This window comes from Flagellimonas sp. L-11 (assembly GCF_056857735.1).
This window is the reverse complement of sequence record NZ_JBSXNR010000058.1, coordinates 1-44267: the sequence shown is the minus strand read 5'-3', so window position 1 is coordinate 44267 and position 44267 is coordinate 1. Positions and strand designations below refer to the sequence as shown.

At 41.2% G+C, this 44267-nt stretch carries 42 protein-coding genes; 21 read left to right on the top strand and 21 right to left on the bottom strand.

What is annotated here, in order from left to right; all coding sequences use genetic code 11:
- Nucleotides 1-223: 223 nt before the first annotated feature.
- The gene (locus AC13CC_RS09445) at nucleotides 224-607 is read right to left on the bottom strand and encodes a helix-turn-helix domain-containing protein (RefSeq protein WP_482875737.1); all 384 of its coding nucleotides are present in this window, start codon (nucleotides 605-607) and stop codon (nucleotides 224-226) included.
- Between the two features lie 124 nt (nucleotides 608-731).
- On the opposite strand from AC13CC_RS09445, the gene AC13CC_RS09440 reads away from it, so the two are divergent.
- The 3 genes from AC13CC_RS09440 to AC13CC_RS09430 are packed head-to-tail and all read left to right on the top strand — an operon-like array spanning nucleotide 732 to nucleotide 2660.
- On the top strand, nucleotides 732-1955 hold the full coding sequence (locus AC13CC_RS09440) for a HEPN domain-containing protein (RefSeq protein ID WP_482875736.1): 1224 nt from the start codon (nucleotides 732-734) through the stop codon (nucleotides 1953-1955).
- Complete coding sequence (locus AC13CC_RS09435; RefSeq protein WP_482875735.1) at nucleotides 1952-2305, top strand: hypothetical protein; 354 nt, start codon at nucleotides 1952-1954, stop codon at nucleotides 2303-2305. Before AC13CC_RS09440 ends, AC13CC_RS09435 begins: the two co-directional genes overlap by 4 nt.
- A 22-nt stretch (nucleotides 2306-2327) precedes the next feature.
- A complete protein-coding gene (locus tag AC13CC_RS09430; RefSeq protein ID WP_482875734.1) occupies nucleotides 2328-2660 on the top strand; it encodes a hypothetical protein in 333 nt (110 codons plus the stop codon).
- 59 nt (nucleotides 2661-2719) lie between these two features.
- Here the strand turns inward: AC13CC_RS09430 and AC13CC_RS09425 are convergent, their stop codons facing one another.
- Genes AC13CC_RS09425 through AC13CC_RS09415 form a run of 3 tightly spaced genes read right to left on the bottom strand, consistent with a single transcriptional unit; the run spans nucleotide 2720 to nucleotide 4562 of the window.
- Nucleotides 2720-3271: a hypothetical protein gene (locus AC13CC_RS09425; RefSeq protein WP_482875733.1), complete on the bottom strand. Its 552-nt coding sequence runs from the start codon at nucleotides 3269-3271 to the stop codon at nucleotides 2720-2722.
- The gene (locus AC13CC_RS09420) at nucleotides 3272-3775 is read right to left on the bottom strand and encodes a hypothetical protein (RefSeq protein ID WP_482875732.1); all 504 of its coding nucleotides are present in this window, start codon (nucleotides 3773-3775) and stop codon (nucleotides 3272-3274) included.
- Nucleotide 3776: 1 nt separating this feature from the next.
- Nucleotides 3777-4562: a TIGR04255 family protein gene (locus tag AC13CC_RS09415; RefSeq protein WP_482875731.1), complete on the bottom strand. Its 786-nt coding sequence runs from the start codon at nucleotides 4560-4562 to the stop codon at nucleotides 3777-3779.
- 444 nt (nucleotides 4563-5006) lie between these two features.
- On the opposite strand from AC13CC_RS09415, the gene AC13CC_RS09410 reads away from it, so the two are divergent.
- The gene (locus AC13CC_RS09410) at nucleotides 5007-5900 is read left to right on the top strand and encodes a type IV toxin-antitoxin system AbiEi family antitoxin domain-containing protein (protein WP_482875730.1); all 894 of its coding nucleotides are present in this window, start codon (nucleotides 5007-5009) and stop codon (nucleotides 5898-5900) included.
- Here the strand turns inward: AC13CC_RS09410 and AC13CC_RS09405 are convergent.
- From AC13CC_RS09405 to AC13CC_RS09390, 4 genes are all read right to left on the bottom strand, one after another.
- Nucleotides 5878-6726 (bottom strand): nucleotidyl transferase AbiEii/AbiGii toxin family protein, encoded by an 849-nt coding sequence (locus tag AC13CC_RS09405; protein WP_482875729.1) that lies wholly within the window; start codon nucleotides 6724-6726, stop codon nucleotides 5878-5880. The two genes, AC13CC_RS09410 and AC13CC_RS09405, sit on opposite strands and share 23 nt — an antisense overlap.
- A 76-nt stretch (nucleotides 6727-6802) precedes the next feature.
- Nucleotides 6803-8014 (bottom strand): phage integrase SAM-like domain-containing protein, encoded by a 1212-nt coding sequence (locus AC13CC_RS09400; RefSeq protein WP_482875728.1) that lies wholly within the window; start codon nucleotides 8012-8014, stop codon nucleotides 6803-6805.
- A 361-nt stretch (nucleotides 8015-8375) separates the two neighbouring features.
- Complete coding sequence (locus tag AC13CC_RS09395; protein WP_482875727.1) at nucleotides 8376-9329, bottom strand: hypothetical protein; 954 nt, start codon at nucleotides 9327-9329, stop codon at nucleotides 8376-8378.
- Nucleotides 9313-9726: a hypothetical protein gene (locus tag AC13CC_RS09390; RefSeq protein WP_482875726.1), complete on the bottom strand. Its 414-nt coding sequence runs from the start codon at nucleotides 9724-9726 to the stop codon at nucleotides 9313-9315. Before AC13CC_RS09390 ends, AC13CC_RS09395 begins: the two co-directional genes overlap by 17 nt.
- A gap of 532 nt (nucleotides 9727-10258) precedes the next feature.
- On the opposite strand from AC13CC_RS09390, the gene AC13CC_RS09385 reads away from it, so the two are divergent.
- Together AC13CC_RS09385 and AC13CC_RS09380 are read left to right on the top strand one after the other, a co-directional pair.
- Nucleotides 10259-10762 (top strand): antitoxin Xre/MbcA/ParS toxin-binding domain-containing protein, encoded by a 504-nt coding sequence (locus AC13CC_RS09385; protein WP_482875725.1) that lies wholly within the window; start codon nucleotides 10259-10261, stop codon nucleotides 10760-10762.
- Entirely contained in the window at nucleotides 10762-11232 is a 471-nt protein-coding gene (locus AC13CC_RS09380) for an RES family NAD+ phosphorylase (RefSeq protein ID WP_482875724.1), read from the top strand. Before AC13CC_RS09385 ends, AC13CC_RS09380 begins: the two co-directional genes overlap by 1 nt.
- Before the next feature lie 12 nt (nucleotides 11233-11244).
- On the opposite strand, the gene AC13CC_RS09375 is transcribed toward AC13CC_RS09380, so the two are convergent.
- Nucleotides 11245-12123: a tyrosine-type recombinase/integrase gene (locus AC13CC_RS09375; RefSeq protein WP_482875723.1), complete on the bottom strand. Its 879-nt coding sequence runs from the start codon at nucleotides 12121-12123 to the stop codon at nucleotides 11245-11247.
- 225 nt (nucleotides 12124-12348) lie between these two features.
- On the opposite strand from AC13CC_RS09375, the gene AC13CC_RS09370 reads away from it, so the two are divergent.
- The gene (locus tag AC13CC_RS09370) at nucleotides 12349-13560 is read left to right on the top strand and encodes an esterase (RefSeq protein WP_326276573.1); all 1212 of its coding nucleotides are present in this window, start codon (nucleotides 12349-12351) and stop codon (nucleotides 13558-13560) included.
- A 281-nt stretch (nucleotides 13561-13841) separates the two neighbouring features.
- Here AC13CC_RS09370 and AC13CC_RS09365 read toward each other — a convergent pair whose 3' ends face one another.
- Complete coding sequence (locus tag AC13CC_RS09365; RefSeq protein ID WP_482875722.1) at nucleotides 13842-14837, bottom strand: IS110 family RNA-guided transposase; 996 nt, start codon at nucleotides 14835-14837, stop codon at nucleotides 13842-13844.
- A gap of 274 nt (nucleotides 14838-15111) precedes the next feature.
- Between AC13CC_RS09365 and AC13CC_RS09360 the strand changes: the two genes are divergently transcribed.
- The 5 genes from AC13CC_RS09360 to AC13CC_RS09340 all read left to right on the top strand — a co-directional run bounded on the left by AC13CC_RS09360 (nucleotide 15112) and on the right by AC13CC_RS09340 (nucleotide 19318).
- Entirely contained in the window at nucleotides 15112-16203 is a 1092-nt protein-coding gene (locus AC13CC_RS09360) for a sensor histidine kinase (protein ID WP_326276572.1), read from the top strand.
- Nucleotides 16204-16208: 5 nt separating this feature from the next.
- Nucleotides 16209-17531 carry a sigma-54-dependent transcriptional regulator gene (locus AC13CC_RS09355; protein WP_482875721.1) on the top strand — a complete coding sequence of 441 codons (1323 nt, stop codon included), beginning with the start codon at nucleotides 16209-16211 and terminating at the stop codon, nucleotides 17529-17531.
- A 203-nt stretch (nucleotides 17532-17734) separates the two neighbouring features.
- Nucleotides 17735-18151, top strand: a complete 417-nt coding sequence (locus tag AC13CC_RS09350; RefSeq protein ID WP_326276569.1) for a GreA/GreB family elongation factor — start codon at nucleotides 17735-17737, stop codon at nucleotides 18149-18151.
- Nucleotides 18152-18194: 43 nt separating this feature from the next.
- On the top strand, nucleotides 18195-18554 hold the full coding sequence (locus AC13CC_RS09345) for a hypothetical protein (protein WP_326276568.1): 360 nt from the start codon (nucleotides 18195-18197) through the stop codon (nucleotides 18552-18554).
- Nucleotides 18555-18682: 128 nt separating this feature from the next.
- Complete coding sequence (locus AC13CC_RS09340; RefSeq protein ID WP_482875720.1) at nucleotides 18683-19318, top strand: MCP four helix bundle domain-containing protein; 636 nt, start codon at nucleotides 18683-18685, stop codon at nucleotides 19316-19318.
- Between the two features lie 13 nt (nucleotides 19319-19331).
- On the opposite strand, the gene AC13CC_RS09335 is transcribed toward AC13CC_RS09340, so the two are convergent.
- Genes AC13CC_RS09335 through AC13CC_RS09325 form a run of 3 tightly spaced genes read right to left on the bottom strand, consistent with a single transcriptional unit; the run spans nucleotide 19332 to nucleotide 22571 of the window.
- Nucleotides 19332-19775 carry a 3-oxoacyl-ACP synthase gene (locus AC13CC_RS09335; protein ID WP_482875719.1) on the bottom strand — a complete coding sequence of 148 codons (444 nt, stop codon included), beginning with the start codon at nucleotides 19773-19775 and terminating at the stop codon, nucleotides 19332-19334.
- A 7-nt stretch (nucleotides 19776-19782) separates the two neighbouring features.
- The gene (locus tag AC13CC_RS09330) at nucleotides 19783-21135 is read right to left on the bottom strand and encodes a sensor histidine kinase (RefSeq protein ID WP_482875718.1); all 1353 of its coding nucleotides are present in this window, start codon (nucleotides 21133-21135) and stop codon (nucleotides 19783-19785) included.
- Nucleotides 21135-22571, bottom strand: coding sequence for a sigma-54-dependent transcriptional regulator (locus AC13CC_RS09325; protein WP_482875717.1), 1437 nt, complete (start codon nucleotides 22569-22571; stop codon nucleotides 21135-21137). Before AC13CC_RS09325 ends, AC13CC_RS09330 begins: the two co-directional genes overlap by 1 nt.
- 132 nt (nucleotides 22572-22703) lie before the next feature.
- Between AC13CC_RS09325 and AC13CC_RS09320 the strand changes: the two genes are divergently transcribed.
- From AC13CC_RS09320 to AC13CC_RS09290, 7 genes are all read left to right on the top strand, one after another.
- The gene (locus tag AC13CC_RS09320; RefSeq protein WP_326276563.1) at nucleotides 22704-24038 is read left to right on the top strand and encodes a TolC family protein; all 1335 of its coding nucleotides are present in this window, start codon (nucleotides 22704-22706) and stop codon (nucleotides 24036-24038) included.
- Nucleotides 24039-24046: 8 nt separating this feature from the next.
- The gene (locus tag AC13CC_RS09315; RefSeq protein ID WP_482875716.1) at nucleotides 24047-25297 is read left to right on the top strand and encodes an efflux RND transporter periplasmic adaptor subunit; all 1251 of its coding nucleotides are present in this window, start codon (nucleotides 24047-24049) and stop codon (nucleotides 25295-25297) included.
- 68 nt (nucleotides 25298-25365) lie between these two features.
- A complete protein-coding gene (locus AC13CC_RS09310) occupies nucleotides 25366-26061 on the top strand; it encodes an ABC transporter ATP-binding protein (RefSeq protein WP_482875715.1) in 696 nt (231 codons plus the stop codon).
- A 76-nt stretch (nucleotides 26062-26137) separates the two neighbouring features.
- Complete coding sequence (locus AC13CC_RS09305; protein ID WP_482875714.1) at nucleotides 26138-28555, top strand: ABC transporter permease; 2418 nt, start codon at nucleotides 26138-26140, stop codon at nucleotides 28553-28555.
- Between the two features lie 22 nt (nucleotides 28556-28577).
- Nucleotides 28578-30977 (top strand): ABC transporter permease, encoded by a 2400-nt coding sequence (locus tag AC13CC_RS09300; protein ID WP_482875713.1) that lies wholly within the window; start codon nucleotides 28578-28580, stop codon nucleotides 30975-30977.
- 20 nt (nucleotides 30978-30997) lie between these two features.
- On the top strand, nucleotides 30998-33430 hold the full coding sequence (locus AC13CC_RS09295; RefSeq protein ID WP_482875712.1) for an ABC transporter permease: 2433 nt from the start codon (nucleotides 30998-31000) through the stop codon (nucleotides 33428-33430).
- A gap of 9 nt (nucleotides 33431-33439) precedes the next feature.
- A complete protein-coding gene (locus AC13CC_RS09290; protein WP_482875711.1) occupies nucleotides 33440-34102 on the top strand; it encodes an ABC transporter ATP-binding protein in 663 nt (220 codons plus the stop codon).
- Nucleotides 34103-34478: 376 nt separating this feature from the next.
- Here the strand turns inward: AC13CC_RS09290 and AC13CC_RS09285 are convergent, their stop codons facing one another.
- The 7 genes from AC13CC_RS09285 to pdxA form a co-directional block, all read right to left on the bottom strand.
- Nucleotides 34479-35597 carry an NAD(P)/FAD-dependent oxidoreductase gene (locus AC13CC_RS09285; protein WP_482875710.1) on the bottom strand — a complete coding sequence of 373 codons (1119 nt, stop codon included), beginning with the start codon at nucleotides 35595-35597 and terminating at the stop codon, nucleotides 34479-34481.
- Nucleotides 35598-35630: 33 nt separating this feature from the next.
- Nucleotides 35631-36989, bottom strand: coding sequence for an acetyl-CoA carboxylase biotin carboxylase subunit (gene accC / locus AC13CC_RS09280; protein ID WP_482875709.1), 1359 nt, complete (start codon nucleotides 36987-36989; stop codon nucleotides 35631-35633).
- 84 nt (nucleotides 36990-37073) lie between these two features.
- Nucleotides 37074-37577, bottom strand: a complete 504-nt coding sequence (gene accB, locus AC13CC_RS09275) for an acetyl-CoA carboxylase biotin carboxyl carrier protein (protein WP_326276555.1) — start codon at nucleotides 37575-37577, stop codon at nucleotides 37074-37076.
- A 26-nt stretch (nucleotides 37578-37603) separates the two neighbouring features.
- Complete coding sequence (locus AC13CC_RS09270; RefSeq protein ID WP_482875708.1) at nucleotides 37604-38599, bottom strand: beta-ketoacyl-ACP synthase III; 996 nt, start codon at nucleotides 38597-38599, stop codon at nucleotides 37604-37606.
- Nucleotides 38600-38773: 174 nt separating this feature from the next.
- The gene (gene rpmF, locus AC13CC_RS09265; RefSeq protein ID WP_014032589.1) at nucleotides 38774-38974 is read right to left on the bottom strand and encodes a 50S ribosomal protein L32; all 201 of its coding nucleotides are present in this window, start codon (nucleotides 38972-38974) and stop codon (nucleotides 38774-38776) included.
- Nucleotides 38975-38981: 7 nt separating this feature from the next.
- Nucleotides 38982-39515: a YceD family protein gene (locus AC13CC_RS09260; protein WP_326276553.1), complete on the bottom strand. Its 534-nt coding sequence runs from the start codon at nucleotides 39513-39515 to the stop codon at nucleotides 38982-38984.
- A gap of 110 nt (nucleotides 39516-39625) precedes the next feature.
- Nucleotides 39626-40678 (bottom strand): 4-hydroxythreonine-4-phosphate dehydrogenase PdxA, encoded by a 1053-nt coding sequence (gene pdxA, locus AC13CC_RS09255; protein ID WP_482875707.1) that lies wholly within the window; start codon nucleotides 40676-40678, stop codon nucleotides 39626-39628.
- Nucleotides 40679-40736: 58 nt separating this feature from the next.
- On the opposite strand from pdxA, the gene AC13CC_RS09250 reads away from it, so the two are divergent.
- Complete coding sequence (locus AC13CC_RS09250) at nucleotides 40737-41327, top strand: riboflavin synthase (protein ID WP_482875706.1); 591 nt, start codon at nucleotides 40737-40739, stop codon at nucleotides 41325-41327.
- Between the two features lie 6 nt (nucleotides 41328-41333).
- Here AC13CC_RS09250 and AC13CC_RS09245 read toward each other — a convergent pair whose 3' ends face one another.
- A complete protein-coding gene (locus tag AC13CC_RS09245; protein ID WP_326276551.1) occupies nucleotides 41334-43136 on the bottom strand; it encodes a sodium:solute symporter family protein in 1803 nt (600 codons plus the stop codon).
- Nucleotides 43137-43204: 68 nt separating this feature from the next.
- Here AC13CC_RS09245 and AC13CC_RS09240 point away from each other — a divergent pair, with 68 nt between their 5' ends.
- The gene (locus AC13CC_RS09240; RefSeq protein WP_326276550.1) at nucleotides 43205-43960 is read left to right on the top strand and encodes a sulfite exporter TauE/SafE family protein; all 756 of its coding nucleotides are present in this window, start codon (nucleotides 43205-43207) and stop codon (nucleotides 43958-43960) included.
- Nucleotides 43961-44267 lie beyond the last annotated feature (307 nt).

Genomic DNA, 44267 nt, shown 5'->3' with positions numbered 1-44267 from the left:
AACGAATTTGTTCCTGTATAAAGAATGACAAACTGTATCAAAAGAGTTTAGTGGTATAAAATTGACAACTTGGTAGTTTTTATCATAGTAATCACTACAAAAACCCGACAGGATCCATGCGCAAAAGTTGGGGTAAGATTTTGGGACGCTTGCAGCTCTTCACTGCGTTTCGTTCGCTTTTATGAAAGGACTTTTATATGAAGATTTGATTCAAATTATTGGGCTATTTCTTGTCCAATAGCTTTTCCAGGTAAGTCACCTTGTCTTTTTCAGCCTGAACAAGACGTTCATAGAGTTCAATCACCTTGTCCAAGGGATTGAATGTGCAATGATTATTGAATGTCCCCTCACTGCTGTCATTAAAATTGTTGAAGTAATTAATGGCCAACTCTTCAGAAAAGTTATGTATTGCTTCGGGTGTGACTCCCAAGGCTTTGGCGACAGCTTCAAGACGTTCATTATCAAGGGTCTCGGACTGTTCAATTTTGGAAACACTTTGTTGGCTGACACCCAACATCTCTGCCAATGTTTCCTGTTTCATGCCCCTTAGCTCACGGATGCGGCCAATCTTTCTTCCAATGTGGTTGTTCTTTTTTACTGTCTCCATATTCCAAAAATAAACATTCCAGATTTAAATATACGGGTAAATTACCAATGGTCGTGGTTGGTTACAACTTTGTATGGTTGGTTACACGGGAACAATGCCGTTGCTTTAGGTAAAACAAAAAATTATGGAGCAACGGACATTCAACTTGGAAGGGACGGACAACCCGGACGAAATTAGGGGAATCGTGTCCAAGGTGGTCGAAAAGGTCGATACCAACCATATCTATCTGACCATTGGAGGCGAGGAACACCCATATAAATATTGGTTCATTATCGTGACGGGAGACTATGCCAATAGGTTCCGGGAAGAGAAAGAACAGTTCCTGAAAGTATTTTTTGGTATGTACCCTGATTGTGTTGTGAGTTACTTTACGCCTACCCAGATAGGGGAGCAAGAGTCAGCAGGCACTACCTTTTTTGTCAATAATTGTAACAGGGAAAATATGATATATACCTGTTTTGATGATAGGAGTCTTGCCCCGTTCGACGAAGATGTTCTACCAAGAGTCCTAAATAGTTCGAGGACATATTACGAGAAAGAAATTGAAAAGGTGAGGGCATTTAGGAAAGGGGCTATGCCTTTCATGGATGAGGGATACTTTGAACTCGCTGGCTTTATGCTCCACCAAGCCTTGGAAATGGGATATCGGTTGGCCGAGCACTTCCTTTTGGGCCACACCCACAAAGGGCATTCAATAAGAGAACATCAAAACTTTATTGGGGATAGAAGCAGCACGTTCGGGGAAATTTTCCCTCAGGATATTGAAGAAGATATACGGTTGCTGAACAAACTAGATAAATCCTATGTAAAGAGCAGGTATTCCAAAGACTTCATCATCGAGGAGGAACAAGCCGATTTGATAAAGGGTTCCGTGGATATGTTCATCCTAAAATTGGAGGAATACATACCCGCCGAACTGGAAAAATGCCAAAGGAAAATCGAGGACAAGATGAATTCCACAATTCACGAACCCCTATCACCGAACATTAATGATAAAAGCCAAAAACAAGACCCTTTGTTGAATAGGCTCAGGGAACTGGAATGGAAATATTGTGGAACCTTGGAACCTTCTCAACAAAGAGAGGGACATTACAGCCTTAAGTTGATCAATGGCGGATACCAAGAAGCCATGTTGATAATCACCAATCTGATCAAGGTGTGCATGATGGCCATTGAATATCCCCATGGTTCCTCAAAATGGCTTCAAGAACCTGATATTGCCATAGCTGACACAATAGGCCATATCCTTGACCTTATGCCCTATGATGAGATGGAATTTTTGGATGAGGTAAGGCAATTGCTTTCGGAAACGCCATCCAATGATGAACCCCAAAATAATTCAATATGAAATCAAAAAAGAAACGCTTAAAGACCTTGGAAGAAATTCAACAGTTGAGGAACAATCTTTCGGGACTCTTGGGAAACAAAAAGTCAATAAATCCAAAAGGCTACTACGTGTCCTTTGAGGTAAGGGACAATAACCACATTTTAATGCAGATTATAAGTCTTTTGGAGGTCTGCGTTTTTGCCCTTGATGGAGAGGGAATGATGTTATCCCCTGATAATAAAAATGCGTCCAAAGATGACAGCGTTACCCAAGTGTTGGAACTGGTATTGAGTATCCTTCCCGATAGCCAGATGTACTTTTTGGACCAATTGGATGAAAAGCTATCAGAATTAGAAAATGGGAAAAAGTAAAACAACGAGTAAAAAGAGAGTTATGAAAAAAAGCAAAAAAGAATTGAAAAGATTAAAGAAATCCGCAAGGAACAAATTGGTCGTACTTGGGCCTTCCAATATCCGAAAGGATAAATTTAGACCAACATTTGTGATGTTGGATGGTTATCTAGATCTCTTTGTCACCATAGAAGCATTGATTAATGTATGTATCCTGGCGACCCAAGGAGACCCATATACTCCACCGCATGTAAAACAGCCGGGGGAAGATATACGAAAGACCTTGGAACTGGCCACACAACTTTTACCATTTGATGAAGGGCAGTTCTTGGATGAAATTAATAGTTTGTTGAAAAAAGAACATGAAGTTGATTAAAAATGTCTTAAGCTTTAGAAAAGAAATTATCGATAATCAAATTATATATTAATTCATAATTAAACTGCTTCCATAAACTTCTGACCAAGGTAATTGTGGTCTTCAGGATTTTCATCAATCAATAGCTTACATACTTTTGATAATTTTCTTGAAAAAGATCTAATTGCCGTATTAGGACTTTCATTTTCTTGAATGGCAGGATTCAGGTATATTAAATCAGCATGGGCAGGGTTGCCTGGGGAATAAATTGTTACTTCGATTGTTTCTGGCAAATATTCAAAGTCTTCGTTAAGAGGAGTTGATTTTATGATAGCCTCAAATTCCGGCCTGTTTTCCAAATATTGTTGTTTTACTTTTTCAAAATCTTCCTTCTTAAAACAATAAAACCCTACAAATTTTCTATCATTTATAGCCTTTAAAGCTAAGTGTTTGCATTTGTTTTCATTGCAATAATTACCTCGCTGAAGGGAAACGCCTCCCTTATTTGGAAGGAAAACATCTTTACTAATTAGTTTTTCTTTTTCGGGAACCTTCTTTTTAAAGTTCCTATCGAATAAATAATGTGCTAAGGTTTCGCAATTCCCGATTTCATTTGGTATTATATCGGACATTTAATCTAAAAAAGCTCCTAAATTTTTAAACAACTCACTTTTGTGTTTGGTAAAATCTTCTTCATCGATTTGAATTACATCTTTACCATCCTTTTCTATAAAATATCCGATTTTGTTGGCTCCTATTTCTAAGGAAAATACATTATCTAAATCTTTTTCCCAATCTAAAACTAATGTTCCAAAGGGGGTTCTAGAAAGGTTTTCAATGTCAAATTTTTCAATAATACTTGGATAGAAACTTTCGATAACCTCAACACTTTGTTTTAAGACATCCGAACTGATTTTTTGATTGACATCTTGACTCTCAAACAATGAGGTTATTTCAGATTTTAATTCATTCAATTTATCATGTTCAGTCTGGAAAGTATAATGATAAGTGTTTTTTAAATCAACGAGTTGTTCATCAAAAGTGAGATAATCATTTTCATTAGTACTTTCGTTTAAGATGCTATGCTTCTGAATCTCGGGATCCAATAATAAAAAAGTAGAGGTCAAAACATCCATATTATAAACCAATTAATTTTTGTGTTTCAGTTGAAAGTATATCTTTCAGTATCTTTTTATTTTCTGAATGAGCATCTTCATATAGGGAACTAAATTTCTCTTCTTTCTCTTTTAATTTACTAAATAATTCATAATCATTAAACCGTATAGCATAATGATGATCAATGATTATTCTTCTTATATCATTGTTAAAAGAAATTTCTGTTTTCTCCTCAAAAAAATTAGGGTTTAAATCTCCTTGAGAGATTAAAATTAACGTACCGTTTTTGGAATTTAAGAATTTCTTGTTTAACAACTCGGAATCTATGTTGAAAATCGAGCTTACAGGAATGAGATTACTTTTGTCTTCCCAAATAAACTCATCGCGATAATTTAAACCAATAGCTTCAATATAAAAATCGCTATCATCGCTAAAAGTTTCTAAATCTTTATCTATCCTTGATTTAAAGCTTTCCCATTTATCATATTTTCTAGTCTCTATGGAAACCTTAGATTGGTTTTGCTTTATATTTTCCGCTCTTAGAATGTTGTTAATGCTTCCATAATTATCAAAACTTTCAAATAAAAAGCCACTTACCTTATCATTTGAGACCCCAAAATCAGTTTGATTAATATTAATGGTTCTAGCTTTAATCAAATTCTTTTTTTGATAATCACTAAAGCCCTTCTTGTTTTTCATTTTTTCAAAAACATCATTTGGCTTTAAAAAAGATTGAGGAATAAAGACGGTAGCAGCCACCTTGCTAATCGAGTGTTGATTAGAAATAGGTTTTAAAGGTTCCAACATTAATTGCTAAGGATTTATATACAAAAGTAAGTATTAAAATCAAATTTGAGAATGTTGCTGTAATAATTATATCTTAAAACGTTGGAGATATACTCGAAGACATTTTATCGTTATGGCCTCAGGTTGACTGAAGAGTTTGTTGCAAATAACGATGAGGATATTAAGAAAGTGACTCCCTAAATTGAAATGGTTTTCAAACTATTAGAAGCGAGGTATAAATAGTATAGGAATGTCAATCTAGCGATAAAAATTTTTAACCTACAAAAGTTGCTTTTTTGGTACAATAAGCATAAATTCGCATCGTTATCTCATATATGAGATAACGAATTAAACTTCGCAAATTTTTATTCCGCCCTCTACAAAATAATCAACACTTGACTTTTTCAAAAAAAATGTATACCTTTGTAGTATAGTATCATATATGATACTATACTTTTAAATAATATGCCGAAAGAATCATTTGACAGAGCAGCTTCCGATATTGCTACTTTCTTTGAAAAACACCCTTTCAAGGCTTATACAACTCATGACATCCAACAGATATTTGATTCAGAAAAAGATAAATGGAGAATAGCTAATTATCGCAACTACAAACACTTCATCACTTTCTTGAACGATCGTAAAATACTATTGTTGGACGTTCAAAATCATGAGGGCCATACCTCCGAAAAACGAATTTTAAGGAAAAAAGAGGCAACACCTTTTCATGTCGGCTTGACCGTTAAAAAGGATGGATACTTAAGCTACTATTCAGCCATGCAAATCCACCAACTTACCCTTCAGTTACCAAAAACCGTTTATGTCAGTGAAGAAAAATATGAGGATGCCTATGCATTGAAACCAAAAGATGTCGAGTTGGAGCAGGATGCAGTGGACAGGGCATTTTCCAAACCACAACGTGTGGCGAGGGAATCCTATAAATCAACTTTTGATGGCTTTCGCTATGTCTATCTTCAGCGAAAGCATACTTCTATCAATATCGGTATAACAAAAAGACAGAGTTTGACCGTGACAGACCTTGAGCGTACTTTAATTGATATTGCCGTCCGTCCCGTATATTCCGGTGGAGCCTTTGAGGTGCTGGAAGCTTTCAAAAATGCAAAGCCAAATATTGATGTGACAAAACTTAACGAATATCTTATTCAACTAGACTATATCTATCCTTACCACCAACTCATTGGATTTTACCTGGACCTAATAGGTTTTTCAAAAAAAGACCTACAGATGTTTTTGGATAAAAAGACAAATATCAACTTCTATCAGGCCTATAATCTATCCAATAAAAAGCTGAATGAAAAATGGGGTATATATCACCCTATTGGGATTGAAGCTCTTTGATTCGTTCCTGTACGAAATCAAAGTAAAAATCATACTCTTCACTTTTAGCGGTGATGGTATCCTTTACATTTAGCCAGTCTTGGGCGTGGGTATCTCTATATTTTTCTATTAAATCCAAAAACTTTAATGGCACCTTCTTCGCATCGAAGATATGTTGAAGCATTTCTTTATTTTCAGAAGAGGAACAATCAATCTGAAAATTTTGAAACAAGTTCCAAATGTCATAAAAATCCCGAGCCCTAAGCTTCATTTTGGCAGTGGGTACAATATCCCTGTACTCGGGCATTGACTGGCATAGCGCCCTCAATTTCTCAAATACAATCATTTCTGGGGTGTACACATAAAAAATGGCACCTTCTACATCGACCAACCTTTTAGGCTCTGTATATTCATATGAACTAATATCGACCGTAAAAATCGTCGAATTATTTTCTTGGATTACATGAGCCTCTCTTCTGTTTTTGTCCTCGTCTTCAGGGGTGTAATTTTTGTAATCGATTACTTTGAATGCTAGCTGATATCCCTTCCATTCCTTCACCTTATTCTGCCTTGGCTTTTCGTAAAATTTTACGTCAAAAACCACCAAATCGTGTTTTTCAAATTCCTGGGTCAAAAGTCCCTGCATTTTGCCATTGATTCTTTTGTATTCCTCATTGGTGAAATCTCCGGAAATTGAGAAGTCAACGTCTTTGGAAGCCCTGTCTGTTATCTTATAAGCCAACTCCAAAGCGTTTCCACCTTTAAGGACAAGACCGTACATTAGTTCTTCATCACCTACTAAAGCACGAAGGGTTAACATTTTTATAGTTTCGAGAATGGAACTCATAATTTGAAAAGTAGTCGTTTTGCCGTGAAAAAAATTAAAATAAACATATTTATCGAGAAACGAAATGTGATTCACATTATAAAAGAACTTCTATGGCTTTATCAACAACAGATGTATCCAATTCCTTCAAATAGGCTTGGGTTATGGCCATATTTTGATGCCCCAATGATTCGCTGATTACATCTGTTGCAACCCCTTTTTGCTTTAGGCAATTGGCAAAACTGTGCCGAGCCACATAACTGGTCACAGATTTTTCAATTTCGGCCAATTTGGCGATTGCCTTTAAATCCTTATTGTAGTTTTTGAGCACTTTTGTTTTGCGGTTCTCTATCTGGTTGGGTGTAAGCACGTCACGGAGTAAAATGGGGAACACATATTTTGTGCCCAATGAATTTTTACGATAATAATCCAAGATCTCCTGAACCGGAGGTAAGATTTTAATGGTAAAGTTTCCCTTGGTTTTAGAACGGGTATAGTAGATATTGCCCCCTTTGATGTCCTTCCATTTCAATTTCATCATATCGGCAAAGTTCATCCCCCTGGTATAGAAACTAAATACAAAATAGTTTTTGCTGTTCACAAGCTCTGGGTTTTCAGAAAGGTCAACATTGATTATTTGTTTTACCTCTTCAAAGGTAAGTGCCCTTTTGGCACCCTTTCCTTTCAATCTCGATACTTTGTATACACGAAAGGGATAAAGGGATTCCTTTACGATATTTCTTCTGATGGCATGGTTGTACAACGCCCTTATGGAGCGCATCCTCACGCCAATACCGCCATCTGTGCCACCTCGTGAACGCAGATAGGCCTCATACTTTTCAAGAAAGGCCGGAGTAATGTCCGTAAAGGAGAGGTCTTTGTCAAACTTTAAATATCTAAGGACGGATTTACTGGTATCGTTGTGGAAACGGGCATTGCCCATTCTGCCAGCTAGTTTCAACTCCTCCACTATTTCATCCCAAAAGTCAAAAACGTTTCTTCTTACCGGGTTGAATGCCAGCCTAAAATTATGTTCAAATTCCCTCAAAGAGAAATCGTCTTTCTCCATTTCCAACTCTGCAATCACTTTTAAAGCCCTGTCCCTAAACTTTAATAACAACCGGTTGTCCTGAATAAAATTGCTATGATTCTTATTGAAGGAGCCAGTACGTTCATCCCATTCTTTTGGAAATGCATTGTAAATGGTCTTGAAGTATTTAGATCGCCTATCTTTGGTCACACGAAGGCATACCGGATAACTTCCATCGGAAAGCTGTTTTTTTCTTAAAACCGTTCGTACATTAATCATTTTCAGCGGTGTTTTGGGTACAACATAGGTACAACAAATGGTCATTTAAAGGTAGTATTGATGCTTCTAAATGAAAAGAAAAAATTCATAAAACATTGAATATCAATACATAAGAAACCAAATGAAAATTTATGATAGCTAAAAAAAGCTGCTCATAATCAGGGGGTCCCTGGTTCGAGCCCAGGTGGGACCACTTTTATTAATATTGAAGCCTTGTAAATCAATGATTTATGAGGCTTTTTTCTTTTAAGGGGATGAATTGAAAAACCCTGTAAAAAGAATTAGTTGATGATTTTAAAAGTGTTTTACTCACAGGTAGAGTTCTAATTTAATTCGATGATAAATTCAGCCCCTTTAAAGGCTATATGTAAGTGATGTGCCTGGAGTCCCTCATGATTATTTTTTGCCACTTTTTCAATTCGGTCCCGCCACAATTCGAGAACATTAGATTATTTGGGTCGTCATGGTGTTGCTTCCAATAAAGATAATTGGCATGCCCCAGTTCATGGGCAAGACAGCCAGGGTTTCTTGCCTCAATAGTGACATAATCAGAAAAAAGCCCCAAGGAGCAACCACGTTTTCCCTTGATGTCCCTAACAGCAAACACAACAATAGGGGCTGCAAAACCTAAAAGACGGCGCCCAACACCGTCAAAACAATAGGTGTTGGCAATCAATTCATAATTGCTGCCCGTTGCAAGAACATCGTCTGTCCAAGCACCTGAATCACATTCCACATCGAGATTTCTTTCTCTAAGATGGGTAGGGATAACCGTATGAATATTTTCAACAATGAGTTTGACATTGGCCGAATTCCTCCACACATTTATAGCGTCATCAATTGTTGGTTGAAGGTTTACAGGGGAGGTAAGCTCTCTTCCATTTTCATCTCTGAGAATTATTATGCAAATCCGCATTTTCTTTCTAATATCAATTCCGAAAAGGTCCAGTATTACCCCGACCAATCCAACTATCCGCCAAACTATTTCGATTATCAAGTTCCATAATTGTTTGATGAGCCTGCCTATTATTGGAATCATCAAGATGATACTAATGATGCCGGCAATAATGTCAATGATAATATTGACAGTCCAGCATACTACCCGTATCACCCATTTTCCCACAGTGATTACAACAAAGGTTATAACCGCCACAAGAACCACCTCAATCCAACAAAACCACTTATTGCAGCATAGACACCATTTTTTGCATCTTCTTCTCTTGCATTTCTCTACACGTTCCTCGCGCCATTCCTTGACAGGCTTTTCAATTTCCTCCTCCACCCATTCGTGGAACTCATCACAAAGTTGTGCCATGGTTACCTGTTTTGATTATTGATTTATATTGTTCAATGTCCTCCAGTTTTGTAAGGACATTGGCAAGCTTTATATAACTTCGGAGAAGGCCGGCAGCTTTGGACAATGCACTGGATATTATTGATATCCCCAAGGACCAAAGCAGGAACTTCCATTGAAAAGCGGATGTTAGGGAGAAAATCAATAAACTACTGAAAAAAGATATAAAAAGGCCGATTGCCCCCCATGTGCAGCCGCATTCATTGAAAAGTTCCTGGATCTTAATCTCGATTGTTCTTGTCTGTCCGGGATCAAGGTCCAAATCAATCTTTACCTCTTCGACGTGCTTCCGGTTCAAAAGCGTGTTGAGCCTTTGCGTGTTCTGGATATCCTGCAAATTCCTGAGCAGTAGTTTCATTTTCAGTACGACATGATGATAGCTACTAATAATAGTAAGAAATTACGTCCAAAATTTAAGTGTGTATTGTATGGATTGCTCGTCTATATGTTCATTTGGTAGGTTTTTGGGAATAAATGCCTTCCAAACAGAACATAAATGTTTTGTAAACAAATGATTACATAACATTTTGAAGTAAAGAGGTATAATTATTTTTTTGCTTCTTTCATTAAATAGTAAGAGAGACTGGCTGGAAGAGATGGATACTGAGAGCCACTAAAAATGGACAATTTGAGCCATCGCATGTTTTGATATGGACCATCTTGTTTTTCAGTGATTTATTAGTGTTTGTGCTATGCTCAATTTTCCCGGCGAAGGAGGTGTACTAGGTCCGTTGGCGGTTAATAAAGGAAACTAAATTTAGAGGGATATGTATAGAATATAAGCACTCATGTTTAGCAAATTATGGGGTATTATGCACTTATATTACTTGAATTGGAGCCTAAACAAAAAAAGCGTATATTTACAACGATGTAACCGTAAAAATACAATTATGAGTGCTAAAGTTGAATCAGGTAGTCCAATTAAAAAGCAAAGCCGACAGAAATCAGTTATTGGTAAAAAGGGACAATTACAAGCTAAACCTCGTAAGTTTTCACCCTCTTGGGTTGTTGCACACCCTAAAGACGCTCCTGGATATAAAATGCAATTAATTGGTCGAATCCGAGAAGGAGTAAAAAAGTCTGATTGGAAACAATTGATACTTCATACGGGTTCTACTGAAAAGGAGTTTGAGCATATTCTTCCGGCATCGATAAGTAGTATGCAAAAGAAAACTGTATATGGAAAAGAAACATCCGAGCGTATTTATGAATTAGCGACCTTATATGGATTGGGTTATGAAGTTTTTGATTCTAAAGAAGACTTTAAGAAATGGTTAATGACCCCATCAAAGACACTTGGGAATAAGGTTCCTTTTGAATTGCTTGATAGTAGCTTTGGCTTTGAAATGGTTGAAAACGAAATTGTCAGGATTCAATACAATGTTTACGGCTAATGGTTGTTTATCGAGTTGCCAATGTAAAATATAAGGATTCTACACTTTCAGGAGTAGGAGCTGAAAAAGTTGGAGGTAGATGGAATGAGGTGGGGACTAGGGCTGTATATTGTTCAGAAAATATTTCATTGGCACTATTAGAATATTATGTCCACTCACAGAATATTGCATATTTACCAAAAGAGCTTTTAATAGCTAAAATTCAAATCCCTGATGATTTTGAAATTAAAGAGATAGAGGAACTTCCAGCAGGATGGAACCAATACCCATATACTTCAAAAACCACCAAAATATTTACTGAATTTGCAAAAGATCGAAATGCTTTCGCATTAAAAGTACCATCTACAATTGTAGGTGTGGAGTTCAATTTCATCTTAAACCCTCTATATAGGGATTTTGGAAAAGTGGAAGTTGTTGAATTTTTAGATATACCTATAGATGATAGACTGAAAAAGGACAAACATGATTAAATAGTGTTCTTTCTAAAACGATAGTAACACTTCTATTGCCTCATCAACAATAGATGTATCCAATTCCTTCAAATAGGCCTGTGTGATTGCCATGTTTTGATGGCCCAATGACTCACTGATTACATCTGTCGCAACACCTTTTTGCTTAAGGCAATTTGCAAAACTGTGACGAGCCACATAACTGGTAACAGATTTTTCAATTTCGGCCAATTCGGCGATTGCCTTTAAATCCTTGTTATAGTTTTTGAGCACTTTGGTCTTGCGGTTTTCAATCTGGTTCGGGGTAAGCTCATCATGGAGCAAAATAGGAAAGACATATTTCGTGCCCAATGAATTTTTACGATAATGATCCAGTATTTCCTGAACCGGAGGGAGGATTTTAATGGTAAAGTTTCCCTTGGTCTTGGAGCGGGTATAGTAAATGTTTCCACCTTTGATATCCTTCCATTTCAATTTCATCATATCGGCAAAGTTCATTCCACGAGTATAAAAGCTAAAAACAAAATAGTTTTTGCTGTTCAAAAGCTCCGGATTTTCAGAAAGGTCAATATTGATTATCAGTTTTACTTCTTCAAAGGTAAGAGCCCTTTTGGCCCCCCTTCCTTTCAATCTCGATACTTTATATGCATGAAAGGGATAAAGGGATTCCTTTACGATGTTTCTTCTTATGGCATGGTTGTACAATGCCCTTATGGAGCGCATCCTTACACCGATACCGCCATCTGTGCCACCTCGTGAACGCAGATAGGCCTCATACTTTTCAAGAAAGGCCGAGGTAATGTCCGTAAAAGAAAGGTCTTTGTCAAACTTTAAATATCTCTGGACGGATTTACTGGTATCGTTGTGAAAGCGCGCATTGCCCATACTACCAGCTAGTTTCAACTCCTCCACTATTTCATCCCAAGTATAGGCAGAACTTCGGAAAAGGCTTCATTTTTTAACCCCAAATCTTTATTGTAACATTTTGTAACAATAAAGAAAAATACCATATCTTAGTGATGTAATTCGCAGTGATAATTTGATCTTTATAAGGGTAACCGTAACCTATGTAAGGTTTCAACCTTTTGAAAATCAAACACTGACAGTAATGCATAAAAACAACTAAACAGAATTAGAATGAAAAAAATGTTAAAAAAACTAAGTAAGTTCCGCATTAAATTGATGCTTGTGGTCTTGACCTTGCCCTTAGCGGGAATCGGTCAAGAAGTTGGTTCAATGGAGCGACTGGTCTCTCCTGAAATTGCCGATGACAACACGGTAACTTTTAGAATTAAGGCACCAAAGGCAGAAAAGGTAGCCTTATCCGGCAATTGGATGCCAATGGTACCCAGTAAGGGAGTGGGAATGACCCGAAAGACCGTAGCGCTGAGCAAAGATGAAAATGGAGTTTGGTCCACTACGGTTGGCCCACTGGAACCAGAACTTTATGGGTACACTTTTGTCGTAGATGATGTTAACACTTTGGATACCGCCAATTTATTGGTTGCTCGCGACGGAGCATTTAGGACAGAAAATGTGCTGTACATTCCAGGTGAAGCCTCTGAACTCTATTGGGCCAAAACAGGACCAAAAGGGACCGTTCACAAAATTTGGTACGAGTCCCCGACCTTGGACTTAACCCGTAGAATGTATGTATACACACCACCGGGGTATGCCGATAACAATAAAAACTATCCTGTTTTGTATCTATTGCATGGTGGAGGTGGAGACGAAGAGGCATGGCCAACCCTTGGGGTTGCAAACCATATCTTGGACAATCTTATTAATTCAGGAAAAGCCAAACCCATGATCGTGGTAATGACCAATGGTAATCCAGGTCAAGCCGCCGCTTTAACGGTAAGCCCTAAACTGGAACCTTCAACACAACCCGTAGGGGGCATGGCAAATATGTTGTTCGAAAAAAGTTTGGTCAATGACGTGATTCCTTACATTGAATCACATTTTCGAGTGAAAGCCAACAAAGAGAATCGTGCTTTGACCGGCTTGAGCATGGGCGGCCTACAGACCATGAACACCTCTTTTGAAAACCCCGAGCTGTTCGATTATATTGGCGTTATGAGTATGGGATTTGCCGACCTCAGTCGTTTTGGAATTGAGGTGGACCATTCTAAAAGAGGTGAGCAAATAGAAGCTTTAAAAGCTGCCGACCCTGAACTTTATTGGATTGCTTGCGGAACGGACGATTTCTTGTACCAAAGTGTAGTTGATATGCGAAATGAACTGGACAAACACGATTTTGACTACACCTATCGCGAAAGCACCGGCGGACATACATGGTCCAATTGGAGAATCTATCTATCGGAATTCGCGCCGATGTTGTTTAAATAATAGGGTAAAAGGTATCTTGTATTCCCACTAAAACAAAAGATAGATCTTTTTGCTTTTTAAACCCTTTCAAGTCTTGGATTTGGAAGGGTTTTTTAATGAATTGAACATTTATCAAGAAACAGCACCTTTTTTCCGACATCAATTGAATCCCCAGAATTCACTAATTTGCTACAAAGGTATTCTATGGACTTTCCAAATAAATTCCCAACTTTTTTAGATTGTTTTCCCGTTCAATCCGCCCCGTCTTTTTGTGGGGGGCGTTTTGAAGGAAAAATAATGTTTTAGGTAATGTGCCCGTAAAGGTTCACGTATGGGGTTCCCCTTTGTATCACGGCAAAGACCCTGGACAACAATTTGTTCCTAATGATATTGATGGTGCTCATCTTGTTCTTTCCCATGGCCACTCTACGTTGGTAATATTCCCTTATTTCAAGGTTGTGCCTGATGGATGATTTGGCACACATATCCAAAAGACTTTTCATCTTTTTGTTCGCAAGCTGGCTAATCCTAGGCCTTCCCTTTAGGCTGGTCCCCGATTGGTTGGGAAATGGTGCCACTCCACAGTATGACGCAAACTGTCTTGAGTTCTTGAACTTGGTAAATCCTTCAGTGAAGACCATTAGGTGGAGGGCTGCCTGATTCCCAATGCATTTGATGGAGAGCAATAGTTCGAACTTTCGGGCCATTTCCCTATCTGAGGAAATGATGGCCTCCATTTCTGTTCCAATGGTGTCGATTTGAACGGATAGTTCCTTGATCATTTTTTTCTGTACCCCTAGCAATAGTTTGGGCATTTCTTTCCCGAACACTTTTTTTTGCTCTTTCAGGCTGGCTTTGTAACCGGCCCTTTGCCTTACCAGTCTTTCCCGCAACGACAGGAGTTTTTTTAGGGTCCTTATTTCTTTTGGGGCGACTTGGGAGGGCTGGATTTCTTCGCGGAGCCTATAGGCGTAGATTGCGATTTTTTCGGCATCTACCCTGTCATCCTTTCCCCTTGATATGCCCAGGGACCTTTTGATCTCAAGTCCGGGAATGATGGAGAAGGGCAGCTTATTGTTCGAGAGAAATTCGGACAGCCGTTCGGAGTATAGCCCTGTATGCTCAAAGGCGAAGAAGATCATTTCCCTTGGATGGACAGTGTTGGCCAAAACCCATTTTACCAAAAGGGACATTCCCTTTTCCGTGTTCTCAAAAGTGGCCGACCGCTTGTTTGAATGGATACTTGCATCGAGGGTGGCCTTGCTCACATCGATGCCGATGGTCTCTTTGATTTCCATAACTTTATAATGTTTTAAAATGGTTACGTTGACTAAAACCTTTAATAGGGGATTCCTAAAATTCTATCTGGTCCTTTGTAACCTGATTAGAAGAGAATGGGGACTAATACTTACCATGGGCCGTTAACCCAGGATTTGGGTGAGTTCACCCCATTCTCTTTTTAAAAACCAAAGTTATCCACAAAAAAGGAAGTTATGAGTCTCCCCCGGACCCCCTCTTTTCAACATCATAAACAATGGTTTAAAATAGAAAGTTAATCTAAAGGATAATTCTATGCTCACTGCCGAACAAAAACTCAAGGAGCGTATCAAGGAACTTACCTGTTTGTATGAGGTAACCTCCCTGATCGTCAACTGCGATTATGACGATATGGAAACCGCATTGCTTGGCATTGTGCAATGTTTGGAGCGCGCTTGGCAATTCGACAAGGAAACTTATGTGGTCCTTTCCACCTCCGATTATTCTATAAAAACAGAGGAAAAGGGCGATGCCTATGTTTTTTTGGAATCCGTCATTACCGTGTTCAATAAGCCCAAGGGTGAGATTAAGGTTGGGTATCCGTTCCCCAAATACCAGCTAAAGGATTTTTTAGAAGAAGAACAGCAACTGTTGGACAATGTCTGCCTAAAAGTGGGCAATTTGTTGGAACGTAAGGAAATCAAAGAAAAGGAAGAACATATCCGCAGACAGGTGGAGCAATCCGACAGGCTCCGAATCTTGGGAGAAATCACAGCGGGTATTGCTCACGAGCTCAATACACCACTGGCTAACATATTAGGTTTTACCGAACTCTTAAAAGAGCGGATAAGTAATGATGAACAGGCGCTCAAAGATTTGGACAAAATTATTACCAACACCATATTTTCACGGGAAGTAGTAAAAAAACTGATGTTCTTTGCCTGCGAAATGCCAGAGACCCGTGAAGTCATCAATGTGGTCGAGGTGATGGAGGAGGCCATCAATATGCTGCGGACCACCTTGAGGCAGAATGATGTCTCTTGCGAATTTGAGCATTCCGAAGACACCATTGAACTTCGTATTGATAAAATCCAGTTGACCCAAGTGGTCTTCAACCTTATTGTAAACGCCATCTATTTTGCACCGCCCAAAAGCACTATTTCCGTTTTTCTTGGAATCGAAAAGGAAAACATCATCCTAAAAATTGCCGATCAAGGCCCTGGCATTCCCGAAGAATCCATAGCGCACATTTTCGACCCTTTTTTTACGACCAAACCCGTTGGCGAGGGATCAGGATTGGGACTTAGTGTGGTGCACGGTATTGTTCAGAGCCATCAAGGAAGCATCGCGGTTAGGCCAAATACTCCAACAGGCACTATCTTTACATTGAAATTCCCAAAAAAGTAAACGCCTTGTTGAAAAACGAGAACATATTGCTGGTCGATGATGACATCGATATTCTTGAACTGTTGCAACGGCATTTAAAGTCGATGGACTACCATACCTACAAAGCCGTTTCGGTAAAAGAAGCGCTTTACATTTTAAAAGATACCGAGATAGATTTATTGGTAACGGACATCAATATGCCGGAGATAGATGGCTTGGAATTGGTAAAGTATGCTGCTGAACATTACCCAGATATGCCCAAATTGGTGGTAACGGGCTTTCCTTCGGTGGAAGATGCATCAAAAGTTATTCAGCATGGTGTAACGGACTACCTTACCAAACCCTTTACCAAAGTAGAGCTGGAAGATGCCGTAAAAAAAGCCTTTGCCAGCAAAGATGCCAAGGAGACCATTAAAACATCATCCAAAGAAAATATTGCCAAGGGCTATGCGGACATGATAGGAACCTCCGAAGCGTTCCAAAAGGTCACGGAAATTATAGACCGGGTAAAGGATAACCGAGCCACAGTTTTGGTTCGCGGGGAAAGCGGAACTGGAAAGGAACTTGTGGCAAGGGCTGTCCATTATTCGGGCAAGTTTGCCCGGGCTCCTTTTATTGCGGTAAACTGTGGTGCCATCCCAGAGAACCTTTTGGAAGCAGAGCTTTTCGGTTACACCAAAGGTGCCTTTACGGGGGCCAACGAAAATCGCAATGGTTTTTTTCAGGCAGCGCACAAGGGAACTATTTTTTTGGATGAAATAGGAAACGCCCCCTTGCCTGTTCAAAATAGATTGCTGCGGGTGCTTCAGGAAAAAGAAGTGACCAAAATAGGCTCGCAAAAACCTGAAAAATTGGATGTGAGGGTTATAGCTGCCACCAATAGTGATTTGGAAGAACTAATTCAAAAGAAAACATTTAGGGAAGACCTTTATTACCGCCTTTCCGTGGTTACGGTTGATGTCCCCCCCCTTAGGGAACGCTCCTCCGACATTCCTTTGTTGGTCGACAAGTTTATGCAGAAGTATGGCATTGAATATAAAGATCGCTTTGTTCGCATTGCTGATGACGCCCTTGACGTTTTGGAACGATATTCTTGGCCAGGCAATATCCGTGAACTGGAAAATGTTGTGCAACGCGCCGTTATTATGTGCGATGGCAAAATTACTTTGGAGCATTTACCCGATGAACTAAAGTATAAAATAGACTTCCCAAAAAAAGGTTTTAAAACGCTTCAAGAAAAGGAAAAAGAGTATATTCAAGAAGTGCTCCTGTCCACCCAAGGAAACAAAACCAAAGCAGCTGAAATTTTAGGAATCAACCGGAAAACGCTTCGCGAAAAATTGAAATAACTACTGGGGCATTTTACCCCGACCGGGTAAAAAGTACCCGCCTTTGTTTTTCTTTCACGGAACTAAATAAAAGTTAAACATCTTATAATCATATATTTATGATTTATGATATGCCCGTATTACTGTAAATGGCACAAGGGTTGCGTTTATATGGGCAAAATGCTGGGATGCTGTTGAGGTGTCCCGTCCGTTAAGAACTGGAAATGAAATACGGAAGCCTGATCATGGAGAAAAAGGATTATGTAACGCTTAAACGAATACTGAACTTTCATAGGTATTATGAGGACTATGCCCACAAAGATGCCTTGGAAAAGTTGAGCGACAGAATTGACAAGGCTTTGGTGGAGGATGAGTCGGATATTCCAGATGATGTGGTTCGGTTAAACTCAAAAGTTACGGTCGAATTTGTAAATGGAGCACGTCAAATGTTTCAACTGGTTCCATCGACACGGGGTAATCTTAAAAACAATATGATATCTGTTGTGAGTGCCATGGGAGCAAGTTTGGTCGGGCTTGCAGTTGATGATACTGTTCAAATCGGTACTCCTTCGGATTCGAGATCCTTTAGGATAGTGGACGTGGAGCAATCACACCAATTATCGTCCAGTTTTGATTTTTAAAATGCAGTACAAAATAATTTGTAAACCTTAAATATATATAGTTATGAGAATAATAGTTTTAGCACTTCTGTTCGTGGTAGCAACCACAAATATCAACGCACAAAATGTAACCCCTCAAGAAGTAAAAGTTGGGGATATATTGGAGATTGGCCGTCCCGATGCACCCCAGTACAAGCACATTGATTTCCCCCGTGCCAACTTCATTATTAAAAAAGGAGGCATTGCCAATTATAAAAGAGTAGAGGGAAACAAAGTGGTGGTAACCGCCATAAAGGAAAAAAGGGATGGCACCGTGGAAGTGAGAATAAAAAAGACCGACGGTAAAAGATTCTTTAACAGCCACCCTGTGGTTAAGGCAGATTTGAAAAATGCACTTGAGTCGGGAGAGTTAAGTGTACTGTAGTTGATTGATGATTTCCGCTCAGCTCAAAGCATTTAGGTTTGCTCAATTAGATGGTTAGCTAATGGCTGGGCGGATTTATTCAAATAAATCCAAGTTCAATTCTATAGAAACAACAAAAAAAGCAAAGAATGCCCAAAAAAATGTCCATAAAACAGCGAATAAACGCTGGTTTCATACTGGCTGCGGCATTTATATTGGTGCTTGCTTCCAACCGATTGAACCAACGTAATTTTTCTACCGTAGAACAAAGTGTAAACTCAGTTTTTGAAGATCGTTTGGTGGTTCAGGAATACATTTATAGGCTCAATAATCTATTTCATAAGAAAGAACTGGCCTTGGCCAAAAATGAGTTAAACACGAACACGCTTGCGGAATCTTCCGATATAGAAAAAATACTTTCAGATTTTGCAAAAACAGAATTAACGGTCAAGGAATCGAGGTACTTATCGGACTTGAGAAGCAGCTATTCCGAGCTTCAAGAGATGGAGAAAAACCTATCGGTCAAGAATGCATCCGGAAGCGCAGAAATGAAGCGTGATATCTCATCAAAGCTGACCAGGATTAACAATGACCTTGATGAACTTTCCGAGGTCCAACTTTCAGAGGGAAGGCAATTGACCCAACGATCCCAGAGGTCTCTTGGCATGAACCAATTATTATCACGTTTGGAAATAGTGTTCTTGGTCATTATCGGAATACTTTTTCTTCTTATTGTATTCCATCGTGAAAAACGAGGTATGCAACTGGTGGAAAAGGATTCTTAGGGTTTTCCAAGCTTCAAATAACCTCCAAAATGGATTGGGCATTCCCATTAAAAACAAAGTTTTCACCCTTTTCCTTTCCTAGCAACAATCTGGCTATGGGAGCGTTGGCCGAAATACAGTAAACAACACCATCGGTATACTTAAAAGCACCTGCGGAGATGGCTATAAAATAATCGGCCACACTTGTTTTTACCAGAGAGCCCAAACATATTTTTGCTGACAACCTATCAATATTGATTTTATTCAAGATGCTTCGGGTTGCATCGAGCTCCAGCAATTGTTGACCCAGCTTTTCCTGTTCCAATTGCACCATGGCCCTTCCTGTTTCATGCTTGTCACCTGCCGAACTTTTGGTTTCGGAACCCAAGGATTCCCGGAGTTCATCGCCCTGTTTTTTGAGACGTTCGGTTCGCTCGTCCAAATGGCTCCAGCAGAAGTCTAAAAGTGCTTTTTTCATAATTTGATTAGGCAAAGTTAAGTCGGAAAACGGTTTCAACATTAGGAACAGAACGTACCTGGACACCTCCTCCGTGAAGTTGCATCACCCTTTTGGAAAGACTTAGGCCAATACCCGTGCCTTCGCTTTTGGTGGTAAAAAAGGGAACAAATATTTCGTCCATTACCTCGGGGGGTATCCCAGGACCGTTGTCCTTAATATCAATATATTTTGAGCCGTTTTCATCGACTCCAGCAACCATTTGCACTTTTCCGCCGCTGGTGGACTCAACAGATTGCAGTCCGTTTTTTGCCAAATTGATCAACACTTGGGAGATTTGTTTTTCATCAATATAAAACTCCAAATCCTCTGGGTGGCAAAGTATATTGAACTCGCTTTCGCCTTCAAGCAGCCGGGCGGACATGAGCACATCTATCTTTTCCAGTAAGTCCTTTCCTTTCACAAGGGTTTTGTTCGGGTCCGGTACGTGCAATAGGCTTCGGTAAGATTGCACAAAATCCATTAAATCTCCACCCTGTTCCTTGATGACCTCCAATCCTTTCAACGTATTTTTTATCTGGCTTTCCTCCAGCTCTTCCATTGGGGTGATTTTGCCTCCTTTTCGGTAGTATTTAATAATGGAATCCGATATGGAAGCAATGGGGGTAATGGTATTCATAATTTCATGTGTAAGCACACGGATGAGTCGTACCCAAGACTCGGTTTCTTTTTCGTCCAGTTCCTTATGGATGTCTTGGACTACCACTAGCAGTAAAGATTGACCGTCCAATCTTAAAGGGGTGGACTTTAGGGCCAATTGTGTTTGTTCGCGCTCATTGGACAATTGGAACAACTTGCGTTGAAAAGGCCGAAAGTCTTTAAAGATTTCGTACAGATTTTCATCCACTTGCTTTAACTGTTTGATGTGGTTCAAGGGTGTATAATCCAACAACTGCTCTAAAGTGGGATTGGCGAAAAGAATATGCCCCTTCTCATTGTAGGTCATGATGCCGATACTGGCCTGTTTCAAAATTTCTTGATAGTACTGCTCCCGTATCTGGAGTTGCATGTGGACTTCTTGGATAAGGCCATTTACACGGTTTAGGCTCTTGTTCAGTTCTTTAAAAGATTCAATCGTAACACCTTCTGGAAAGCGTAGGGTAAAATCCTCATTTTTAATGGCATCAAAAAAGTATGAGATTTTTCTATTGGTCCGATTTATAAAGGTAATTAGTGAGAATACTTGGACAATCATTAAAATGGTACAAAACCCAGAGGTAAAAAACCATTTGTAGGCCAATGAAAAGGCCATTGCAATGGCTGTTAGGGTGAGGAGAACTACCCGGACAATAAGCTGAATATAAAAGTTTCTGCTTGCCATCAGTCGTTCCTTTTCTTCAACTTGTTATAAAGCGTTTGTCGGGAAATGCCCAATTGTTCGGCTGCGGCACTGTAATTGCCCTCATTCTGTTCCAAAGCCCTGAGGATCATTTGTTGTTCCATTTCGTTGAGGGTCATGGGCTCGCTGTCAAAAGAATGCATGGGCTTGGCATGCAACAGAAAATCGGAGGGTTTTAAAACATTGCCATCAGAAAGGATAACGGCTCGTTCCATGGTATGCTGCAACTCCCTAATATTGCCCGGCCACGGGTATTCCATCAGTTTTTCCTGTGCCAACTGATTGATTCGCAAGCCGCTCTTATCATATTTATGGGCAAATTTTTTGAGAAAAAAATCCGCTAGCACCAGAATGTCCTCATCCCGTTCCCTTAGCGGAGGTACTTCAATATGGATAGTGTTGATGCGGTACAGGAGATCTTCCCGAAACAATCCATCCGCGACCATTTGCTCCAAATTGCAATTGGTGGCACATATTAACCGAATATCTACATCAATGGATTTATTGGAACCCACCCGAACTACGGATTTGTTTTGGATGGAAGACAATAATTTGGCCTGCATTTGAAGCGAAAGATTCCCGATTTCATCCAAAAACAGGCTTCCTTGATGTGCGGCCTCAAACTTCCCGGCCCTATCTTCTTTGGCATCGGTAAAGGCACCTTTGGTGTGTCCAAAAAGTTCACTTTCGAACAGGTTTTCGGCAATGGACCCCATATCCACCCCAATAAAAACCTCATTTTTTCGAGTGGATAATCGATGCAGCTCCCGGGCAATCAATTCTTTTCCGGTACCATTTTCTCCTGTGATGAGGACGTTAACATCGGTTTTGGCCACTTTGGCCACGAGGTTCAGAACAGAAGTCAATGCCTTGGACTGGCCAATGATATAATTTCGTCCCTCGTTGATGACCTGCTTTAGGTTGTTCTCTTTTTTCTTTAGGTTGTGTATTTCTTGTTTCGATTTTCTCAGCTCGTAGGCCGATTTCACCGTGGTCATCAACCGTTCGTTGTTCCAAGGCTTCAGCACAAAGTCGGATGCCCCTTGCTTGAGTGCCCTAACCGCTAAATCCACGGCACCGTATGCCGTCATCATGATCACCGAGGTATTGGGCGATTTCTTTTTGATCTCGTTGAGCCAATATAATCCTTCGTTGCCCGTGTTTACCCCAGCGGAAAAGTTCATGTCCAAGAGCACAATGTCAATATCATGTAAGTTAGGGAAAGAGGAAATCTGGTTGGGATTAAAAATGGTTTGGACACTTTTGTACTCAAACTGCAAAAGAATTTCCAAAGCACTCAACACGCTCTTGTTGTCGTCAACCACTAAAATTTTGGCATCAACCATAGGGCTTTTCGGTTCATATTGAAAGCTAAAGCTACTAATTGCTTCGATATGTTTTATATACCTGTAAAACATTTGGACATTTTTTGTACAAAATTTTTACACTTACTTAATGATAATTGTTCAATTTTTATTGTAAATATCTGATAATCAGATTAAAAATATTTTGGCACAAGAATAGACGGTAATTTGGCACAGGATAAAACTATGAGCCTAAAAACATACATTACAACTTTATTATTATTTACATCCTTGATTGGGTTTTCGCAGGAGGTTTGGACGCTGGAGGAGTGTGTGGATTATGCCATTGAACACAATCTTCAGGTTAAGAATACGTCTTTTGGCAACGAATCCAGCAGGGAATCTTATAGACAGTCCATCAGGGACTTATTGCCGACCGTAAGTGGTTCCACCAATTATACCATTAGATATGGTAGGTCTGCCGACCCACAGACCAACGATTATGTGAACACGGATTTCTTCAGTAACAATTATTCGCTCAATGCCAATTTGGACCTGTTCCGTGGTTTTCAAAAATTGAATACCATAAGAGCCTCCAAATTTATTTATAAGGCAACCCAAGAAGATATTCTGCAAGAAAAGTTCTTATTGGCCTTTAGGGTAATGAGTGCTTTCTACGACATCAAATTTTACGAAGGTTTAGTGGCCAACTCCTTGGAGCAACTTGAAATTTCCCAAGGAAACTACGATTTGGTTGAAAAACAGGTGGAACTTGGGTTAATGGCGGGTGCCGATCTTTATGAAGCGGAATCCAATCTTTTGGGCGACAAACTTTTATTGACCCAGAACAGAAACCTGCTTACCAACGCCAAACTGATTTTGATTCAGGAAATGAATTTAACCGAAGCTTCGGATATAAAACTACAGGAAAACCTGGAACAAGCTTCGGTGAACCAAACTGTTGCTTTGGACTCCCTGTACCAATCTGCAAGAGGATTTGTGCCTTTGGTAAAATCGCAAGAGCATAGGGTAACAGCGGCCAAAAAACAGTTACAGGCCACAAGGGGAACCCTATTTCCCTCTTTATCACTTGTTGCAGGGTACGGAACCAGCTATTTTGAGACCAATGTGGATGAAAACGGCAATGTTATCCCGTTTAAAACACAGTTCAACGACAACTCTTCAAAGTTTGTGGGTGCACAATTGAACATCCCCATAAGCAACGGATGGGCGAACCACTCTCAAGTAAAACAGCAAAAAATTGCCTATATGCAGGCCAAGAACAACTTGGAGATCCAGGAGCAGGAACTCTTTAAGCTATTGCAGCAATTGGTTCAGGATAATCGGGCACTAATTGCTGAATATGAACAAAGCACCAAAAAGGTAGAAGCCCAGCAACTGGCCTTCACCATAGCCCAAAAAAGATATGAGAAAGGACTGATCAATGCCTTGGAACTTTTTCAGGCAAAGAACCTGTACGGTGTTGCACAGAACGAAAATTTGCAGGTAGGCCTAAGATTGAAAGTCAACCAAAGCACCATAGATTTTTATAGCGGGCTGCCCATTTTTAATATCAACTAAAAACAACCATGGATATACAATTAGAAAAAAAGAAAGGACTTAAACTAAAACACTACGGTTATATCGCATTGGGGATATTACTCTTGTTTGTTGGCTATAAATTGATTTTTGCCAGTTCCATGTCCACCTTTAGAACAGAAAAGGAACGTTTGTCCATTGCCACTGTGACCAACGGTAAGTTTGATGACTATATTACCATAAATGGTAACGTTGCCCCCATCGCTACAATTTATATGGATGCTTATGAAGGAGGACGTGTTTCCGAAAAGTTGATTGAGGAAGGATCCATGGTCAAGAAAGGGGACATTATCCTAAAACTGGAAAACATGGCCCTGTACGAGCAGATTTTGGCCAGTGAAAGCAACTTGGCATTAAAGCAAAACGACCTGCGTTCCACCAAACTCACCTTCGACTCCAGACAGGTTGAAGGCAAAAAATCCTTGGCCACCGCACAATACGATGTACAGCGATTGAAACGCGCGTACGAGCAAAACAAGGAATTGTACGAGGAAGAATTGATTTCCAAGGAAGTTTTTCTAAGAGCAAAGGAAGATTACGAACTGGCACAAAAGCAATATGAAATTGTAAAACTACAAACAGAACAGGATGATGAATTGCGTGAAACATCCCTAAAAGGTTTGGATGCCGACCTTGAACGTATGCAAAAAACGCTTTCCATGGTTTACGAACGTTTGGACCACCTTAATGTGCGGGCCCCTGCGGATGGACAATTGGGGTTTTTGGACGCAGAAATCGGCCAGAGTATTTCACAGGGACAACGTATAGGACAAATTAACGTGCTTACCAATTTTAAGATTGAAGCAGATATTGACGAGCACTATATTGATAGAGTAAAAAGAGACCTTTCCGCCACTCTGGAACGTAACGGCAACGAATACAAACTGCGTTTGCGCAAGGTGTATCCAGAGGTTAGGAACGGTAGGTTCCGTGTGGATTTGGTTTTTGTGGATGACAGACCGGAAACCATACGTGCCGGACAGAGCTATAACATACGGTTGCAGTTGGGCGAATCCAATGATGCTTTGTTGTTGCCAAAAGGAGGGTTCTTCCAGAGCACTGGCGGACAATGGGTATTTGTGATAAACCCCGATGGAAACGAAGCCATTAAGCGCAATGTGCGATTGGGAAAACAAAATTCCAGATACTACGAGGTCCTAGAAGGGCTTCAACCAGGAGAACAGGTCATTACCAGTAACTACGATAGTTTTGGCGATGCGGAACGGATTGTGTTAAAGTAATCCGTGGAAATGTAACAATCATCAAAAACGAACAGTCTTTATAATAAAACAAAAAACAACCATCAAAAATGATAAAGATAACTCACCTTAAAAAAAGCTTCCGAACAGAGGAAGTGGAAACCTTGGCCTTGAACGGAGTGAACTTAAAAGTAGAGGAAGGGGAATTTGTAGCGATCATGGGCCCATCCGGATGTGGAAAATCCACTTTGCTGAACATCATCGGGATGCTGGACAACCCAACCGAGGGCAGCTACAATTTTGCAGGGCACGAAGTAGGTGGACTAAAGGAAAGCCAACGCACCCAGCTTAGAAAAGGGAATCTTGGATTTGTGTTCCAGAGCTTCAACTTGATTGACGAACTTACAGTTTTTGAAAATGTGGAACTTCCCTTGATCTATCTTAAAATGAACAAGGCCGAGCGCAAGGAAAAAGTGTTAAAGGTATTGGAGCGTATGAAGATTGCGCACCGTGAAAAACACTTTCCACAGCAATTATCTGGTGGTCAGCAGCAGCGGGTGGCCATTGCTCGGGCCGTAGTGACCAATCCAAAATTGATCTTGGCGGATGAGCCGACGGGTAACCTGGATTCCAAAAACGGTATCGAGGTCATGAACCTATTGACGGAACTCAACCAAGAAGGAACCACTATTGTTATGGTAACGCACTCCGACCGGGATTCACATTACGCACACAGGGTCATTAACCTTTTCGATGGCCAAATTGTGATCGAAAGCCAGAACAAGCCAATGAAAAGTATGGTATAGGAGTTTATTCACTTTCCCTGAGCGAGTTTATGCTGAGCGTAGTCGAAGCAATGGGTCAATCAAAAAACGAAAAGTCATGTTTAAAAATCACTTAAATATTGCCTGGAGAACCATCAAAAAAGATAAACTCTTTACTTTTATCAAAATAGGTGGTTTTGCCGTAGGTATAGCCGCCTGCCTATTAATTGCGCTATTTATTCGTAACGAGGTCAGCTACGACCAGCATTATACCAAGAAAAATCAAATTTACAGAGTAGTTTTTCAAGGAGAGATCCAAGGCGAGGTAATGAAAAGTACGCACTTCCAATTGCCTTTTGCCGATGCGCTTCAATCCGATTTTCCCGAAATAATCAAAGCGGGAAAAGTAAACACCATAGAGATATTTGGTGCTGGCAAACGTGGGTTTAGGTTAACCGGAAAAAAAGAGAATACCTTTGAGGAGAACTTTATTCTTGCCGATCAAGAAGCATTCGATATTTTGGAAATACAACTGGAGCAGGGAGACCCTGCAACAGTTTTAACGGAACCCAAAAGCATTGTTCTTTCCAAATCCAAGGCCGAGAAGTACTTTCCTAATGGCAATGCTTTGGAGCAAACCATATTTTTGGACAACGACACTTCGACCCCGTATACCGTAACAGGGGTAATGGAGGATGTGCCCGAGAGTTCCCATCTTGATTTCGATTTTCTTCTTCCCATTGAAGACACCAACCAAAGCTGGACCAACCAGAATTATTTCACTTATGTATTGGTAAACCCCAATACCAATATTCAAGAGTTGGAACAAAAAATGACTTTGATCGTTGAAAAATACATCATTCCAGCTCAAATGAAACGAGGACGTTCGGCCAATTTTATAGATGTTTTGAGAACGGCCGAATATAAACTCCAACCGATAACGGACATCTATTTAAAATCGGACCTAAAAATGCAGGACGGACTCAAGCATGGCGATGTTAAGTTTGTTTGGCTTTTTGCTGCCATTGCCATTTTTGTACTGCTCTTGGCCATTATCAATTTTATCAATCTTTCCACGGCCAAATCGGCCAATAGGGCCAAAGAGGTTGGGCTTAGAAAAACCATTGGGGCGTTCAGGAACAATCTGGTAAACCAATTCCTAACAGAATCAGTGGTTTTTAGCATTATCTCCTTTGTTCTGGGAGTTGTACTAGCTTGGGTGTTGTTGCCTACTTTTAATGAAATTGCTTCCAAAAACATGGAGCTTCCCTGGTCCGCATGGTGGTTTGCCCCTATGTTGTTGGTGTCAGCTTTACTGGTCGGAGTTTTGGCAGGGTTATATCCAGCGTTCTATTTATCAGCTTTTAGACCTGCGAATGTCTTAAAAGGAAAATTGAGTGTAGGAAGTAAAAGCGGAAAGTTAAGGAGCGGATTGGTGATCTTTCAATTTACAACTTCGGTGATTTTGATTATTGGGACTTTGATCATTTACCGTCAGATGGATTTTATCGTAAGCAAGGAATTGGGGTATGACAAGGAACGTGTTGTAGTGCTTGAAGGAACCAATATCCTGGGAAACAAAATAGAATCTTTTAAAGAACAGCTCGCGTCATTATCACAAGTAAAGAGCGTAACCTCCACTAACTATTTACCCATTGATGGCGGCAGTAGAAACGGAAACACCTTTAACGTAGATGGGCAAGATGACGGCGGAAGGGGTGTTCCCGCCCAAATTTGGAGAGTGGATTACGATTATATCAAAACGCTGGGTATTCAACTCGAAAAAGGAAGGGATTTTTCCAAGGACTTTGCCTACGACTCCATCAATTCCATTATTATCAATACCAAAATGGCCTCGGAATTGGGCCTGCAGGACCCAATCGGCAAAAAATTGGATAATAGTGGTCAAGTTTTTGAAATCATCGGGGTTATAGAGAACTTCCATTTCAAATCCCTGAAAGAGGATATCTCTTCACTTTCGTTGGTCATAGGAGAGAATGTTGGTGCCGTTTCCGTAAAATTGGAAAAAGGAGACCCGACAGAAGCCTTGGCCTCCATTGAACAAGTTTGGAACAGAAATGTACCAAATCAAGCACTCAATTATTCTTTTCTGGAACAGGAGTTTGCCCAAATGCACGAAGATGTTCAACGCATGGGTAAAATATTCAACAGTTTTGCCCTTTTTGCCATCCTTGTGGCCTGTCTGGGTCTGTTTGCCCTTTCAGCCTTTATGGTGGAGCAGCGTAGAAAGGAAATAAGTATTCGCCGTGTTCTGGGAGCTCCCTTCAAAAACATTTACAAACTGCTCACACTCGACTTTTTAAAATTGATCATCATTTCTATATGTATTGCCATCCCTATTGGTTGGTATTTGATGAATAGATGGCTGGAAGGTTTTGCTTACCGCATCAGTATTGGCTGGGAAATATTTTTAACCGCAGGGCTTATAGCGCTTGGCATTGCAATAGTTACCATCAGTTATCAATCTATTGGAGCTGCCTTGTTAAAACCCACCAAAGGTTTACGTTCAGAATAATCAATCAAAAACCCAAGAAATCATGTTCAAGAATTATCTAAAAATAGCCTGGAGGAACCTTACCAAGAACAAGGCTTATACTATTATCAACGTAGGGGGGCTTGCCCTAGGTATGGCCGTGGCCCTTATCATTGGGTTGTGGATTACGGACGAATTGAGCCATAACAGCTATTTTGTCAATAAAGAGCGAATAGCACAGGTTTTTCAATCGCAGACCATGAATGGGGAAACAGGGACCGGACCCGCTATTCCCCGCCCGTTGGAAAAAGCCTTCAGGGATGGGTATATGGATAATTTCAAGCATTTGGTAATGTGCTCTTGGAACACTTCCCAATATCTCAAATACAAGGAAACCAGTATATCGAGGAGTGGGAATTTCATGCAGCGCGAAGCCCCCGAAATGTTGGGCCTGAAAATATTGAAAGGTGAAAAGGACGGGGTTCGTGAAATCAATTCCATTATGTTGAACGAATCGACAGCCAATGCGCTTTTTGGCGATGAAGACCCTATTGGAAAGACCATAGAGGTCAATAGTCAATACGACATGATGGTAACCGCGGTATACGAGGATATTCCTTTTAACAATTCCTTCAACGATACTGAATTTATTATGCCTTGGGACAAGTATGTTTCCATAAACGAATGGATTAAAAATGCTGAGGATCAATGGGGGAACAACTCCTTTCAGATGTTTGTCCAAATTGCCGATAATACCACCATGGAATCCGTTACCTCCAAAATCGGTGAGGTAAAACAAGAACTTAATGAAAATTCAAGGGAATTCAACACGCAATTGTTTTTGTTCCCGATGAAGGATTGGCACTTACAATCGCACTTTGAAAACGGGAAACAAGTGGGCGGTAGAATCAAATACGTATGGCTATTTGGGATTATCGGAGCTTTTGTTCTTTTGCTGGCGTGCATCAATTTTATGAATTTGAGTACGGCCCGTTCCGAAAAGAGAGCCAAAGAAGTTGGCATTAGAAAATCCATTGGGTCGCAACGTGGCCAACTTATCAATCAATTTTTAGGAGAATCCTTTTTAGTGGTTTTATTTGCCTATGCACTGTCGATCTTTATTGTAGTCCTATCCTTGAGCGGGTTCAATGATCTAGCTAGAAAGGAAATCGACTTCCCTTGGTCATCTATAGGTTTTTGGCTTGCCTCATTGACCTTTATTTTGTTCACAGCACTTTTGGCGGGCAGCTATCCGGCACTTTACTTATCTTCATTTAGGCCGGTAGATGTTTTAAAGGGCACCTTTAAATCAGGAAAACATTCAGGCCTGCCTCGTAAGATATTGGTGGTGGTACAATTTACGGTTTCAGTGGCCTTCATCATCGGAACGGTGATCGTGATGCAACAGATTAACCATGCCAAAAACAGACCTGTGGGTTACGATAAGGAGGGCTTGGTACAAGTGCCGACCATGAGTCAAGATTTTACCGGAAAGTTTGAATTGATGAGGGAAGAATTTATCAATTCGGGAGCGGTCATCGAAATGTCGACCTCTAGCAGCCCAACAACAAATATATGGTCCAACCGCAGCGGTTGGACATGGGAAGGTAAACCCGAAGGCTTTCAAGAAGACATGGCCTGGACCGAAGTATCACCGGAATTCGCCAAAAGCCTCAATTTAAAGATTGTGGCCGGAAGGGATTTTTCCAGAGAGTTTGCTTCCGATTCAACAGCTGTGCTTCTTAATGAAACTGCTGTAAAATATATGGGTCTAAAAGATCCCATTGGGAAACTCCTTATAGATGAGGACAATGAAAACCCAAGTGATCCCTTGAAAATCATTGGAGTGGTTCAGGATATGATTGCCCAATCTCCATATGAGCCCGTTAAACAAGGCATGTATGTATTCGACAGATATGGTAACGGCTCCTATTACAATATGAGATTGAACCCAGAGCAAAGTGCGAGCCAGAATATCGCTGTCATCGAAAAAGTTTTTAAAGAGCATTTTCCAAGCATCCCTTTTCAATACGACTTTGTGGACGATGAATACGGTGAAAAATTTGCGGCCGAAGAACGCATTGGCCGATTGTCGGGAATTTTTACGGCACTGGCCATTCTGATCAGTTGTTTGGGGCTATTTGGGTTGACTTCCTTTGTGGCAGAACAGCGTACCAAGGAAATAGGGGTGCGCAAAGTACTTGGAGCTTCGGTGTTCAATGTATGGAACATGTTGTCCAAGGACTTTTTAAAACTCGTCATTATCTCCTGTTTTATTGCCGTACCCATTGCCTATTATGTAATGAACGGATGGTTACAGGAGTATCCCTATCGTGTGATACTTAAATGGTGGATTTTTGCCCTTGCCATGCTGGGAGCTCTGGCCGTAACCATTCTCACCGTGAGCTTTCAGGCAATCAAAGCAGCACGGACCAACCCTGCCCGGAGTTTGCGTACAGAATAAATATGAAAAAATGAACGATTATGCTCAAAAACAACATCAAAATAGCCTGGAGAAGCCTTAAAAAACAGCCATTCTTCACTTTTATCAACACCTTTGGATTAGCTATAGGAATGGCTGGAGGGCTTTTGCTCGGGCTCTATATCTATGACGAACTGAATCATGACACTATGTTTGCCGATGCAGATCGTATCCATAGAGTCAACGCAGACCTTAAATTTGGCGGAGTCGAAAACCAGTTTGCCGAGGTGTCCGCTCCTATGGCCCAAGCCATGCTCAATGACATTCCCGAAGTGGAACTTACCACAAGGTTCAGGAACGTTGGGAGTGTCTTTATTAGACCTCAGGGAACTGAAAGCAATGTAAAGGAACTTTCGGTTGCCTATGTAGACTCCACTTTCTTTAAAATGTTTGGGTTAAAGCTTTTATACGGCGATGAACGTTCTGCCTTGAAAGAACCAAATACCTTGGTCATGACCAAGACAGCTGCCGAAAAACATTTTTCCACAAATAAAGCCATTGGGCAAACAGTGTTGTTGAACGACAATGAAGTATATCGGGTAACCGGGGTGATAGACGATATGCCCAAGAACTCGTTCCTAAAAGATCGTGGCCTTTTCCTGGCTATGTCAGGGTATGAAGATGCACAATTGGCTGAATGGGGAAGCCACAATTACTACACGTTCATCAAGTTGTTGCCTGGAACAAAAGCTGGGGACATTCAGAATAGACTACAAAGTATGGTCGGGAAATACTTGATTCCCTATGTCCAGACATTCTTCCCCGGAATTACGGAACAACAGTTCATCGATTCTGGCAACTACATGTACTACACCACCATACCCTTGACAGATATCCATTTGTATTCGGGAAGAAACCCAGAGTTCAGTGCTGTGAGCGACATCAAGAACGTTTACATTCTTTCGGCCATCGCGCTGATTCTCCTAGTTTTGGCCAGTGTTAACTTTATGAACCTTTCCACTGCACATTCCCTCAAAAGGGCCAAGGAAGTGGGCATTCGGAAGACCCTGGGTTCCCAAAGAATTGGGTTGATAAGACAGTTTTTGACCGAGTCGGGGCTTATTTCATTAGCTTCTATGTGCTTGGCGCTACTGATGGCCATGGCAATTCTTCCTTTGTTCAATGAATTGTCCGGAAAAGAATTGGCCCTTCCCTTGCACCATGTTGGTTTTTGGGCCGTACTAGTATTGGCTGCAATGCTTCTAGGGCTTGTTTCAGGGACTTACCCCGCTTTTTTTATGTCTCGTTTTGTGGCCGCCAAGGTGCTCAAAGGACAGAGGGGTAACGCCATTGGTGGGGAAGGGGTAAGAAATGCACTGGTCGTCCTCCAGTTCTCCATTTCGGTGTTCTTGATACTGGGTACTTTGGTCGTTTTTCAGCAATTGCAGTATATACAGGGCAAAAACTTGGGGTATGGCAAAAACCAAGTGTTGGTGATCAATGGCGTTAATGCCCTTGACATGAAAAAGAAGGCCTTCAAGGAAGAAGTGATGCAGCTCAGTCAGGTTAACAATGCCACACTGAGCAGTTTTTTGCCCACTCCTTCCGCACGTACCAACAGCTCATTCATGAGGGCCGAGGACCGCAGCCAGGAAAAGACCATCAACATGCAACAGTGGAACGTGGACGAAGATTATCTCTCGACCATTGACATTTCATTGATTTCGGGAAGAAATTTTGACATCGGTCGTTTTGCCAGTGATTCCACAAGCATCATCGTTAATGAAAAAGCAGTGGCCGTTATGGGAATGACAGCTCAAAACGTGTTGGGCACCCAACTTGTTAATGATTTTGATGATGGTACCCTTCTCACCGTGATCGGGGTGGTCAAAGACTTTCATTTTGAATCGCTCCGCAACGAAGTCGAGGCCCTTGGGTTTTTCTATGGAGCTGGTGGGGCGAGCAGATTGGCCATAAAGCTCAGTGAAGGCGACGTGTCCCGTACCCTTTCCGAAATTGAGGAGATTTGGTCGAAATTGGCCCCTTCCCAACCTTTTGAGCATTATTTCATGGACGATTCCTTCAATACCAGTTATGAAGCGGAGCAACGTTTGGGCAAAATATTCATGGTATTCACCGTTTTATCCATCTTTATCGCTTGTTTGGGACTGCTCGGGCTCGCAGCATTCAATGCACAAAAACGTGTAAAGGAAATTGGGGTTCGCAAAGTACTGGGGGCTGGTGTTGGACAAATTGTCTATCGCTTGTCCGTCGACTTTTTAAAGCTTGTTGGACTTGCAGTGATTATTGCCTTACCATTAGGCTGGTATGCCATGGATCGGTGGTTACAAGACTTCTCCTATCGCATCGTTATTCCGTGGTGGATTTTTGCCCTCTCGGCATTGTTGGCTGTAGGAGTGGCCTTGTTGACCGTGAGCTACCAAAGTATAAAAGCGGCTGTTGTAAATCCGGTCAAAAGTTTAAGAAACGAATAAAATCAGGACATGCTTTTACAACTCAACAACATATTCAAATGGGTCACCACGGGCGGCCAACGTATTTTTCTATTGAAAGACATCAATCTCGAAGTAGAGCAAGGAGAGTTCATATCCATTATGGGACCATCAGGTTCGGGAAAATCAACCTTGCTCAACATTATCGGGATGCTGGATACTTTTGATGAGGGCGAGTACAATTTTTTGGATGAATCCGTTCATTCCCTTAAAGAAAAGCACCGTTCCAATCTGTACAAACAATACATCGGCTTCGTGTTCCAATCCTACCATTTGTTGGATGAACTTACCGTAAGGGAAAACTTGGAAATGCCCTTGATCTATAAAAAAATCAAAGGCCCGGAGCGTAAGGCCATGGTTGCCGATATGTTGGACCGTTTTAACATTGTGGGCAAAAAGGATCTTTTTCCAGCTCAACTAAGCGGTGGACAACAGCAATTGGTAGGGGTGGCAAGAGCTTTGATCGCCAATCCAAAATTGATTTTGGCCGATGAGCCCACTGGCAATCTAAACTCCAAACAGGGAGAGGAAATCATGGAGCTGTTCAAACAGTTAAATGAAGAGGGGGTAACCATCATTCAAGTGACACACTCGGAAAAAAATGCGGAGTATGGTTCCAGAATCATCAATTTGTTGGATGGCAGAATGGTTTGACCGTTAAATCTCCCCCTAAGCTTTGCCTCTATAACCAAAGAAACATGACCGCTTCGCTTTTAGAATCAAGAAACTAGACTCAACATCGATTGTTTTCGGAGATAGGTAAAATTCCAGCGGCAGACGGGCGTGTAAGAAGGGTTTTGGAAGTCAGTTTGCACTAGCTAGTCGACAGTGACTCTTATCTTCGAGTTTGAACTTGATGCTTGACTTGAGCTTGTTCGGTGCTTGAAGAGTCCAAAAATCAGGTTCAAAAGGTATTTGTGGAGATTGGAGGAATTCGTGTCAAAAGGATATTGGGAGTCCGAAGTCAGTAGTTCCCTGTGTTGTTTGGTCTTGGGTCTTTGCTCTTGAACTTGGTGCTTGTGCTTGAAAATCAATCAGCCAATTCGGCCAGTTCCTTGCCCACAAGACTGCCGAGGGCAACCCCCATTCCTCCAAGACGCACCCCACAATAAATAGAGTTGGAAACTTGCTTGACAATAGGCGATTTTTGGGCGCCCACACCCATGATGCCGCTCCATCTGCGTTCAATTTTTAGGGGATGATTAGGTAAAATCATATTACGGAGCAATGTTTCAAGCTTATCTTGAATGATTTGGGTTTCTCCGAATTCAGTGGTTTCCTCGGTTTTAAAATCGAGGTTTCTGCCACCGCCAAATAGAATTCTATCATCAATATTGCGGAAATAATAATACCCTTCATCAAAATGGAAGGTGCCCTTTATGTGCAAATTTTTGATGGGTTCCGTAACCAAAACTTGCGCCCGGGCAGGTTTCACGGTTTCAGAGTTTATTAGCTTGGAGGCAAAACCATTCGTGGCCACAAACACTTTTTTGGACACAAATTCAAAGTCAGTTGTCTTGATGGTCGCTTTTCCGTTGGATTCGACCACCTCTTCGACCATCACCCCATTTAAAATGGGGAGTTCCATACTCACGCACTTTTGAATCAAAGAACGCATCATTTTGCCCGTGTCCAGTTGCCCTTCCTGCCGATGCGTGATGTATTTTTCTTGAATATTGAAAAAACCGAAGCGATTGCCATTGGTAACAAATGGCTGTTGGGGAAAAACAGGTTCCATTAAATTGTTGAGGTAAGGCACGGCCGCCAAACATTTTTCATAAAACCCAGGCTTTTCCAAAGGAAAAAGTTCGTGGCTTCCATGCAATTCAAAACCTATGGCCTTGTCTCCAAGGAGGTTTCGCAAACGTTGAATCCCCTCCCACCGTTTTTGAACCAGTTGCACCACTTCTTCCTCTGTATGATGGTCTAGGTCCGATAAAATTTCCGAGGCGCTCCCAAAGCAGGCAAAACCGGCATTTTTGGTGCTTGCGCCTTGGGGCAGGCTGCCTTTTTCCAGAATCAAGACATTGCTTTTCGGGTATTTTCCCTTTAGATGGATGGCGCAGTTGATGCCAACAATCCCACTGCCGATTATGGTAAAATCGACATTGGAAAACCAGCTTTTATGTTCCCAATAGCTTAATTCCATAAAAGAAAAACCCCGATGCTATCGGGGTCTATATTAATGATGGTCTTGATATTTTGGATCCATTTTAAAATCCTCCATAAATTTGGTGGTGTAATTACCTGCCAAATAATCTGGATGATCCATCAGTTGACGATGGAATGGAATGGTAGTCTTAACACCCTCGATCACAAATTCGTCCAAAGCTCGCCTCATTTTGTTGATGGCCTCTTCCCTTGTTTGTGCTGTGGTTATCAGCTTGGCGATCATGGAATCATAATTTGGAGGAATCATGTAACCACTGTACACATGTGTGTCCAAACGAACACCGTGTCCGCCGGGAGTATGAAGTGTTGTGATTTTCCCAGGGGAAGGCCTAAAGTCGTTATAGGGATCTTCCGCATTGATCCTGCACTCAATGGAATGCAATTTGGGATAATAGTTTTTTCCCGAGATCGGTACTCCACCAGCAACCAAAATTTGCTCACGAATCAAATCGTAATCCACAACTTGCTCCGTAATAGGGTGCTCTACTTGGATACGGGTGTTCATTTCCATAAAGTAGAAATTTCGGTGTTTGTCCACCAAAAACTCAATGGTGCCCGCCCCTTCGTATTTTATATATTCGGCTGCTTTTACGGCCGCTTTCCCCATGTCTTCACGGAGTTTGTCCGTCATAAACGGTGAAGGTGTCTCTTCGGTAAGCTTTTGGTGTCTACGCTGTACGGAACAATCCCTTTCGGACAAGTGACAGGCTTTGCCATACTGGTCGCCCACAATTTGGATTTCGATATGCCGGGGTTCTTCAATCAGCTTTTCCATGTACATGCCGCCATTGCCAAAGGCAGCGGTTGCTTCGTTTACGGCACTGTTGAAGTTTTTCTCCATTTGCTCCTCGGACCAAATGGCGCGCATTCCTTTACCACCACCACCGGCAGTGGCTTTGATCATTACCGGATAGCCCATTTTTTTGGCTTCTTTTCTGGCATGATCAACATCTTTCAACAAACCTTCGGAACCGGGAACCGTGGGAACACCTGCTTTTTTCATGGTTTCCTTGGCGGTTGCCTTATCTCCCATTTTCTCAATTTGCTCACCCGAAGCACCGATGAATTTGATATCGTGCTCGGCACATATTTTGGAGAATTTGGCATTTTCGGAAAGGAATCCGTAACCAGGGTGAATGGCATCGGCGTTGGTGATTTCCGCTGCGGCTATAATATTTGGAATCTTTAAATAGGATTCGCTACTGGGCGCTGGCCCAATACAAACAGCTTCGTCGGCAAAGCGGACATGAAGGCTTTCCTCGTCGGCCTTGGAGTAAACGGCAACGGTCTTGATGCCCATTTCCTTACAGGTTCTTATAATCCGCAAGGCAATTTCACCCCTATTTGCAATCAATATTTTTTTAAACATAGAACACAATCTTAAATTCTGAATTCTAAATCTTAAATGGTTTTAGGTGACGAAACGCCCCCAAAATTTATCATTTAAAACTCACTACGATGGGTCTACCAAGAACAAAGGTTGGTCAAACTCAACAGGAGAGGAATCATCAACCAATATCTTAACTATTTTACCTGAAACCTCCGATTCAATATCGTTAAAAAGTTTCATTGCTTCGATCACACATAGAACATCTCCTTTATTGATGGAACTGCCAACCTCAACGAATGGCGGTTTGTCCGGGGATGGTTTTCTATAGAATGTTCCTATGATGGGTGATTTGATGGTTATGTATTTTGAGTCATCATCTCCTTTTTTAGAATCCGAAGGTGATGGCGACGCAGCTTCTTGGGTTGTTGCAGGTGCTTGCGCAGCTGGGGCAGCGGCGCTCGGCGCTTGGGCTACGGGTATTTGCTGAACAATGGTGGTCTCTGGTGTGCTGGAGCTAGTGCTTCCCGTTCGAATGGTAATCTTAATGTCCTCCATTTCCAGCTTCACCTCGCTGGCACCCGATTTGGCGACAAACTTGATTAAACTTTGAATTTCCTTAATGTCCATGGAATATAATTTAGTTAGTTGTGTGATTAAGAATTATAGGCCCACTTCAAGTAAATGGAACCCCATGTAAAACCTCCTCCAAAGGCGGCAAAAATAATATTATCTCCTTTTTTCAACTGCTTCTCGAAGTCATAGAGCAACAAGGGCAGTGTGGCGGATGTCGTGTTTCCGTACCGGTCAATGTTAATAAGAACCTTCTCGGCCTCAAGACCCATTCTGTTGGCCGTAGCATCAATAATACGTTTGTTGGCTTGGTGTGGCGCCAACCATTGTACATCGTCTTTTGTTAGGTTGTTCCGCTCCATGATCAAAGCTGAAACATCGGCCATGTTAGAGACTGCAAATTTAAAAACAGACTTCCCATCTTGAAAGACGTAGTGCTGTTTGTTTTTTACCGTTTCCTCTGATGCCGGCAAAATGGAACCTCCTGCATCAATCTTTAAAAATTGACGGCCAATCCCATCCGAGCGCAAAAACTCATCTTGTAAACCTAAGCCTTCTTCATTGGGTTCAAAAAGAGCCGCTCCAGCTCCATCCCCAAAAATAATACAAGTTGTTCTATCGGTATAATCTATTATGGACGACATCTTATCGGCCCCAATGACCAATACTTTTTTATATCTGCCGGATTCTATATAACTGGCCGCGGTGGACATCCCGTACAAAAAACTGGAACATGCAGCTTGTAGATCGTAAGCAAAAGCGTTTACCGCACCAATTTCTGAAGCCACATAGGCCGCAGTGGAAGCGACAGGCATATCGGGGGTGGCGGTGGCAACGAGTACAAAGTCTATTTCCGAGGCTTCGATGCCCCTTTTTTGGAGCAAATCTTCCGCAGCTCTGATTGCCATGAAAGATGTTCCCGCATTAGCTTCTTTTAAGATTCTTCGTTCCTTGATCCCTGTTCTTGTGGTAATCCATTCATCGTTGGTATCTACCATGGTTTCCAAAATCTTATTGGAAAGAACAAAATCTGGAACGTACCCTCCTACAGCTGTTATTGCTGCTGTTGTTTTTTTCATTTTAGCCTCTCTTTACTGTCAAAAAGATTGAAATTTGACCCAAAAGCGGTGAAAATTAGTCATTTTATATGACTTTATTGGTAAAATTAACCGTTTTTGGATGTTAAGACGGGTCCATAAAAAAACTCCCGTCAAAAATTCAACGGGAGTTGCTTTATTACAAGGGATTTGCGGTTAGGCCGCAGTCTCCTCTTCTGTTTTGTCAATCAAAACCTGACCTCTGTAGTACAATTTGCCTTCGTGCCAGTGAGCTCTGTGGAACAAGTGCATTTCACCTGTAGTAGAGTCCTTGGCAATCGTTGGCGCAACTGCTTTGTAGTGGGTTCTTCTTTTGTCCCTTCTGGTTTTTGATGTTTTTCTTTTAGGATGTGCCATTATAAACCTATTTATCCGTTAGTAACTTTTTTAAATCGTCCCATCTGGGATCTGTTTTTTCTGATGATTTCGTATGCTCTTTTGGCTGTAATTCTTCCAGCTTGTCCAAGATGTCCGATTGCAACGTTCCGTCCTCAACTCCGGGATGAACCCTTTTTTGGGGAACGGCAAGCACCAACATTTCGTATATGTACTGTGCTATATTGAACTGGTGCTCTCCATGTGGTATGATCAAGATTTCATCGTCTTCATCGTTGTACTCTTCGCCAAACTTGACGACTAGTTTTAAACCGGAATCGATAGGTTGGTCAAAAGGCTCGCCTGTCAAATCACAATCCACATTTATGGTACCCTTCGCTTCAATCTGGAGTTCCATCATGGTGCTCATTTTTTCCAAAACGGCACTTATTTGAACGGAAGCTCCGTTAAATTCTTGGTAGTCAAAAGATTCAAAGAACGCATCATCAATCTCGTACACAAATTTATGTTTCCCCAACTTCAGACCTGAAAAAGGGATAAAAAACTCTTTCAGCTTCATCATTTCTACACTTAAGGTTTGTGTACCAGCCTTTAAAGGCGGGTGCAAAGATACTACTAATTTACAAAACTGCAATTCTAGCCACAACAAATATCCAAAATGCAGTCAACTTTTTATCCCCCGCGCTTAATTTTCTGCTTTTGTAAGGGATTTTTGGTCAATTCCAGGTACTCCGTTCTGTTCTTGAACACTTGCATTGCGGTAAACACGGCTTCTTTAAAAGAACTCTCGTCCGCTTTGCCCTTTCCTGCGATTTCGTAAGCGGTTCCGTGGTCTGGTGATGTACGTACTTTGTTTAATCCTGCCGTATAATTTACCCCTTTTCCAAAGGAAAGGGTCTTGAATGGAATAAGGCCTTGATCGTGATAGGCCGCCAAGATGGCATCAAAATTCTGATGACTGTTGGAACCAAAAAAACTATCTGCCGAATAAGGTCCGTATACCAAAGTGCCCTTGTTGAACAGTTCTTCTATGGTAGGTTTTAGAATTTTATCATCCTCCTCGCCAATGGTACCACTGTCCCCACTATGGGGATTAATTCCCAGCATGGCAATTTTGGGCCTACGGATACCAAAATCCATTTTAAGGGATTTTTCCATGGTGGCGACCTTGTTCCGAATCAATTTGGGGGTAATGGCCTTGGCCACATCTTTTACGGCGATATGGTCGGTGAGCAATCCAACACGCAAGGAATTGGTTACCATAAACATCAAGCTTTCACCCTCCAGTTCTTGGGCAAGGAAATCGGTATGGCCGGGAAATTTAAAATTTTCGGACTGTATATTGTTTTTGTTGATGGGTGCCGTGACCAAGACATCAATTTTGTCTTCTTTTAATGCAGAAACTGCAGCCCTCAGGGAGCGAATAGCAAAATCGCCTGCTTCTTTGGTGGCGTGACCGTATTCAATTTTCGGTGTTTCTTTCCATACATTCACAATATTGACCTTGCCTTCCAGAGCCTGGCCCGCATCCCGAACACCATTGAATTTGAGGTCAATCCCCAAATCTTTTATTTGTTGTGAAATGATTTTGTTCGATGCAAATATCACTGGGGTACAAAACTCCAACATTCTTGGGTCTTCGAATGTTTTGAGCGCTACCTCGCACCCAACGCCGTTAATGTCCCCTATGGAAATCCCTAACTTTATTTTTTGATTTTCCTTCATAAAATGAATGCCGTTATGGCTACTTTTGCATTACAAATCTAGTCAATTAATAAGATACATGTTCACAGGGATTATAGAGACTTTGGGTAAGGTTGAAAAGCTGGAAAAAGAGGGCGGAAATCTACACATTACCGTTGCTTCCGATATTACTTCTGAATTGAAAATTGACCAGAGTGTTTCGCATAATGGGGTATGCTTAACTGTGGTTTCTCTTGATGGTGACAACTATACCGTCACGGCCATTGAGGAAACCCTGAACAAAACCAACTTGAGCGATTTGGAGTTGGGGGATGTAGTGAACTTGGAGCGTGCCATGGTTTTGGGTGCCCGTTTGGACGGTCACATTGTTCAAGGGCACGTGGACCAAACCGCTACCTGCAAATCCATCGAGGAAAAAGACGGCAGTTGGATCTATAGTTTTGAATACGACCTCAAACTCAATAATGTAACCATTGAAAAAGGCTCCATTACGGTGGATGGGGTGAGCTTGACCGTGGTTGACTCACAAAAAAACAGCTTCAGTGTAGCGATTATTCCCTACACTTACGAACATACTCGTTTCCACACCTACAAAGTAGGAACTGCTGTAAACTTGGAGTTTGATGTGGTCGGGAAGTATGTTTCCAGGTTATTGGAATTGAGGGGTTAAGACCCATCAAAGCACACTCCGCATTCCGCGCCATATTTTTATCAAGAAAAATGTTGCGACCAACACCAAACCAGTGAGCCCTATGGCCAACGGATAATTGCCATAGATCCAGTTTCCTGTGGCAAAAAGGCAACCGTATACCAAAATACAGCCCACGATCATGGCCAATACACCCGATGGAACCGTCCATTTTTCATTACCATCGTCCAAAGAAACCCCTTCGGCTTTAGCTTCTTCATGAATCTTTTTCCAGCCAGGACCTCCCGGTTTTGTGATTTTGTAGAATCGGTACAATACCTTGTTTTCTTCAGGCTTGGTTAAAAAGGTCGTTGCCAACCAAAGTATCGTGGTTATAAGCACGACCAGTGGAAATTTGCTCCAACCTGGAAATGGTGCTGCTTCCGACAAAAAGAGCGCATCTTCATATTGCCAGAACAAAATGGAAATGATTCCTGATGAGAACATGGCAACGATTTCACTCCATGCATTGATTCGCCACCAGAACCATCGCAATAAAAAGATAAGCCCGGTTCCCGCTCCAAACATGATAATGATGTCGAACAATTGCGTTGCATTGTTAAGTTCCAAAGCAAACAAGCTACTCAAGACCATCAAAATAACAGTGGAAATCCTTCCCACGTTGACCAATTCTTTTTCTGAAGCGTTTTTGTTGATTTGTTGTTTGTAAAAATCATTCACAATATATGAGGAACCCCAGTTAAGGTGGGTCGATATGGTTGACATGTAGGCCGCTCCCAAAGAAGCCATTACCAGACCCAATAGGCCAGTGGGCAACATGGTTAGCATGGCGGAATAGGCCAAATCGTTTTTAAGGATGTTTTCGGGCACATTGGGAAATGCTTGGCGAATACTCTCCAAATCCGGGAATACGACGATGGATGCCAATGCCACCAAAATCCAAGGCCAAGGCCTTAGCGCATAGTGCAAAATATTAAAGAAAAACGTGGCCCCGATGGCATGATTTTCATTTTTGGCTGCCAGCATTCGTTGGGCGATGTAGCCTCCACCGCCTGGCTCGCCGCCCGGGTACCAAGCACTCCACCATTGTACGGCCAAGGGAATAATCAAAAGGCCAATCAACGCCTCAGTATCTGAAAAATCGGGAAGAATGGACATTTTTTCCTGCACTTGTGCATTGGCCAAAATATTGTCCAAACCACCAACTTCGGGCATATTTACCAAATAGACCGCTGCTCCAATAGCACCGCCCATGGCAACAAAAAACAGCAGGAAATCGGTATAAACTACCCCCCTAAAACCACCTACGGCGCTAAATATTACAGTAATGGTACCACCTAGAAGCACAGTTTCAACAGGTTCCAGCCCCAGCATTACCTGTCCGATTTTAATGGCTGCCAAAGTTACGGCCGACATGGCCATTACATTAAAGACAACTCCCAAATATAAAGACCGGAACCCTCTTAGGAAATGTGCAGGCTTTCCGCCATATCTTAGGTCATAAAACTCCATATCGGTGGAGACGTTGGATTTCCTCCAAAGTTTCGCGTAGACAAATACCGTAAGCAAACCTGTGAGCAAAAAGGCCCACCAACCCCAGTTTCCGGAAACTCCGTCGGTACGTACAAAATCCGTGACCAAATTGGGGGTGTCGGTAGAGAATGTGGTGGCCACCATGGAGAATCCCAAAAGCCACCAAGGCATGCTACGGCCAGATAAAAAGTATTCTGCTGTGTTTTTTCCTGATTTTTTGGATACGTAGATTCCAATGAAAAGGACTATGGCGAAGAATCCAAAAATGATGATGTAATCTAAAAGTTCTAGTTTCATTTGTTTAGTTTGGCTGGAGCTAAAGATAGGTTTTTTGAGTTAATTTTGTAAACCAGAAAAAAGTCTTCATGTTTCTTTCCACATTCTCAGATATTTCCGTTGCTGCATGGATAATGGCCGCTACTGCTGTTTTCTTAATGGGAGTTTCCAAAGCAGGGCTCAAGGGAATGTCCATTTTTAATGTAACGCTCATGGCATTGGCATTTGGTTCCAAGGCATCCACCGGGCTTTTTATTCCCTTGTTGATCGTGGGGGATACGTTTGCCGTGATTTATTACAATCGACATACCCAATGGAAGTATATTATAAAATTTCTTCCCTGGATGATTTTGGGTATTCTTATTGGTGTTCTGATTGGAAAAGACCTGCCCGAACGGGAATTTAAATGGGCTATGGTTGTGGTGATATTTATTAGTTTGGGCATGTTGGTTTTTTGGGACCGTAGAAAGTCCAAAACGGTGCCCACCCAATGGTTGTTTTCTGGCTCCATGGGAGTATTCGCAGGTATTTGCACGATGATCGGAAATTTGGCCGGGGCTTTTACCAATATTTTCTTTTTGGCGATGCGATTGCCCAAAAATGAATTTGTGGGCACGGCAGCCTGGTTATTTTTTATCACCAATCTGTTTAAAATGCCTTTTCATGTTTTTGTTTGGAAAACCATTACGGTGGAAAGTCTTTTGATCAATTTAAGATTGCTCCCAGCTATTTTTGTTGGTTTGGTTTTGGGTGTTTTTTTGGTGAAGAAAATCAATGAAAAAAACTACAAACGCTTTATTTTGATTGTGACGGCGATTGGTGCCGTGGCGATTTTGTTTAGGTAGAAGATCGAGTACCATAAATAAAAAGAAGGTGTCTAAAAAAGCTTGTTGCCTGTCAGTTCGAGCCCTTCGGCTACGCTCAGGATAAACAAAAGTCGAGAACTTGAATTTATGTTGATAATCAATGGGTTTCGACTGCGCTCAACCTGACAAATCCAAACTTTTGTTGCTTTTTAGGGACATTCAGGAGTAAGCCTGTTTTTTCATGAACATTAAACTAAATGCCACTGAACCATATTGGTTTTAGTGGCATTTTTCATTTATATGTTGTGCTCTTGATGCTTTTGAACGAAGATGCGTCCGTTTTCAA

Coding starts and splice junctions, on each gene's coding strand:
- AC13CC_RS09445 (WP_482875737.1), bottom strand. CDS start 607: ATGGAGACAGTAAAAAAGAACAACCACATTGGAAGAAAGATTGGCCGC.
- AC13CC_RS09440 (WP_482875736.1), top strand. CDS start 732: ATGGAGCAACGGACATTCAACTTGGAAGGGACGGACAACCCGGACGAA.
- AC13CC_RS09435 (WP_482875735.1), top strand. CDS start 1,952: ATGAAATCAAAAAAGAAACGCTTAAAGACCTTGGAAGAAATTCAACAG.
- AC13CC_RS09430 (WP_482875734.1), top strand. CDS start 2,328: ATGAAAAAAAGCAAAAAAGAATTGAAAAGATTAAAGAAATCCGCAAGG.
- AC13CC_RS09425 (WP_482875733.1), bottom strand. CDS start 3,271: ATGTCCGATATAATACCAAATGAAATCGGGAATTGCGAAACCTTAGCA.
- AC13CC_RS09420 (WP_482875732.1), bottom strand. CDS start 3,775: ATGGATGTTTTGACCTCTACTTTTTTATTATTGGATCCCGAGATTCAG.
- AC13CC_RS09415 (WP_482875731.1), bottom strand. CDS start 4,562: ATGTTGGAACCTTTAAAACCTATTTCTAATCAACACTCGATTAGCAAG.
- AC13CC_RS09410 (WP_482875730.1), top strand. CDS start 5,007: ATGCCGAAAGAATCATTTGACAGAGCAGCTTCCGATATTGCTACTTTC.
- AC13CC_RS09405 (WP_482875729.1), bottom strand. CDS start 6,726: ATGAGTTCCATTCTCGAAACTATAAAAATGTTAACCCTTCGTGCTTTA.
- AC13CC_RS09400 (WP_482875728.1), bottom strand. CDS start 8,014: ATGATTAATGTACGAACGGTTTTAAGAAAAAAACAGCTTTCCGATGGA.
- AC13CC_RS09395 (WP_482875727.1), bottom strand. CDS start 9,329: ATGGCACAACTTTGTGATGAGTTCCACGAATGGGTGGAGGAGGAAATT.
- AC13CC_RS09390 (WP_482875726.1), bottom strand. CDS start 9,726: ATGAAACTACTGCTCAGGAATTTGCAGGATATCCAGAACACGCAAAGG.
- AC13CC_RS09385 (WP_482875725.1), top strand. CDS start 10,259: ATGAGTGCTAAAGTTGAATCAGGTAGTCCAATTAAAAAGCAAAGCCGA.
- AC13CC_RS09380 (WP_482875724.1), top strand. CDS start 10,762: ATGGTTGTTTATCGAGTTGCCAATGTAAAATATAAGGATTCTACACTT.
- AC13CC_RS09370 (WP_326276573.1), top strand. CDS start 12,349: ATGAAAAAAATGTTAAAAAAACTAAGTAAGTTCCGCATTAAATTGATG.
- AC13CC_RS09365 (WP_482875722.1), bottom strand. CDS start 14,837: ATGGAAATCAAAGAGACCATCGGCATCGATGTGAGCAAGGCCACCCTC.
- AC13CC_RS09360 (WP_326276572.1), top strand. CDS start 15,112: ATGCTCACTGCCGAACAAAAACTCAAGGAGCGTATCAAGGAACTTACC.
- AC13CC_RS09350 (WP_326276569.1), top strand. CDS start 17,735: ATGAAATACGGAAGCCTGATCATGGAGAAAAAGGATTATGTAACGCTT.
- AC13CC_RS09345 (WP_326276568.1), top strand. CDS start 18,195: ATGAGAATAATAGTTTTAGCACTTCTGTTCGTGGTAGCAACCACAAAT.
- AC13CC_RS09340 (WP_482875720.1), top strand. CDS start 18,683: ATGCCCAAAAAAATGTCCATAAAACAGCGAATAAACGCTGGTTTCATA.
- AC13CC_RS09335 (WP_482875719.1), bottom strand. CDS start 19,775: ATGAAAAAAGCACTTTTAGACTTCTGCTGGAGCCATTTGGACGAGCGA.
- AC13CC_RS09330 (WP_482875718.1), bottom strand. CDS start 21,135: ATGGCAAGCAGAAACTTTTATATTCAGCTTATTGTCCGGGTAGTTCTC.
- AC13CC_RS09325 (WP_482875717.1), bottom strand. CDS start 22,571: ATGTTTTACAGGTATATAAAACATATCGAAGCAATTAGTAGCTTTAGC.
- AC13CC_RS09320 (WP_326276563.1), top strand. CDS start 22,704: ATGAGCCTAAAAACATACATTACAACTTTATTATTATTTACATCCTTG.
- AC13CC_RS09315 (WP_482875716.1), top strand. CDS start 24,047: ATGGATATACAATTAGAAAAAAAGAAAGGACTTAAACTAAAACACTAC.
- AC13CC_RS09310 (WP_482875715.1), top strand. CDS start 25,366: ATGATAAAGATAACTCACCTTAAAAAAAGCTTCCGAACAGAGGAAGTG.
- AC13CC_RS09305 (WP_482875714.1), top strand. CDS start 26,138: ATGTTTAAAAATCACTTAAATATTGCCTGGAGAACCATCAAAAAAGAT.
- AC13CC_RS09300 (WP_482875713.1), top strand. CDS start 28,578: ATGTTCAAGAATTATCTAAAAATAGCCTGGAGGAACCTTACCAAGAAC.
- AC13CC_RS09295 (WP_482875712.1), top strand. CDS start 30,998: ATGCTCAAAAACAACATCAAAATAGCCTGGAGAAGCCTTAAAAAACAG.
- AC13CC_RS09290 (WP_482875711.1), top strand. CDS start 33,440: ATGCTTTTACAACTCAACAACATATTCAAATGGGTCACCACGGGCGGC.
- AC13CC_RS09285 (WP_482875710.1), bottom strand. CDS start 35,597: ATGGAATTAAGCTATTGGGAACATAAAAGCTGGTTTTCCAATGTCGAT.
- accC (WP_482875709.1), bottom strand. CDS start 36,989: ATGTTTAAAAAAATATTGATTGCAAATAGGGGTGAAATTGCCTTGCGG.
- accB (WP_326276555.1), bottom strand. CDS start 37,577: ATGGACATTAAGGAAATTCAAAGTTTAATCAAGTTTGTCGCCAAATCG.
- AC13CC_RS09270 (WP_482875708.1), bottom strand. CDS start 38,599: ATGAAAAAAACAACAGCAGCAATAACAGCTGTAGGAGGGTACGTTCCA.
- rpmF (WP_014032589.1), bottom strand. CDS start 38,974: ATGGCACATCCTAAAAGAAAAACATCAAAAACCAGAAGGGACAAAAGA.
- AC13CC_RS09260 (WP_326276553.1), bottom strand. CDS start 39,515: ATGATGAAGCTGAAAGAGTTTTTTATCCCTTTTTCAGGTCTGAAGTTG.
- pdxA (WP_482875707.1), bottom strand. CDS start 40,678: ATGAAGGAAAATCAAAAAATAAAGTTAGGGATTTCCATAGGGGACATT.
- AC13CC_RS09250 (WP_482875706.1), top strand. CDS start 40,737: ATGTTCACAGGGATTATAGAGACTTTGGGTAAGGTTGAAAAGCTGGAA.
- AC13CC_RS09245 (WP_326276551.1), bottom strand. CDS start 43,136: ATGAAACTAGAACTTTTAGATTACATCATCATTTTTGGATTCTTCGCC.
- AC13CC_RS09240 (WP_326276550.1), top strand. CDS start 43,205: ATGTTTCTTTCCACATTCTCAGATATTTCCGTTGCTGCATGGATAATG.